The sequence below is a fragment of the Synechococcus sp. UW179B genome (assembly GCF_900474245.1).
Lineage (GTDB): Bacteria > Cyanobacteriota > Cyanobacteriia > PCC-6307 > Cyanobiaceae > Synechococcus_C.
This window is the reverse complement of record NZ_UCNZ01000024.1, coordinates 57,672-103,274: the sequence shown is the minus strand read 5'-3', so window position 1 is coordinate 103,274 and position 45,603 is coordinate 57,672. Positions and strand designations below refer to the sequence as shown.

At 53.8% G+C, this 45,603-nt stretch carries 59 protein-coding genes, 1 tRNA gene and 2 pseudogenes (1 of these 62 cut by a window edge); 28 read left to right on the top strand and 34 right to left on the bottom strand.

All coding sequences use genetic code 11. The annotated features are described in order from the left end of the window. The 3 genes and pseudogenes from DXY38_RS11215 to DXY38_RS13775 form a co-directional block, all read left to right on the top strand. Positions 1-287 (top strand): annotated as a pseudogene (locus DXY38_RS11215) (FAD-dependent oxidoreductase); the annotation flags it as partial. A gap of 238 nt (positions 288-525) precedes the next feature. Continuing rightward, on the top strand, positions 526-972 hold the full coding sequence (locus DXY38_RS11210) for a hypothetical protein (RefSeq protein ID WP_136988113.1): 447 nt from the start codon (positions 526-528) through the stop codon (positions 970-972). Positions 973-1,010: 38 nt separating this feature from the next. Further along, complete coding sequence (locus tag DXY38_RS13775; RefSeq protein WP_170952936.1) at positions 1,011-1,160, top strand: hypothetical protein; 150 nt, start codon at positions 1,011-1,013, stop codon at positions 1,158-1,160. A 108-nt stretch (positions 1,161-1,268) separates the two neighbouring features. Here the strand turns inward: DXY38_RS13775 and DXY38_RS11205 are convergent, their stop codons facing one another. The 3 genes from DXY38_RS11205 to DXY38_RS11190 all read right to left on the bottom strand — a co-directional run bounded on the left by DXY38_RS11205 (position 1,269) and on the right by DXY38_RS11190 (position 6,192). Further along, the gene (locus DXY38_RS11205) at positions 1,269-2,060 is read right to left on the bottom strand and encodes a hypothetical protein (RefSeq protein ID WP_136988111.1); all 792 of its coding nucleotides are present in this window, start codon (positions 2,058-2,060) and stop codon (positions 1,269-1,271) included. Between the two features lie 243 nt (positions 2,061-2,303). Next, positions 2,304-4,040 carry an AAA family ATPase gene (locus DXY38_RS11200; protein WP_170952935.1) on the bottom strand — a complete coding sequence of 579 codons (1,737 nt, stop codon included), beginning with the start codon at positions 4,038-4,040 and terminating at the stop codon, positions 2,304-2,306. A gap of 850 nt (positions 4,041-4,890) precedes the next feature. Then, on the bottom strand, positions 4,891-6,192 hold the full coding sequence (locus DXY38_RS11190; protein WP_206749680.1) for a site-specific integrase: 1,302 nt from the start codon (positions 6,190-6,192) through the stop codon (positions 4,891-4,893). A 108-nt stretch (positions 6,193-6,300) separates the two neighbouring features. Here DXY38_RS11190 and DXY38_RS13770 point away from each other — a divergent pair. Continuing rightward, positions 6,301-6,387, top strand: a tRNA-Ala gene (locus DXY38_RS13770). 105 nt (positions 6,388-6,492) lie between these two features. Here DXY38_RS13770 and DXY38_RS11185 read toward each other — a convergent pair. The 3 genes from DXY38_RS11185 to DXY38_RS13765 form a co-directional block, all read right to left on the bottom strand. After that, on the bottom strand, positions 6,493-6,810 hold the full coding sequence (locus DXY38_RS11185) for a DUF3303 domain-containing protein (RefSeq protein ID WP_006852156.1): 318 nt from the start codon (positions 6,808-6,810) through the stop codon (positions 6,493-6,495). Positions 6,811-6,948: 138 nt separating this feature from the next. After that, complete coding sequence (locus DXY38_RS11180; RefSeq protein ID WP_244279110.1) at positions 6,949-7,377, bottom strand: cupin domain-containing protein; 429 nt, start codon at positions 7,375-7,377, stop codon at positions 6,949-6,951. Between the two features lie 89 nt (positions 7,378-7,466). Then, on the bottom strand, positions 7,467-7,622 hold the full coding sequence (locus DXY38_RS13765; RefSeq protein WP_170952934.1) for a hypothetical protein: 156 nt from the start codon (positions 7,620-7,622) through the stop codon (positions 7,467-7,469). A 180-nt stretch (positions 7,623-7,802) separates the two neighbouring features. Here DXY38_RS13765 and DXY38_RS11175 point away from each other — a divergent pair, with 180 nt between their 5' ends. Further along, positions 7,803-8,273, top strand: coding sequence for an early protein (E6) (locus tag DXY38_RS11175; RefSeq protein ID WP_115071728.1), 471 nt, complete (start codon positions 7,803-7,805; stop codon positions 8,271-8,273). Here the strand turns inward: DXY38_RS11175 and DXY38_RS11170 are convergent. Beyond that, positions 8,270-8,683: a tautomerase family protein gene (locus tag DXY38_RS11170; RefSeq protein ID WP_115071693.1), complete on the bottom strand. Its 414-nt coding sequence runs from the start codon at positions 8,681-8,683 to the stop codon at positions 8,270-8,272. The two genes, DXY38_RS11175 and DXY38_RS11170, sit on opposite strands and share 4 nt — an antisense overlap. A gap of 241 nt (positions 8,684-8,924) precedes the next feature. Here DXY38_RS11170 and DXY38_RS11165 point away from each other — a divergent pair, with 241 nt between their 5' ends. After that, complete coding sequence (locus tag DXY38_RS11165; protein WP_115071692.1) at positions 8,925-9,191, top strand: hypothetical protein; 267 nt, start codon at positions 8,925-8,927, stop codon at positions 9,189-9,191. A 225-nt stretch (positions 9,192-9,416) separates the two neighbouring features. Here DXY38_RS11165 and DXY38_RS11160 read toward each other — a convergent pair whose 3' ends face one another. Further along, positions 9,417-9,662, bottom strand: a complete 246-nt coding sequence (locus DXY38_RS11160; protein ID WP_244279109.1) for a hypothetical protein — start codon at positions 9,660-9,662, stop codon at positions 9,417-9,419. Positions 9,663-9,718: 56 nt separating this feature from the next. Here DXY38_RS11160 and DXY38_RS11155 point away from each other — a divergent pair, with 56 nt between their 5' ends. The 3 genes from DXY38_RS11155 to DXY38_RS11150 are packed head-to-tail and all read left to right on the top strand — an operon-like array spanning position 9,719 to position 10,539. Continuing rightward, on the top strand, positions 9,719-10,066 hold the full coding sequence (locus DXY38_RS11155; protein WP_115071726.1) for a hypothetical protein: 348 nt from the start codon (positions 9,719-9,721) through the stop codon (positions 10,064-10,066). A 60-nt stretch (positions 10,067-10,126) separates the two neighbouring features. Continuing rightward, complete coding sequence (locus tag DXY38_RS13760; protein WP_170952933.1) at positions 10,127-10,279, top strand: hypothetical protein; 153 nt, start codon at positions 10,127-10,129, stop codon at positions 10,277-10,279. 44 nt (positions 10,280-10,323) lie between these two features. Then, entirely contained in the window at positions 10,324-10,539 is a 216-nt protein-coding gene (locus DXY38_RS11150) for a hypothetical protein (protein ID WP_115071691.1), read from the top strand. Between the two features lie 32 nt (positions 10,540-10,571). Here DXY38_RS11150 and DXY38_RS14035 read toward each other — a convergent pair whose 3' ends face one another. Continuing rightward, a complete protein-coding gene (locus DXY38_RS14035) occupies positions 10,572-10,907 on the bottom strand; it encodes a hypothetical protein (protein ID WP_244279108.1) in 336 nt (111 codons plus the stop codon). A 206-nt stretch (positions 10,908-11,113) separates the two neighbouring features. On the opposite strand from DXY38_RS14035, the gene DXY38_RS11140 reads away from it, so the two are divergent. Beyond that, positions 11,114-11,413, top strand: coding sequence for a hypothetical protein (locus DXY38_RS11140; RefSeq protein WP_170952932.1), 300 nt, complete (start codon positions 11,114-11,116; stop codon positions 11,411-11,413). 881 nt (positions 11,414-12,294) lie between these two features. Continuing rightward, positions 12,295-12,510 carry a Nif11-like leader peptide family natural product precursor gene (locus DXY38_RS11130; RefSeq protein WP_006852170.1) on the top strand — a complete coding sequence of 72 codons (216 nt, stop codon included), beginning with the start codon at positions 12,295-12,297 and terminating at the stop codon, positions 12,508-12,510. A gap of 102 nt (positions 12,511-12,612) precedes the next feature. Here the strand turns inward: DXY38_RS11130 and DXY38_RS11125 are convergent, their stop codons facing one another. From DXY38_RS11125 to DXY38_RS11115, 3 genes are all read right to left on the bottom strand, one after another. Continuing rightward, positions 12,613-12,864, bottom strand: a complete 252-nt coding sequence (locus tag DXY38_RS11125; protein ID WP_115071690.1) for an RNA polymerase-binding protein RpbA — start codon at positions 12,862-12,864, stop codon at positions 12,613-12,615. A 155-nt stretch (positions 12,865-13,019) separates the two neighbouring features. Then, positions 13,020-14,027 (bottom strand): type I glyceraldehyde-3-phosphate dehydrogenase, encoded by a 1,008-nt coding sequence (gene gap, locus DXY38_RS11120; RefSeq protein WP_115071689.1) that lies wholly within the window; start codon positions 14,025-14,027, stop codon positions 13,020-13,022. Between the two features lie 126 nt (positions 14,028-14,153). Further along, positions 14,154-14,795 carry a L,D-transpeptidase gene (locus DXY38_RS11115; RefSeq protein WP_371411009.1) on the bottom strand — a complete coding sequence of 214 codons (642 nt, stop codon included), beginning with the start codon at positions 14,793-14,795 and terminating at the stop codon, positions 14,154-14,156. 287 nt (positions 14,796-15,082) lie between these two features. Here DXY38_RS11115 and psaK point away from each other — a divergent pair, with 287 nt between their 5' ends. After that, positions 15,083-15,340 (top strand): photosystem I reaction center subunit PsaK, encoded by a 258-nt coding sequence (gene psaK, locus DXY38_RS11110; protein WP_115071688.1) that lies wholly within the window; start codon positions 15,083-15,085, stop codon positions 15,338-15,340. 55 nt (positions 15,341-15,395) lie between these two features. On the opposite strand, the gene DXY38_RS11105 is transcribed toward psaK, so the two are convergent. Beyond that, entirely contained in the window at positions 15,396-16,076 is a 681-nt protein-coding gene (locus DXY38_RS11105) for a TVP38/TMEM64 family protein (RefSeq protein ID WP_244279107.1), read from the bottom strand. Between the two features lie 294 nt (positions 16,077-16,370). Between DXY38_RS11105 and DXY38_RS11100 the strand changes: the two genes are divergently transcribed. Further along, positions 16,371-16,556, top strand: coding sequence for a hypothetical protein (locus tag DXY38_RS11100; RefSeq protein WP_115071687.1), 186 nt, complete (start codon positions 16,371-16,373; stop codon positions 16,554-16,556). A gap of 5 nt (positions 16,557-16,561) precedes the next feature. Here the strand turns inward: DXY38_RS11100 and DXY38_RS14030 are convergent, their stop codons facing one another. Then, positions 16,562-16,954, bottom strand: a complete 393-nt coding sequence (locus DXY38_RS14030; protein WP_244279106.1) for a hypothetical protein — start codon at positions 16,952-16,954, stop codon at positions 16,562-16,564. 115 nt (positions 16,955-17,069) lie between these two features. Continuing rightward, a pseudogene (locus DXY38_RS14170) lies at positions 17,070-17,438 on the bottom strand (MFS transporter); the annotation flags it as partial. A 261-nt stretch (positions 17,439-17,699) separates the two neighbouring features. Here DXY38_RS14170 and DXY38_RS11090 point away from each other — a divergent pair. Next, the gene (locus DXY38_RS11090; RefSeq protein WP_115071686.1) at positions 17,700-17,987 is read left to right on the top strand and encodes a hypothetical protein; all 288 of its coding nucleotides are present in this window, start codon (positions 17,700-17,702) and stop codon (positions 17,985-17,987) included. A gap of 505 nt (positions 17,988-18,492) precedes the next feature. Here the strand turns inward: DXY38_RS11090 and DXY38_RS11080 are convergent. The 9 genes from DXY38_RS11080 to DXY38_RS11045 all read right to left on the bottom strand — a co-directional run bounded on the left by DXY38_RS11080 (position 18,493) and on the right by DXY38_RS11045 (position 24,995). Next, positions 18,493-19,155 (bottom strand): secondary thiamine-phosphate synthase enzyme YjbQ, encoded by a 663-nt coding sequence (locus DXY38_RS11080; protein ID WP_115071685.1) that lies wholly within the window; start codon positions 19,153-19,155, stop codon positions 18,493-18,495. Positions 19,156-19,176: 21 nt separating this feature from the next. Continuing rightward, positions 19,177-19,935, bottom strand: coding sequence for an MBL fold metallo-hydrolase (locus tag DXY38_RS11075; RefSeq protein WP_115071684.1), 759 nt, complete (start codon positions 19,933-19,935; stop codon positions 19,177-19,179). Beyond that, a complete protein-coding gene (locus tag DXY38_RS14100) occupies positions 19,932-20,060 on the bottom strand; it encodes a hypothetical protein (RefSeq protein WP_006852183.1) in 129 nt (42 codons plus the stop codon). The genes DXY38_RS11075 and DXY38_RS14100 overlap by 4 nt, the downstream gene beginning before the upstream one ends. Before the next feature lie 52 nt (positions 20,061-20,112). Beyond that, entirely contained in the window at positions 20,113-20,985 is an 873-nt protein-coding gene (locus DXY38_RS11070; protein ID WP_115071683.1) for an EamA family transporter, read from the bottom strand. Between the two features lie 7 nt (positions 20,986-20,992). After that, positions 20,993-21,244: a 2Fe-2S iron-sulfur cluster-binding protein gene (locus tag DXY38_RS11065; RefSeq protein ID WP_038013541.1), complete on the bottom strand. Its 252-nt coding sequence runs from the start codon at positions 21,242-21,244 to the stop codon at positions 20,993-20,995. Positions 21,245-21,338: 94 nt separating this feature from the next. Next, positions 21,339-22,838 carry a cobyric acid synthase gene (locus DXY38_RS11060; protein WP_115071720.1) on the bottom strand — a complete coding sequence of 500 codons (1,500 nt, stop codon included), beginning with the start codon at positions 22,836-22,838 and terminating at the stop codon, positions 21,339-21,341. A gap of 72 nt (positions 22,839-22,910) precedes the next feature. Continuing rightward, positions 22,911-23,804, bottom strand: a complete 894-nt coding sequence (locus tag DXY38_RS11055) for an MlaD family protein (protein ID WP_115071682.1) — start codon at positions 23,802-23,804, stop codon at positions 22,911-22,913. After that, on the bottom strand, positions 23,801-24,439 hold the full coding sequence (locus DXY38_RS11050) for a hypothetical protein (RefSeq protein WP_115071681.1): 639 nt from the start codon (positions 24,437-24,439) through the stop codon (positions 23,801-23,803). The genes DXY38_RS11055 and DXY38_RS11050 overlap by 4 nt, the downstream gene beginning before the upstream one ends. 115 nt (positions 24,440-24,554) lie before the next feature. Next, complete coding sequence (locus DXY38_RS11045; protein WP_115071680.1) at positions 24,555-24,995, bottom strand: Npun_F0494 family protein; 441 nt, start codon at positions 24,993-24,995, stop codon at positions 24,555-24,557. 27 nt (positions 24,996-25,022) lie between these two features. Between DXY38_RS11045 and DXY38_RS11040 the strand changes: the two genes are divergently transcribed. Together DXY38_RS11040 and DXY38_RS11035 are read left to right on the top strand one after the other, a co-directional pair. Further along, positions 25,023-25,625: a nucleoside triphosphate pyrophosphatase gene (locus DXY38_RS11040; RefSeq protein WP_115071719.1), complete on the top strand. Its 603-nt coding sequence runs from the start codon at positions 25,023-25,025 to the stop codon at positions 25,623-25,625. A gap of 59 nt (positions 25,626-25,684) precedes the next feature. Then, on the top strand, positions 25,685-25,942 hold the full coding sequence (locus tag DXY38_RS11035) for a hypothetical protein (RefSeq protein WP_115071679.1): 258 nt from the start codon (positions 25,685-25,687) through the stop codon (positions 25,940-25,942). Between the two features lie 15 nt (positions 25,943-25,957). Here DXY38_RS11035 and DXY38_RS11030 read toward each other — a convergent pair whose 3' ends face one another. The 3 genes from DXY38_RS11030 to psbD form a co-directional block, all read right to left on the bottom strand. Beyond that, the gene (locus tag DXY38_RS11030; RefSeq protein ID WP_115071678.1) at positions 25,958-29,182 is read right to left on the bottom strand and encodes an autotransporter outer membrane beta-barrel domain-containing protein; all 3,225 of its coding nucleotides are present in this window, start codon (positions 29,180-29,182) and stop codon (positions 25,958-25,960) included. Positions 29,183-29,421: 239 nt separating this feature from the next. Next, the gene (gene psbC, locus DXY38_RS11025) at positions 29,422-30,810 is read right to left on the bottom strand and encodes a photosystem II reaction center protein CP43 (protein WP_115071677.1); all 1,389 of its coding nucleotides are present in this window, start codon (positions 30,808-30,810) and stop codon (positions 29,422-29,424) included. Then, positions 30,794-31,849 (bottom strand): photosystem II D2 protein (photosystem q(a) protein), encoded by a 1,056-nt coding sequence (psbD, locus tag DXY38_RS11020; protein ID WP_115071676.1) that lies wholly within the window; start codon positions 31,847-31,849, stop codon positions 30,794-30,796. Before psbD ends, psbC begins: the two co-directional genes overlap by 17 nt. A 219-nt stretch (positions 31,850-32,068) precedes the next feature. Here psbD and DXY38_RS11015 point away from each other — a divergent pair, with 219 nt between their 5' ends. Further along, positions 32,069-32,605, top strand: a complete 537-nt coding sequence (locus DXY38_RS11015) for a photosystem I assembly protein Ycf4 (protein ID WP_115071675.1) — start codon at positions 32,069-32,071, stop codon at positions 32,603-32,605. Between the two features lie 29 nt (positions 32,606-32,634). Next, positions 32,635-33,318, top strand: a complete 684-nt coding sequence (locus DXY38_RS11010) for a peptidylprolyl isomerase (protein WP_115071718.1) — start codon at positions 32,635-32,637, stop codon at positions 33,316-33,318. A gap of 10 nt (positions 33,319-33,328) precedes the next feature. Here the strand turns inward: DXY38_RS11010 and ilvN are convergent, their stop codons facing one another. Beyond that, positions 33,329-33,859, bottom strand: a complete 531-nt coding sequence (ilvN, locus tag DXY38_RS11005) for an acetolactate synthase small subunit (RefSeq protein WP_115071674.1) — start codon at positions 33,857-33,859, stop codon at positions 33,329-33,331. Then, positions 33,856-34,836 (bottom strand): alpha/beta fold hydrolase, encoded by a 981-nt coding sequence (locus DXY38_RS11000; protein ID WP_115071673.1) that lies wholly within the window; start codon positions 34,834-34,836, stop codon positions 33,856-33,858. The genes ilvN and DXY38_RS11000 overlap by 4 nt, the downstream gene beginning before the upstream one ends. 37 nt (positions 34,837-34,873) lie before the next feature. Between DXY38_RS11000 and DXY38_RS10995 the strand changes: the two genes are divergently transcribed. The 5 genes from DXY38_RS10995 to DXY38_RS10975 all read left to right on the top strand — a co-directional run bounded on the left by DXY38_RS10995 (position 34,874) and on the right by DXY38_RS10975 (position 38,348). Beyond that, entirely contained in the window at positions 34,874-36,067 is a 1,194-nt protein-coding gene (locus DXY38_RS10995) for a N2,N2-dimethylguanosine tRNA methyltransferase (RefSeq protein ID WP_115071672.1), read from the top strand. A 27-nt stretch (positions 36,068-36,094) separates the two neighbouring features. Beyond that, positions 36,095-36,193, top strand: coding sequence for a cytochrome b6-f complex subunit PetM (gene petM / locus DXY38_RS10990; RefSeq protein ID WP_006852199.1), 99 nt, complete (start codon positions 36,095-36,097; stop codon positions 36,191-36,193). Between the two features lie 55 nt (positions 36,194-36,248). Further along, complete coding sequence (locus tag DXY38_RS10985; protein WP_115071717.1) at positions 36,249-37,211, top strand: NAD(P)H-binding protein; 963 nt, start codon at positions 36,249-36,251, stop codon at positions 37,209-37,211. 72 nt (positions 37,212-37,283) lie between these two features. Beyond that, complete coding sequence (locus tag DXY38_RS10980; protein WP_006852201.1) at positions 37,284-37,499, top strand: hypothetical protein; 216 nt, start codon at positions 37,284-37,286, stop codon at positions 37,497-37,499. Positions 37,500-37,535: 36 nt separating this feature from the next. Further along, a complete protein-coding gene (locus DXY38_RS10975) occupies positions 37,536-38,348 on the top strand; it encodes a methyltransferase domain-containing protein (protein WP_244279105.1) in 813 nt (270 codons plus the stop codon). Here DXY38_RS10975 and DXY38_RS10970 read toward each other — a convergent pair. Then, a complete protein-coding gene (locus DXY38_RS10970; RefSeq protein ID WP_115071671.1) occupies positions 38,323-38,958 on the bottom strand; it encodes a pseudouridine synthase in 636 nt (211 codons plus the stop codon). The genes DXY38_RS10975 and DXY38_RS10970 overlap by 26 nt on opposite strands. A gap of 392 nt (positions 38,959-39,350) precedes the next feature. Here DXY38_RS10970 and infA point away from each other — a divergent pair, with 392 nt between their 5' ends. Then, positions 39,351-39,620 carry a translation initiation factor IF-1 gene (infA, locus tag DXY38_RS10960; RefSeq protein WP_006041809.1) on the top strand — a complete coding sequence of 90 codons (270 nt, stop codon included), beginning with the start codon at positions 39,351-39,353 and terminating at the stop codon, positions 39,618-39,620. A gap of 16 nt (positions 39,621-39,636) precedes the next feature. Here the strand turns inward: infA and trxB are convergent, their stop codons facing one another. The 3 genes from trxB to DXY38_RS10945 all read right to left on the bottom strand — a co-directional run bounded on the left by trxB (position 39,637) and on the right by DXY38_RS10945 (position 42,898). Further along, a complete protein-coding gene (trxB, locus tag DXY38_RS10955; protein ID WP_115071670.1) occupies positions 39,637-41,001 on the bottom strand; it encodes a thioredoxin-disulfide reductase in 1,365 nt (454 codons plus the stop codon). Positions 41,002-41,128: 127 nt separating this feature from the next. After that, positions 41,129-41,377 (bottom strand): hypothetical protein, encoded by a 249-nt coding sequence (locus tag DXY38_RS10950; protein ID WP_006852206.1) that lies wholly within the window; start codon positions 41,375-41,377, stop codon positions 41,129-41,131. A gap of 96 nt (positions 41,378-41,473) precedes the next feature. After that, a complete protein-coding gene (locus DXY38_RS10945) occupies positions 41,474-42,898 on the bottom strand; it encodes a DEAD/DEAH box helicase family protein (RefSeq protein WP_115071669.1) in 1,425 nt (474 codons plus the stop codon). 148 nt (positions 42,899-43,046) lie between these two features. Between DXY38_RS10945 and DXY38_RS13755 the strand changes: the two genes are divergently transcribed. Continuing rightward, entirely contained in the window at positions 43,047-43,223 is a 177-nt protein-coding gene (locus DXY38_RS13755) for a hypothetical protein (RefSeq protein WP_006852208.1), read from the top strand. Positions 43,224-43,242: 19 nt separating this feature from the next. On the opposite strand, the gene DXY38_RS10940 is transcribed toward DXY38_RS13755, so the two are convergent. Further along, positions 43,243-43,833 (bottom strand): EF-1 guanine nucleotide exchange domain-containing protein, encoded by a 591-nt coding sequence (locus DXY38_RS10940; protein WP_115071668.1) that lies wholly within the window; start codon positions 43,831-43,833, stop codon positions 43,243-43,245. 120 nt (positions 43,834-43,953) lie between these two features. Between DXY38_RS10940 and DXY38_RS10935 the strand changes: the two genes are divergently transcribed. The 3 genes in view from DXY38_RS10935 to DXY38_RS10925 are tightly spaced (each overlapping or abutting the next) and all read left to right on the top strand, a layout consistent with a single transcriptional unit that may run on beyond the window. After that, positions 43,954-45,096, top strand: a complete 1,143-nt coding sequence (locus tag DXY38_RS10935) for a Re/Si-specific NAD(P)(+) transhydrogenase subunit alpha (RefSeq protein ID WP_170952930.1) — start codon at positions 43,954-43,956, stop codon at positions 45,094-45,096. Then, on the top strand, positions 45,096-45,404 hold the full coding sequence (locus DXY38_RS10930; RefSeq protein ID WP_006852211.1) for an NAD(P) transhydrogenase subunit alpha: 309 nt from the start codon (positions 45,096-45,098) through the stop codon (positions 45,402-45,404). Before DXY38_RS10935 ends, DXY38_RS10930 begins: the two co-directional genes overlap by 1 nt. Then, positions 45,404-45,603, top strand: the 5' end (the start) of a protein-coding gene (locus tag DXY38_RS10925; protein WP_006852212.1) for an NAD(P)(+) transhydrogenase (Re/Si-specific) subunit beta. Its footprint extends 1,225 nt past the window's final position; 200 of the gene's 1,425 nt are visible here — the first part of the coding sequence; its start codon is at positions 45,404-45,406; its stop codon lies beyond the right edge, outside the window. The genes DXY38_RS10930 and DXY38_RS10925 overlap by 1 nt, the downstream gene beginning before the upstream one ends.

The window sequence follows — 45,603 nt, the reverse complement described above, 5'->3', positions numbered from 1 at the left end:
CCGACGCCTTGAAGCAGCTGGGATTCCACACCGACCGACTCAAAACCGGCACCCCTGCCCGCGTTGATCGCCGCAGCATTGCGCTCGACCAACTCGAAGCGCAACCAAGCGATGCCGCCGATCGCTTCTTTTCGTTTGACCCCACGGCCTGGGCCAGCGGCGAACAGATGAGCTGCCACATCACCCGCACTACAGCGGCAACGCATCAACTGATTAAAGACAACCTCCATCTCACCGCGATTTACGGCGGCATCATCGACAGCAAAGGCCCGCGCTATTGCCCCTCCTGGCGTAGTTTTTGCCCTACCTCTGCCTCACCTCATGGGTGGGGCTTTCTTGTGTCGTCTCAAGGCTTTTCAGCGGATTTGCCCTACCTGTGCCCACTGCCCTACCTTTTTCTATACCTTTGCTGAGAGCTAGCTGAAACGCTGCTCACAGAGGCCCCTTATACCCCTTCTTACCTAAAACATAGATATAGGTAGGGTAAGTAGGACAGGCAGGGCAATCGATTGGGCTGCAAGGCTTTTGAGCTGCCCTACCTATGCCCTACCTGCCCCACCTATACCGCTTGCCTATCTTGGGTCTACAGAGAGGAAAAAAATGGCAATAGACATCTCAGCAAAACTCCTAAACGACAAAAAGGTGATCGCTGCTTTACAAGACCTGTCCAATGACAAGGTTGATAAAGCAATTAAATCCGGTATTAGCAGCGCAGCTCGTGGGGCTAAAAAGCACATCGCTGGTGGGCTTAAGGCTGGTGGGCTAAACCTCAAGAGCACCCGTATCAAGGCTGGCCTTGAAGATCCCAAAATCAGGAATGGAGGCAACAGTGCATTTATATGGGCCAGCCAGGATCCCGTTACAGCTAACAGCTATGGGGTCAAGCAAAACAGGCGCGGCTTAGGTGTCACGTTTTACAAGGGTGAGCGCAAGACAATTAAGCGGGGCTTTATAGCCAAGGTCTGCCATTAGCTGGAGTACCTGGCAAACGTTATCCAGCTAAGAATGCTGTGCGCTTTATTCATGGTCCTTCTATCTCGCAGGCTTACAGCAATGGCGCGAAGTCTGGAGTGATCAAGCCTTACACAGAAAAGGAAGTAGCAGAAGCACTGGCCAAGGGCATCAAGCGCCGCTTAGACAGCTTTGCTCGCAAGTTCTGAGCGACTGGGGTTGCGGGTGCCCCCCCTAGTAAAGGTACTTCCACGGCCTGCAAAGTGCGGCGGCCCCCCGGCGCAGAAAACTGCTAGCGGTAGGCAATTATTCGTGGTTCACCAGGCTGCCAAGACTGTTGAAACTCCCCTTATTAATTCTGTTTTTGCATCTGAGATAGTGCGCCAGCCTATTGCAACACCGCTGAGCCTTGGCGCTAACGCTAAAAATTGATCTCTCACCCTTCGGCAGCGATTAAATTGTTTGCTAGTTACATCTGTAACCAGTACAACTTCACCTGCCGCCTGTTGTGCTTTTAGGCGATGAAGACCACCGCGTGCACGTTCAATATCGGCTTGTAACACCTCTAGCGAGGGAAGCTCAAATGGCATAGCTAATTGCACTGACGGCTCTGTGTCTTGATATAAATCTGCATTTTTTTGTGCTTGATCACTCATAGCCAGCAACACACTGTTTATACTTGAGAGCATTAAGCCATATGCATCCCTGCTCTCAAGCAGTTGTGGAGCAATCGATTTTACCCAGCTCTTCATTAGTTTCTCAAGAAGAGCGAATACTTCCTTCTCTGCAATCTGAGTCTGCTCGGCATCACAAAACCTACTTTCCTCTTCCTGCAGCTGTAGCAATAAAGAACGGCCCTGCCACCAGAGTCTTTTACGACGTTCTAATGCCAACTCCTGGCGTGGGGTAAGTGCACTTTTATCAGCTTGCTCTAATTGATGCCAGACGATCAGCAAACGCTCGAGATCTACTTTCGCTGGACGTCCAGGTTGAATGCAGGCCTGCAATCTTGGTTCGGCCTGCGCAATCCGTCGAAAACTGGTGAGTGGTAGCCCAAGACGACGAGCAGCCTCTCTAAGGCTCACCACTTGGCAATCAGAACTGCTCATTAAGAGAGCCCTCTACCTGCTCGAAATTTTTCATCACCCTCCGACACTCTGTGCTGCTCAGGTTCAATTGACGGACAGAGCACCATTGAAGAATCGCTTCTTCGTTGCAGCATCCAGCCTTCATCGCGGCTTGAGCACTCCAGGTGCACATACTCGGTGGAGGGTGTGGAGGGTTATTTCCGCCACTTTTCTCGATAGGGACAGAAAAACAATCCCTAGACCCATCCTCCCGCAGCCGTGCCATTAACCCAACTCCTTGGCGTTGGTGGTTGGACGTGGTCCCCAATGGGGATCATCAAAATCAAGCCGGTGCGGTCTTCGCTTCTTGGTGATTGGTGGAGTCTTATCCAGTAATTCACCCTGACCCAAAGAAACAGACTCCTGAGGCTCCAATGACTCCTCTAGAGGAGATATAGGAGAGGGATTAACAACTTTTTCCCTGTGTTCAAAAGGGATGTGAGTCGGTGGAGTCGGTGGAGCTTTTTTTTGAGACTCAGCTAGTTCGACCTTTGCCAGGCTTAGATCAACACCACTAGGGCGATAGAGATTCCGCCCCGACACAGTCCGCTGATCCACCAACTTCTTGGCGCATAGCTGCTGGAGGGTGTCAAAAGCCATGCGACGGGCATTTGATCCCTTCTGTCCGGCATAGAGGTCTGGGTATTCCTCCAGAACGTTCTTAGCTGTGGTCTCGTAGTGGTTATCAATCCACCGATTACGAACAAGCTGCAATACCGGCACCTGCCGCTCATTGAGCTTGGCTTCGGTTTTGAGTTGATCTTGTTCAGCCTTGATGTCTGCATAGTCACCATGGTTGGTGAATTGACAGTGGTCGGTCTGTTCAATCACGAAAGTGATTGGTTTTCCGCCACGACCGTCGCTGTTCAACACAAGGCGGCGATCACTTTTGTCCTTCTCATTTAGGAAGGCGAGATGGATGATTCTGCTGACCGCTGCAGTGATCGCAGTAGAGCCACGACTAGCCGTCACTGACCTTTCATCCTCGCGACCTTTCCCAGCGTGGTGCAAAAGGATTGTGGTGATCTTATGAGGCGCTAAACGGCGCTCAAGTGCCTTAATCGGCTCTGCAATTTCAGTCTGGTTTTCATTGAGACCCAGAGGACCAACAAGGGATGCCAACGAATCAGCTATCAACAACGATCCTGGGTTCTTGCGCGCCAACTCACCAATCTTTTCGATGCCCTCTTCATCGAGAAAGCAAGGTGCTTCTGCAGTGAAAAGCCACTTGATCTCCTCACGTAGGCGGCAACGTTTTGGGATTGGAACACCTTGACTGTGTGCCATCCGCTCTGATGGTCTTTGAGGCTCCTCAACCACCATTCCGGCAGAAAGAAACATCTCACCCCAATCAGCCTGCGATTGATCAGTACCAAGAATGATCACCGATGGTTTGTTGCCAGGATTACCAATGCTCTGACCAAGAAAGATCTCAGAACGGCTGAGGTAAGCAGAAAGAAAAGCAAGAACCAATGCTGTCTTTCCTGTTTTCTCGCGCGCCAGAAGCAGATTGATCCTGCCTCTGCAGAAGATCTGATTCCAGACCCAGGTGGTTGGATCGATGGTTATCACATCACCACCACCAACACCATCCTTTAGATCAAGAAATTGACGCTGTGCCTCGGAGTCAATCAACTTCGCTTCATGATCACGAAGCGATGCCCCAGCAGTGTTGGCATAAGTGCGGATGTGACTTAGTCGCTCCACCCTTGACATTTTCTGGCGATGCCATTTCTTCACAAGAGAATGAATGTGTTCCCAAAACAGCATTGGAGTCGACAGCCCATTTGGCATTTCGGGATTTACGCCAGCCTTAATGGCTTGCTGCTGGGTCTGTTCCTTCAGAGCGGAGTATTGCCGCATCCCAAAAAGCACTCCATCTAGTTGGTGGTGGGATTGGATAACACCAACCATTTGCAGCCACTTGAAGGCTGCATGCTCTTCCTCCTGGTCAATACTCATGCGACGATGAAACTCTTTTGCGATGTCTTGATCCATTAATCAAGACCCCCGAAATAGAATGGGGATAACGAGTTGTGGTCTCTCGCTGTTGGTGCAGCGGGTTTTTTTTGCATGATCATCCCTGCCTACGAGCCTGAAGGCCGTGCTGATTAAACGCATCTCGGCAACTCTCAACATTCCATACCAAAGGAGAATTTCGATATGGACCAAGAACATAGTGACGGCCAATCTCTAAGAAACCTCCATTGCTCTCTCGACGACGGTGAAGCGTGTCAGGGCTGACTCCCAATTGCAAAGCAGCAAAAGAAGTCCTCATCCATTCGGACATAATTAAAACCATGTTGTGTCTATTACTCGCCGGAACCCTTTCAGCCAATACTGGAGCCAACAGTGACAACTGCCGGAATGAATCTGAGGTGGCTCTTGGAAGCCAGCAACAAGAAATTTTTAGGCTTACTGGAGTGTTAGTACCCGGTTCAAGCAACTGCTGAGAACCTACTTGCTGCCTCTTTCAGGCGCAATCACTGACAGATATACGATCAAAATGAATAAGTAAGTAGCGGGAAGCTCCGGGAATTAGCGGGAAGTAGCGCTTGAAGGAAATACGAGAAAATCTTTATAATTAGTTCACAACTTAAGGGCTCCTTGGAGGACGTCAGAGCCAAAACTCACCCAAGAAACCCATTCAGCCGCAAAGCAGTTTTCACACCAGAAATCACACCAAACAAAGAGTCACGCCGCCAGAGCGCTAAATCCAGATATTAAAAAGCCCAGTCAGAGACTGGGAAATACCAGTGGAGCCAAGCGGATTCGAACCGCTGACCCCCTGCATGGCAAGTAGGCACAAGTATTAGTTTTTTGCTTGAGCTTTTGAAGGTGCAGTCGTACCGGTGATTCTTTCAACTGCCTCGAGCAATCCGGCCTCATCAGTCCATCGGCCGTAATGGAGATGATGCGTGCTCGGGGTATGACCCAGCAACGACGCTGCATCTCTCACAGACAACGGCATTGCATAACCCTTATGAGCTCTCCATGCCCATCCATGGCGCAAGGAATAAGGTGTCAAGTCTGGTGTGGAGCTCACCAACGATTGCCAAAACGGATAACGATCAAGCAGCTGCCTGAATGCATCTCCAACCTTCTTGAATTCACCTGAATCAATGGCGGTGCGGATGGCCCGCGGCAATTTCACCAAACCGCTTTCGAATTGACGCAGCGCCCGTGCACCGTCATCACGGCCATCGAGCTCCAGAGCGATCGCCAACCGTGGGGGCTTCTGATTCTTCATGCTCCGGCGATTCCTCTTCACGTTGCTGGCCACCTTCAATCGGCCGTCATCAACCGACAGTGCGGCGAGCTCAGCCGGGCGTAATCCAAAGCAACCCACTAGGGCAACAGCAAGCCAAAGCTCTGGCTTCTCATCGGCGATCAGCGCATCGAGCAATGCCTCCAGTTGTTCTGGTTTCACCGGTGGCGTGAGCTTGTCATCGCCATCGTCGGCCGTTCCCACCAGCGCATCACGGTCTTCACCCTCGAGCGGTTTCCACCGGCCAGGTGCACCACACTTCTCGATCGCGTAATCGAGGAATGCAGCAACATCACCAAGATGACGTTTGCGGCCAACCCCACCAGCGGGGCAATGATCAAAGAAGGTGCTTGCATACGCCTGCATCAGTGATGCTCCATCGGTCGGGCGTGGTTTGCCGTTCAGGATTTGCAGTGCATTGTTGATTCGATTGGTTGTGTCGCGGAGCGTGGTGGCCCGTCGGTCATTCCTTGCAATTAAAAATGCATCCGCAGCGGCTTTCCAATCAATGGCACCTGCAACAACACCCTGACCAGTGACAACACCAGCAACTTGCTGTGATCGGCGGTGCGCTTCACGCAGGCTGATGTCGTGCTCATCCATCCGTGATTTGAGAACACCAACTGCGTTCGCGATCGCGGTTGCGGAGCTCGGAGCCCATTCAATCTCGAGGGTCACCGATGGCCGTGAGCCATCCTCCATGGTCTTGAAAAGTCGCGTTGCTTTGCCCTGCCCTTGGACCTTCCAACCGATGCCATGTTCACGCTTGATCTGACGGCGCAGATCGTGGTCCCAATTGCCGGATTTTGTACTTGTCCTTGGCACTTGCACTAAGCCCTGCTTCAAGCAGGGGGTCAACTCATGTGCAAAAGGTAGTGCAAAAGTGCACTGGATTGCAATAGCTTGCTATAGCAGGGGTGAGCAGATTTCCTCAAAAGCGTCTGCTGTGAATGAAAAGCTCTAGTCTTAATCTGCTTTCTGAGGCGTAACGCCTCTTGCATGGCATGCAGGGGGTCAGCGGTTCGAATCCGCTTGGCTCCACTAGGTTTTCAGCTAGTGGCACTCCCCGGATCGTGTGAGATTTGGTGCAAGAAAGCGCAGATTTCTGTGCTCTCTTGCATTCAATTGAGCTTCGTGCCTGCGTGCTTAGGCCATTTTTGCGAACAGCTTTTTGTGATGGTCCACAACGTCTTGGCAACCGATCACAGGAGTGAAGTCCATCTCAATGCCGTATTGAGCGCGCCAAGGAGCGAAATGTTCAAAAATCTGTGCGTCACTTTCGGCTTTAAATAAACACGTCACCCGACCAGCGCCTGGAGCATGGACTCGAAATAGCATCTCAAAGCCAGGGAAGCTATCGGCCTTTGCCATCTCCCCTGAATCCCATAATTCACAAAAACTTTTATAGGCAGCGAGTTGACCTTCAATATCAGGAAAAATACAGTCCGCGAGATACATTTGCATGGTTGGCTAAAAACGAAGGCATTCGTTTCCTAGCCACTGCCCATGGAAGAGGCTGCTCAAGTCACCACTTACTGACCGCTCGTCTCAACCTCCGCGATGTTGAGAGGTCCTGGACCTAAGGGATCCTCTTGGTGCCGGTCATTGAACAGGAACCGTGTTGGGCATTCCCTCCACGCTGGCAAACGTCACCAGGCTGATGGCTGGTTCAGTCCCTCTGTTGATCACGTAGTGCGGCTCTTCCGGGTGACCTTCAAGGAAGCCGTCTCCGGCCTTAATGGTGTCGGTCTCCTCCTCACCATTGACGATCCGCACATTGCTGAGTTCTCCCTGCTCAACCATCACGACAACGGGTGCAGGATGGATGTGCAAAGGAATTTTGGCCCCAACAGGAAGCGTGAGCCGATAAACCCGCATCTCTGGCGTTCCCTCGGGATAGGCGACAACTTTGCCGCCGAGGGTTCGATTCGCTGTGAACAGCTCCTCGACCACTGGCTTGGGTGATGCCAGGGCATGGCCCGACAAAAGCAGAGCGGTTGCCGCAGCAACCCCAAAAAATTTTGAGAACATCATCTTTTTTCGCAAGAATTATTGGCCCTATGCATAGTGCAAGGGGTGGTTCGCTGAAGTGGATGACAAACGTTTTCAGCGATTGCTGATCAAGCTGCCTCTGCCTCTGCCTCTGCGCCTGGCTCTTCGTATAAATCGTTGAGTTGATCGAGCTCGGCCCTCAGATATTGAATCTCAAGCCAGTCCGTAGATAGCTCAATTGCGATTTGAAGCCGCTCAATCTGACGCTTAAGAAGCAAGGACATCTGCCAGGGAACGGGTTCAGCTATAAAACCGCGCTCTGAAGGTAATGCAAGCACTGAAGTGCCAGAGAACAGCGCTTGATCAAGCAGCTCTCGGATCCAGAGGAGATTGGGATGAGCTGATTCCCTCGTCAGCGTGCGTTCGCGAGGATGGCGAAGCAGGTCACTCTTTTTCGATTACAGATGCCATCCAAGCCCCGGAACCGAGTTGGTGAGGTGTACGGAAAGCTCACGGTCGTCCGTGCCTCAGAGCGTCGTACCAAAAGCGGAAATGCCTATTGGTGGTGTCGATGCTTTTGTGGTCAGGAACGTGAGGTTCCAGGCGACAAACTTTCGCAGAATTCAGCCCGTAAAAAGCCCTTGGTCACGGCCTGTTTGGATTGTTCTCGAGAATTTCAGGTTGAAGCTGTCTGTGCCAAAAATGACCGTGAAGAGCGTCAACGACGCATCGATGCCAAGCAGCGTCGCGCCCAACTGACAGATAAAGTCCCAGATGGATGGCTTTCGCTGCCACTCACTGACGCCCATGCAAGGGAGCTGGGGCAGGTGTTGTTTTTTCGTGGCACGCTCTGCCTTCGAGGGCATCTTGCCCCCTATCGCATTAATGGGGGGTGCCTCACGTGCTCCGGCCAAAAGCCTTCTGCTGCTGATTAGCGTTGTGCAGCATTAGCTTGCACCTCTTCTGTTTGTAGCAACTGGGCAACTCCATTCCCAAACGACCAGTCTTCGCGTTGTGTCGGACTAATACTGATAAAAAGGTCTTCTTTATGAATTCCTTGTTTCTCTAGTGCTTCCGCAAGCATGCGGAACAACTCCACTTTTAAGGCTTTGCTCCTGGGCGAAGATGTGATTTGAAGAAGGAGGGGTGGATCCTCCGATCGTTTAATCCCCCACATCTCACGACTAATCCTCATGCGTGATTTTGGACGTTCATTAATAATATAAAAGCCTCCATTGTCTGGGATTCCCCATGCACTCACAAAGCAAGAATGAATGGTTTCTTGAAGCTGATCTATCGCCTCTGCAGGCATTCCCTCTGTGATATTAATCGTGATGAGTGGCATTCTATTGTTCAATACTATGATGCATTCTTAGCATGTATCGATCCCTTAATCGGTCCTTCTTGTGGCTTGTTGTTCAAGTTGCATGTTTCAGCTGATCGGCTCAATATCCCATGCCTCTCCATGCGAGAGGGCCTCTCAATGTGGATCGAATGGGGAGAGTTTTCAATTCGTTTGCATCGCTGCATCTCCGCTGATCACAATGCGAGACTGATTGCAACTTTGCTTCTGCGGTTAAGGCCCCATGGCGTCGAGAGATAGTATTCGGGCTGTGTTTGCCGATCCCCAGCTCGATGGGATGGATCGTCTCTATCAAGCGATTGGTGCAATGCTCAAAGACGGAGTTGCCTTTGATAGCGCCTACGCCCTAGTTGTTCAATCTGGTGCTGATTCCGCTATGACATGGATCAGGTTTTGTGTCCAATCAGCTAGCCGATTTGATGAACCACCCGAGGAGTCGGAGTTTCTAGCGGTACTGGAGGAATGTTGCAGAGAACATGTTGGGGCTTGATAGGACAACACGCTAGTTTTTATTGTAGAAATGCTTGAAAGACTGATCAAGCAGTGTTTTTATCCAATGATGGGGAGCATTTGTTGAATGACCGGATATAATCTCAACGAATGATTGAAATCACTTGAGTTTAGAGTGTTTGAATAGATTTTGATGGATTGAAGTTAAGCTCGAAGTTTAAAAATGTTCTGTCCCCTTATCGTTCAAACGTTTTGCAATCGGTTCTCAATCTTCTTCTTCAACCTGGGGGAGGTCTGCTGACCAGGCTCGTTCGAGTGCGTTCACATTTTCATTTCTCTCAGGAGACTCAACGATCACGTTGACGTTGCGCTTGGCAAGAATCAAGCGTACGAGTGAAACCAGAAACCAGTATGCAGTGGCAAACAGCACACTGAAGTAGACAAAGCGCATCATCACTCTTCTCCTAACGATCTCTATGTTATCGGCAGTTCGTGGGGGGGTGCGGTCCAAAATTCCCGTGTTCCTGTTCGCTGCCTCCCTTGACCAACGTCCAGGTGACGAGTTTGATGGAACACTTTGTGGAAGCAACAATGCAGGACGAGGCTCTTAAGGCGTTGATCTCTGATTTGGGAGAGGGGATCGTGATTGATGCGGAGCTGCTTGAGGGTTGCTCGGTTGCCGCCCACGATCTTGACGACATGGATGCTGTACAAGCTGCTGAGGTTGCCGCGCATGTATTTACGACGTTGTTTGAAACCAAGGTTTCAGAGCAGACAGGCGAGAGTGCGGAACCTGAGGAAGGTGAATGGTCTGGCGTTGTGAATGGGTTTCGTTTTGTGATTGAACGCGATGGTGATGGTGACCTCGTCGTCGATTTCAGTGATGCTCCATCTGGAACGACAGGCGATGCTTGAGGGTGAGCCCGAAGGAGCGTCTGAGTTTGCCCATGAGAGCTAGAGCTTCAAGGTTGTGGCATGCGGATTGAGAAAGTTGAACAGGTTGCTGCCTTGATCATTACGGCTGGCCTCGTGCTCGGAAATTTTGTGATGTTCACTCCCTGGAGGAATGACCAAGACCCTCGCAATCGTCCAGATCCTGCCCTTCAAACACAGCCTGATCGACCTTGACTCCAGCTGTTGATTGAATTTTTCAGTGGATTGCAGGGATTGTTTTGATTCCGCTTCTCAGGGATTGGCTCCTGGGATTTGCCTCTGGCCAAAAGGCTTTATGCTGTGATGCCATTGAGCCTTTGATTTTGGGAGATTACACAGTCGCCATCCTTGCAACCATTGGCCTTGTGATCGTTTTTACTGTTCCCGTTGTCTGGCAGTTTTTACAACCTAATGACGACGATTTTGGCGATATTAGTAAAAAGCCAAAGCAATAGTTGTCGGTCGTTACTTTAGCCGGATTGCTTGCTTAATTTCCTTCCGTGGAGTCGTTTAATCGTCTTTCTTCTGGTGTTAGATATTCTTTGATGATGGGAGACTCTTCACCAGCTTCTAATGCCTTGATATCGCGCTCGATATTTTCAATAAACAGTTTGTTTCCATTGGCTTTAGCAATGACAAGCACTTTGTTCAATTGCTCTAGTAGTTGCTCGTAATCGCTCATTGATCTTTTTGTGGCTACAGCTGATGGTTGATGATCGTTTGGCTTCAGAGCAGCCATCACCACAGCCTCCCAGTCTTGGACGGTTTTGTTGGTTTGGCAATGCGCCTTAACACCGATGCCAGTTGGTGGTTGTTGGCTCAAAATGTTGAGATGAGATCGGAGACGCTTTGACAGACGACACTCCACCTGAGTCTTCAGCAGAAGCAAGCTGACTTCACCTCTCACCTCCAACAGTCTCACCAAGACAGAGAAGGAGGGCATGTTGAGGATTGGCACCACCTTTTGCTTGTCGTCTTTTCGATGGGGAGAGCTCGCTCCCCTACGTTTCTGAAATTTGGAGAATCTTCATGTCCAAAGCTGCTGTTTCCATTTTCCAGGCTCAGCCTTCACTGATGTCCGTCGATGCGGCATCCGAATGCCGTCTGCGCAATGATCGTCAGAGCTATTTTTCGATCACCAGAAGCCTGGTTCAAGCTCAGTTCAAGCTAGATGACCGCGAGTTGTCTCGACGCTTGTGGCAGGAAGTGGCCGACCGAGATCTTGATGTGAGTCGGATTATCAATTTGATGTATGGCTGTTGGTTTCACCAGGATGAGGATGAAATGATTGAGGTTGATAACCGTCATCTTTCCTTATTTGTTGACTAGCTTGATGCTTTAAGTACCAATCAAGCCTTTTGTTTGATGGCTTTAAAGTGTCTTTCTTCATTGGCAGCGCTTTAAGGCTTTGTCATTGTGATAGCTATCCATTCGTTTGCAGAATGAGTAGTTTGGTAGTCTGATTGGTTTTGACTTGTCTGTTAATCCATTGGGAAAGTCTGTTCCCCTTATCTAATTAGCTTTGTGATAGTTCCCGGCATTGTTTTGCCATGGCTGTGCAATGTTCCTGCAGTGCAGGCGACGCAAGCTTGAATCCAAGGTGGAAATGTAGAAATGATAACCCCCTATTGATTAGGTATTTATATAAGTATTGGATTCCCCTAGGCTTGTGAATCCTGGCCTTGCATATCTCGATTAAGCAAGACCATTCTTTTATATTGTCTATATCTTTACCTGCTAGTTGTATGTTCTCAGCGTTAACTTTGCCTGTTGTTTGGCTGTCTAGCGATCTCTTTGTCTGTTACGCACACTTTTGCTGATGATGAGATTGAGATTGTGTGGCTGCATAGCGCCGTCCTGCCTTATGGGCCTCGCCCACTGTCCTGAAGTTTCCTACGTGGTCGTAATGCACTCCATTGGTGGTGGCAGAGACTGAATAAAGGCTCGAAGTGACCTTTTGTACGCACCAATGCATGAAACAGGATGGAGCCTTCTCGAGCGACTTCATGTCCTTTGCTCTATCGAATGTGTTGAAAGTAAGATAGTATTGTGTTTTTAACGCTGCTCCTTCACGAAAATCCACTTTATTTAAGTTTTTCTTTAGGATTTCCTTGAACAGCGTTGATTGTTCGTGCTTTTGGCTCTTGTTCGCCAAAACCGACTCGCTTCAATTGATTCCATGATTCGTTGTTGTTGCTGAGGATTTTTCTATGGCTCTTGATCAACTCAAAGCTTTTCTCGTCAAGATGCAGGACGACGAGGCGCTTAAATCCACCGTTCTCTCGGCTTCAACAGCGGATGATGTAGCCAAAATCGCTGCCAAATTAGGTTATGAGTTCTCTGGAGATGAGCTATTACGCCAATCTGGGAAAAAAGTTGGTCGCGTGACAGTCTCTAAACAAGAAACTCCCGGTGAATACAATTAGTTTGAAAGGCTGAGTTGTCTCTGTTTGTACCCTGCTAGCTGTTGCTGAAGTGTTCTTTGAAACGATATTCTTTCAAATAGGATATCAGATTTTTTGTCTTGATTATTCGATTGGCTCTCGATCAATACTGATCTCAAATTCTATTCCGAATCGATGGGCGGTTGCTCTAAATCGTTTTGCTAGCTCTATAAAGAGTTTTTTAACCAATTCGTCGTCAAACTCATAGATTTCTAAATTTGCCGTTTTTGACATTGCTTGGAGATCTTCAACCAGTTTTTCTACTCTGGTTGAAAAGACTTTCCCAAACCGCGCTCGTTTCTCCGTTGACGAATTAAAATCCGGCACATTTGTCATGGTGTGACCCCCATCCTTATCGTTGCTCTATCGCTATTTTTGCATGCCATCTCTTCATGCAAAAGAACTCTCGGATTATTTTTGACCACCATTCCAGTCCGATGAGAAGCGATGCTTTGTTCGACTGGAATGATCATTGTTTCATTTGTATAAATCTATCTCATCTGTGTGGTTTCCATGTGTTTGATGAGATCAATACACTTGCAGCTATAGGCCCATTCATTGTCGTACCAGGCAACAAGCTTCATGAATCGGTCGTTGAGTGCCATTCCTGCACCTGCATCAAAGACGGATGTTGCACTATCTCCGAGTAGGTCATTGGAAACCACCTGGTCATTGGTGTAGCCGAGAATTCCTTTCAACTCCCCTTCTGCAGCTGCTTTCATGGCAGCTTTTACTTCTTCATAGCTGGTTGATTTTTCCAGATTCACTGTGAGATCAACCACTGATACATCAGGTGTAGGCACCCTGAATGCCATCCCTGTAAGTTTTCCGTTCAGCTCAGGAATCACCCTTCCAACAGCTTTGGCGGCTCCGGTAGAACTAGGAATAATGCTTTGACCGGCTCCGCGCCCCCCTCTCCAATCTTTGAGAGATGGACTGTCGACGGGCTTTTGTGTGGCTGTTGTTGCGTGGACTGTTGTCATCAATCCACTAACGATTCCAAAATTGTCATTGACAACTTTGGCTAATGGGGCGAGGCAGTTTGTCGTGCAGCTTGCATTCGATACGATCTCTTCACCTTGGTAGTTTTTGTGGTTTACACCCATCACAAACATGGGTGTTTCATCTTTTGATGGTGCGCTCATTACGACGCGTTTTGCCCCAGCATCAATATGTGCTCTCGCCTTATCGTCCGTAAGAAAAAATCCTGTGCTTTCCAGCACGTAATCGGCACCGATATCCCCCCACCTCAGTTCCTTCGGGTCTCTTTCAGCAGAAATACGGATTGATTTACCGTTAACGATCAAATTTTTATTTTCTACTCTTACGTCGCCTTGGAATTGTCGGTGCGTTGAATCGTATCGGAGTAGATAGGCGAGGTAATCAACGTCGATCAAATCGTTGACTGCTACCACCTCAACATCATCCATGGATACGGCTTGGCGAAAAGCCAGGCGACCAATGCGTCCGAACCCATTAATACCAATACGGATGGTCATGGGCGGTAACCCTAAAAACTAGTTATAGGACCTGTGCATCGTTCTGCATGTCTGTATTTGAGGATGCTCACATGTGATTGAGTATTAACACTCAGATTTCGTGTTTTGTATGTTGTCTTTTTGGCTTTAGAGATTGCAGGGTTCGTTTGATGTTACAAGGACTTCATCGCCAAGTTTGATGTTTTTGACGAGTTTATTGAGATCCTCGTTGTTCATATTGATGCAACCACCTGTTACGCGTTGTCCGATACGTGTTTCATCATTCGTTCCATGAATTGCAAAGCTATACCATCGGTAGATTCCGTTGTATTCGTTAAAGTTGAATGGCTGGGGTGTTGGTGGTACTGGGGTAAGGCTGATATATCCTGATCCATACTCACCAGTTTCTCCATCCCCTTTAAAGTCTATAGAGTTCATATTTTTGAACAGATTATTTGCTAGGTATTGTTTTGTTTTCCCGGATTTTTTGATCAGCGCTTCATCCATTTCGAATCTACCTTTGTTCATAATTGCATTCACTTTGAAGGTCCCAAGCGGAGTCACGCCTTCCTGAAATGTGCTGCCGATGCATCCAACGCCATTTTTCCCATAGCCCACTTCGAACACCATCTCTTTGCCATCGCTTTGAGCAATTCCTTTGCTTTCTTGTGGCTTGCTTTGGTTGAGTTTGATCTCGATTGGTCCCTCGACTTGCGACGAGGCTTTGGTTGTTTTTGACTCTTGCATGCATCCTGAAAGCAGGAGAGCTGATGTTGTGACCATCAACATCTGTGCTATTCGCATGATCATTAGGCTGGTTGTTCACCTATCATGACGTGATTTCAATCATCTGCCTGCATTGATGGGCATGTTCTGAATTTTTTTGTTTTGAAGCTTCTGATTGCATCCGCATTTCTACTCGGTTTGTTGGCCCTCACGCAGTTTCTCGTTCGCCGAGGAATGTCGCGTGATGAGGATTAACTTTCTAGCTTGCGCATCGTTCGTTTGAAGCCTTTTTACGAAATGGTTTCGGCCGATGCAATTGGCCCGATGATGAGCCAAATTCACCTGCATCCATGGCCTTTCACCTTTTGGCAGTCGCCCCCCCTGCAACCTTCAGTTGGTCTCCAAAGGTGGGTCTCTTAATGGTGTTGTGCAATATCCTTGCTATCTATCTCGGAACAAAAATTTTTAAGGCTGGGGAGGGGACTCAACTACCCAATCCTAAATACTTTGGAGGATTGGGTTTAGAGGCTTTACTGGCTACAACCAGTCTTGGCCATGTCATTGGCTTTGGTGTCATTCTCGGCTTCGGTGCTGCCGGCTTGCTTTAGTTGTAGGTCTGTTGACTTGAATGCTGCCCTCGCTTTTGAGGGCGGCTGCATTGGCTTATGTAGTTTTTCTTTGATACTTTTTTACAAGTCCAGCAACGAGGGCTAAGGCAAAGACACCTAGAAGCGCTAGCCCAAGCATGAGCTTTCCTCCGCTAAAGACCCCAGCGCCTAGGGCAACAATGGGTGGATCACTCAGTGCCACGCTGATGATGAGTGCTGGAGTAAATATCTTCCATTTGGTTCCGCCAAGGCCCGCTGCGTAACTCACAAAATCAAATAGACCTGTCATTAAAAGTCCTGTGAGGAAGAAAGGATTTCCTTCGATTTGTGACTGGTTAAAGCTTTCAATGCGTGTGCTTGCTTTCTCTCCTACGAGGGCTCGTACCGGTTTTTGTCCAAAGCGTTTGGCTACTAAAAATGCGATTTGGCAAAAAACTAGATCGGTAATGAAGATTGTGATCAGTCCTGCCTCAAACCCAAGCAGTGCGCCAGCAAGCAGTGAATACGCTGTGCTTGGTAAGGCCGGAAGCAGGATGCTGACTCCCCTGAGCGCCACAATCCCAAGTGGTGCCCACACACCCATGCCTTCAACCTGAGCACGCAGGGGTTCGAGAGCGTGGGTGTGGGCGAGATGGAGCACAACAATGGCGAGAGCTACAACAGCGCTGACGCCAATGATTTTGCGAAGTCGCTGCACGTAACGCTGATGGAGTTTGATCGTTGTTGACTTTTGCATTTTTTAATCGCGCATGACCCTTTTCATTTCGATGTGGAATGAGTTGTTACAGCTACTTTGTTATTGATTGCCTTTTTCTTGCCTTAATCTTTTGCCCGCGATTCTTCTTTTAATCAAGACTTCTCTTGTCTATTTTTCTGGGTTTTCAAGTTCTTGCTTGATTCCAGGCCTCTGATGCGTCCTTTTCCGCTTGCTTTTGCTGGGCTCCTCCTCCTGATCCACAGGTTTTCTTTGGGATTGGCTTGATTTTGATTGCTTTGTCAGCGTTACCTTTCCGGCAAATGCCCCGTTCCTATGGATTCGATTGATCTCGAAGTGGTGAATGTTCTGGTTTTCCAGCAGCTTCTGGAGTCTGTCGAGAGCGAATCCTGGGCGGAGGCCACCATGGCCCTGTACAAGCTGTACGACATTGAGGCTGGTCAAACATTCTCTGATTTAGATGAGGACGAAGAAGAAGAGCTTCTCCCCATGGCGGCCTGAATCGTTCAGCACTGTTGGGGCTGAGCCTGTTTCACTAAGGGTTTGAAGGCTGTCTCCCTTGTGAAGAAGGCAGCCGTCACAAAGGTGCAAAGACCACTGAGCGCCACCCAGATCGCTAAAAAGATGGGATTACCGCTCGCCCTCGCAATCAGTACAGCCGCAATCAGCGGGGTGGTTCCACCAAACCAGCCTTCCGCAAGGTTGTAGGCCAAGGCTGTCCCCGTGCATCGCACCTCCGTGGGCATCAGTTCCACGTGGGCTGGGCCCTTGCCACCATCCACCACTGCAAGCGCCAGTGTGAATCCCAGTTCTCCACGAACGATCGATTGTGGTTCCTGGCTGTGAATCAGTTGGAGGAATGGAAGTGCCCCAATGCAGAGCAGGGCTGCCCCACTCATCAACATCGATCTTCTGCCGATCCTGTCTGAGAGCCACGCTGTCTGCGATTCCGTCCATGTCTTCGACGTAGGTCACTAAGTAGACATAGACCGCATAAAAACCAACGCTGCTGGCAATATTCAGGGCTAAGACTCTGAGGAATGCTGTCCGGTGGACTCCCAGGGTTGAGCCGAGCGGGGTCTTTGTTGCTTTGGAGGCGTCGTCTTCCCCGACGCCATGGCGAATAATCACCCCCGTGAGGGCAACCAAGGAGCCCAGGGCAAAGGCCACGCGCCACCCCCAATCCCCCAGTTGCGTTTGTGTGAGGGTTCTCGTGAGGAGATCTCCAAAGGCCGAACCCATCAGCATCCCCAGCACGGAACCCCAGAGTCCCCAGATGCAAAAGAAGCCCCGTTGTCGATCTGGAGCGGATTCGGCGAGGAAAATGATCGAGGTTGTGTACTCACCCCCTGCTGAAATTTCCTGCAGGAGCCGTAGAAGCACCACGGCAATCGGAGCTGCAATTCCGATCTGGGCAATGGGTGGGTAAGAGTGCCATCCCTACGGTTGGGATCGCCATGGCGATTACCGACAGGGTGAGGGCGCGGCGACGTCCTACCAAATCACCGATGCGGCCATAGACAATTCCTCCAAGGGGGCGGACGATGAATCCAGCATCAACAAAGCCATCCCGAATCTCCAGACTGGACGACCGGGCACGTTTGAACTCACTTTGCTAAAGAGAGTTCAAACTCCCTCTCGCTGATGTGTTTACTGGCTGCTCTGGGCCTATTTGTTCCCAGGTTGATTCTGATTCTTCTCTGGTTTGTGAATGCGTCCTTTGTGCTGGACCCCTTTAGTGGATTGCCTCTTCCAGACTTTGTTGCCCCCTTGATTGGTTTGGTGATCTTGCCTACCACCACCTTGGGCTACTGCTGGGCTAGTGATGCCTATGACGGGATTAGTACATTTAGCGGACTGTTGATTGTTGGCATTGGTTTATTGATTGATTTTGGTTTGATCGGTGGCGGCAGAGGGATTGCCCGCCGTTAATCAAGCCCCTGCAAGCGGATTAGGGAGAGCCCAGCCCTTCAATGCATAGGGTGCTTGCTTTTGGTTGCCATGCCTTGATCAATCTGGCGTTGGCTTCGCACTGATCTCTTGAGGCTTGTGGAACTTTCTCTAGGGCCGCAGTGGTGCGATGAGCTCCATAGGTGGCCCAAGTGATGATCAGCCAAGTGATGGGTTCCATGGTGCGTTAAGTGAATTCTCCTTCCAGCTTGTCGTCTAGTGCTGCCCAATTGTGGACGTCTTCTTGGCTTTTGGTTTACACAAGGATGTCATCTTCAATCAGCCAACCTTGGAGGATCAGTTCTGCTTTTTTGGGTTCGACATCTGAGGCTGGTACCTCAACCATCAAAAACACACCATTACGGTTGCAATAAAGCCGTCTGAGTCCAATCACGTGGGCGGCTCCTGCTTTTGCTCTTCCCATTTTGTTGAGGGTTGCCTGAATCTTTAGTAGCGGCTGAGACCAAGCTCGGATTGTTCGATTGAATCAGCTGTCGCTGATGTCATGCAATCTGTCAATTAAGAGGTCAACATCGGTTGCATTCCCACCATCTTCAGCCCAGGCTTCGGGTTGAATTCTGTCTTGAATTTGTTGATTCAATCGTGTGGCGTTGCGCAGATTGAGCAGGGTTTGGTTGCTCGCTGTTTGCGTTGTGGTTGCATGTGTTGCGGTTGCCTGTGTTGAGCTTGCCGGCTTCTCTCCGATCAAGTGGCAAGCGACGCGACGCGTGCTTCCGAGTTGGCGATGCTCCCACAGATACACCGCTTGCCAGGTGCCCAAGACCAAGCGACCGTTTTGAACGCTGAGTGTCATGGTCTGACTGGTGAGGGCCGTTCGGATGTGAGCAGGCATGTCGTCGTCTCCTTCGTCGTCATGGAGATAACGTCGCCGTTGGCCTTGAGCGTCTGCTGGTCCTTTGCCGTCCTGTGGCACCACGGCCTCCATCCAGGCGGCTAAATCCTTGAGCACGCGTGGATCGGCGTTTTCGTTGATCGTGAGGCTGCAGCTGGTGTGCAGACAGGTGAGGTGCAAAACCCCTTGCTCGATGTCCTTGCTTCCGAGCCAGGATTCCATGCGCTCGTTCAGTCGCGTGAACCCTTTCCCTTTGGTTGGGATCTCGAGTTGCGTCAAGGACTGTGCAAAGGCCATCGAGACTTGGTCCAGGGATATCTACGGTTTAGCGGTGTTGATTGTTTCTGGGCTTGCCGTGTGGGCTTCTAGCCCGAAAGGCTCGCCAGGCACTGGGATGACAACGCGTGGATCAGGCTGCTCTTTGATCGTCGCCCCTTGCAGGAGGGTGCTGATCAGTCCGCTGAAGGTCACGTCTCCACCCGTTGTACTGGCCAGCACCGTGCGGGGCGTGAAGCGTTGAATCAAGTCTGGAAGCACGCTGGCACCGGTAATGAAGTTACCGGCGAGTGGTAAGCCGAGGTCGATCACCGGCGTAATCACGGTATCGACAGGCCGGGAGGCCAGTTTGGGATCGAGCACGCCGTGGGGCTCGAGATACAACGACCCATCGGACCAATCAAGGAGGTACCCGTTTTCCACATTGGGCACCGCCGCGCCTGCTGTGGCCTCGATGCTGAGCCCCTTGATGGTGCAGGTTTCACCCGGTTTGAGGGTTTCAATCTGTTCAAAACCCAAACGGTTCACCACGTTTGCGGCAGCTGCAGAGCCCACCACAGGCAGGTTGCGCGGCAGCAGCTTCAGGCTTGGTTGGTGGCAATGATCGGCGAGTCCTTGGGTCAGCAGAAGCAGGTCAAGATTCTCCGGAACAGGCCAGGGGTGGGGCAGTTCGCCGCGCAGCATCCAGGCTCCAGGCGGGAACACCAAGGGGCCACTGAGCCAGGGGTCGACGAGGACACGAAGATCAGCGATTTCCAGAAGCCAGCCATTGGCTCCGAAATACGTGGCTTGAGACCTCATGACTGCTCCGTGGGTGGGGTCTGCAGCGATTCATCGAGGCCCAGATCGATCTCGCCGATCCAGGCCACCATGGCCAAAAGGGCCAGAACAGAGCCGATTAGGGGAACCAAGCGGCGGGCTTTCATGAACGCTTTATCAGTGGCTGAACCGTAGAAGGGCGTTGGCTTGCTCCGTGAGTTAGGCGAGAACGGCTAGGGCAACTCCGCTCACCGCCAGGAGTGACGCACAAACGCCAGCCGCTCGTGGATGGTCGCCTTCCGGTGCTGCGACCAATAAAGCCATCACGGGGGCCGTGCTGAGAACCGTGATGCCGATACCGAGGGGTAATTGCTTCAACACCACCTGCTGCAACACAATCCCCAAATTGGTGCCGAGCAGGGTGGCCAACAGCACTCTTGGCCAGCGCCTGTGGTTTGGGCGGGGCTTCGGGAACAGGGTGCGGATCCGCAGCCATGGCAGCAGCAGCAACAACCCTCCCAACAGGCGAGTGGCTGCGCTTTGCCATGCCGTGAGATCCGTGCTGATTAAAACGCTGCGGGAGACGGCTGCTCCGCTCACTCCACACAACACGGCGAGTAGCGCCAAGACAATCCCTTGCCATTGCACGCTCCGACTGCGATCGCGATCGCGCGTGCTGTCTGGTGGACTCTGACGCGCCACTAGCAAAACCGATAGGGACACCATGGCGGCGCCTACCCACGCTTGCCCTTGAATGCTTTCGCCCATCACGACGAGTCCGCCGAGGGCTGCGAGCAACGGTGCCAGAGCCTCAAGAGTGAGGGTGCGTCTTGTGCCAAGACGACGAAGGGCGGCCAGATAAAAGCTGTCTCCTAAGGAGATGCCGAGCCCACCGCTGATCAACAGCCAGAGCAGGCCTTGGCTCTCATCTGCCCATGGCAGAAACAAGAGCACCGGCAGCAACAGGGCACAGGCGATCGCGTTTTTCAGCCCGTTCAGTTCAAGAGCCGTGAGTGAGGTGGAGAGGCCACGCCAAAGGCTGCTTGCAAAGGTCCAAGCCAGCGCTGCGACCAACCCCGCGATAACGCCCATGTTTCAACTACCAGTAGGGGTCGGTGGCGAATTCCACGCGAAGGGATCCGGAGCTGGAAGCCGGCACCGTGCTGATACAGGCACGCACCGTCTGACCATTCACTTCAATTTCACAGGCTCCACAACTGCCCCCGAGACAACCCGTTGGAATGTGGACGCCTGCCGCTTGAGCCGCCCCGAGCCAGTCATCACCTTTGGAGCACTGGCTTTGGCTCCCGTTTGGCCATTGAATCGTGATGGCGGACTGTTGGTTCTCCATCGTGGATAGGGGCAAAACGGCACCCTTGGGCGGATGCAGAGCACGCTGGTTCATTCTTAATTGCACCCTAACGAGCGCTCGAGGGCAGCAGGCTTCAACCGTTTGGACGGTTGCTGAGCAGGGGGTCGAGCTGGATGTGTTGCTCGAAGGCATCAGCGAGGCGATCGAGCAGGGCGTCTCGCTGACGGCTGTGATGCGGTTGATCCTCACGAAGGGGTGGCAATCCCTTGCGCTCTCTCAGCTGATTCAGCCAGCGTCGCCGCCAAGGGCCACTCTCAAACACTCCGTGCAGATAGGTGCCTGCCACAAGACCTCCTTGCTCGCCGATGGGATTGACCCAGCCAAGCTCTGCATCCAGGCAGAGCGTTTGGCAGGTTTCAGTCGCAGTGGTGCGGCCATGGTGCAGTTCAAATCCCTCGAGCTTGAGCGTGCTGCCCCCATCAGGCCAGCGGGCCACACTGCTGCGCTGCTTGAGGGCTTTGTTGGCGGAAAACAGCGTATGAAGCGGCAGGAGTCCTAGGCCTTCATGGCTGCAGGTGCTGGATGAGCCGCCTCCTTCAAGACCTTCCGGATCGCCCAATGTTTCGCCCAACATTTGCATTCCGCCGCAGATCCCAAAGAGGTGTCCACCGTTGGCGGCGTAGGCGCAAAGAGCTTCTCCCAGGCCGCTGTGATGGATGGCGGCAAGATCGCGGAGGGTTTGTTTGCTGCCTGGGATCACAACGGCATCGGGCTTGCCAAGCTCTTCGCCCGGGGCGACCCAGCGCAGCTTCACTGAGGGCTCTGTTTCGAGGGGATCGAGATCCGAGAAGTTGCTGAGGGAGGGCAGTTTGAGCACAGCAATCTCGAGGTCCGTGGGCCCTCGGGTGGGTTTTCGCTCGAGTAAGTCGAGGGAGTCTTCCGGTGGGAAGACATCGTTGAGCCATGGCATGACGCCAAGCACCGGCACTCCGGTGTGGTCTTCTAGCCAGGTTCTTCCTTCATCAAAAAGTTCTCGGCGCCCGCGAAAGCGGTTGATCAAGATCCCTTTCACCAGAGGGCGTTCGACAGGCCGAAGCAAGGCGAGGGTGCCAACGATTTGGGCAAACACGCCTCCCCGTTCGATGTCGGCAACGAGCAAGCAGTTGGCTCGGAGATATTGCGCCAGCCTCAGGTTGGTGAGGTCGCGATTTTGCAGGTTCACCTCCACAGGACTGCCGGCACCTTCCAGCACCAACCGTCCATCGGGCCATTGCTGTTGCAGCTCGGCTAATCCGCTGCGAATCGCCTTCCAGCCAGGGCGAAACCAATCGCGGTAATAGTGTTCCGCTCTGGCGGTGCCGACGCTGTGGCCGGAGTGGATCACTTCGCTCGTGCTGTCGCCTTTCGGCTTGAGCAGCACTGGGTTCATGGCGCAGCAGGGTTCGAGTTTTGCGGCCCAGGCCTGCATCGCTTGGGAATAGGCCATTTCGCCTCCGGACGCATCCACCCAGGCGTTGTTGCTCATGTTTTGCCCTTTGAAGGGCAAGGGTTGCTCTCCATGTCGTTTCAGCACCCGGCAGAGAGCTGCTGTCATCAGGGTTTTGCCGGCACCACTCGAGGTGCCAAGCACCATCAGGGGGCGCTGCAAGGGAGCAAAGGAAATAACAGAGTCATCATTCTCTCCTTGGAGTGGTCCAAGGAAGGGTTAGCCCCCAGGAGATCGTTCCTGACGTGGAATGCGTTGCTCTTCTTGGGTCAGCGAGCTCTGTTTCTCGAGAACGTCTTCACCGCCACCATTAACAGGCTCCAACCAGGAGCCAAACAGATGGCGCAAAATATCAATTAACTCCTGACTGGAACGGGTGAGTTGATCGGCATCCTTGAGCGACTCAACAACCAAAGGTTGGGTTTCTTGAATGAAGGATCGCGTGTCTTGCTCCACAGCCTCGGTCGATTGGCTTACGGCGTGAACATCTTTGGCCACGCTGGCGATCGATTCCCGCACCACGGGGGCCGCGGCTGTGACTTCCTTTTGCAACGACTCCGCAAGACGACGGGTGGAATGAAAGGCTGTGCTGATGCTCCCGTTTTCTGCTGTTAAGGCGGTGGTATTGCGCAGCGTGAGATTCAGAAGTTGTTGAGAGCTGGCCAGCTCTTTGAGCAGGGCATCGATATTGATCGGTTCGTCGTAGCCGATTGTGCGGCCTTGTATCTCCTGGGCTTGTTCCCGTGGTCTGGGATCGGCAGTGATCACGAGATAGGGCTCGCCGATCAACCCCTCTTTGGCGAGGCTTGCCTTGCTGGAAGGCCCGATCAGATGGGCTTTGTTTTCCTCAATCTTGAGCGTGACCTTCACGTCGCCTTGATCATCGAGATGCATCGTTCCCACTTGACCCGCCACGATGCCGGCAATGCGGATGTCTTCTCCGTGGTTTAGTCCATTGACGTCGCTGGCTTTGATGTAGATGTCAACAAAGCGGGTGCCCCAGCGCTGCGCTTTGGCAAACCCCACGAGGACAAACACAACCAGCAGAAGGCCTGATCCCAGGAAAAGAAGACGGTCTTTTCGTCGTCCTTGTTGTCTAGGAGAAAGCGTCATCTGATCAATTCCTTCATGGGCAGAATTTTGGTCACTAGGAACCAGATCAGCTTCAGGCCGATCCCCATCATCAAGCCTTCCATGAGCAAGTTGCTGACGATATAAGTCTTGCGATGGCCCTGACGCAGCGGCCCCTCTGCCCTCCACTGACACCAGGCACAGAGTGCTGCAAGGAAGCCAGCTGAACGCAGGAGTGAGCGCAGCAATTCAACAAAGCTTGTTTTTGCCAACAGCGCTAACAGCTCTATCCCGAGTTCGCTGCGGGGGGTGATCAGGATGCCTGCCAGCAGAGAGGCGCTGAAAAAGATCAGCATCAGCACGATGCCGATCAAGGCTGCTCCCGGAACGGAACGGCGCCAGGCGCGATGACCTGTTGATGCCACACGATCGACCCAGCGTGGGAGCAAAAGGGCCATCCCCAGCACACTCACCAGCAGCGGACCCATCAGCTCAAGCACCAGCAAACTGAGCATCTGCAAGCTCAACGGGCTGGATTCTTTGAGGGTGCCAGTGGAGAGTTGGATCACTCCCACTCCCACGGCGATGCCTGCAATCAGCACAGGACCGGCGCAGCGCTGACCATCGCGCTCTGCCACCAGCAAAATGGTTTTCAACTGGGACTGTTTGGCAATCACCCTTGCTGAATCACCGATGAAAAGTGACCCGACGTTATGAGAATGCCCTCTTTCTGTCGGCTCGTGAGCACAAATTTGTGAGCCTTTTATTGGGTTAATTCGAATCGAGACGAGGTCATAGCCGCGGTCGATGTCGGCGTAGCCAGTGATGCATCACTTGTAAAGCATCTGCGTTTGGAATCTCTCCATCCCAATCGTCCAGGAGGTCTCGCCCCATCGGAGTGAGCCGCACTCGTTCTGTGAGCCCTTGGCCATCCACTTCGCGGCGAAGCACGCCCACTTGAATGAGCCAGATCAGATCGTCTTCCGTGCTCGAGCGAGAAAGAGGTTTGCGGCTGATAGCCATCCAATCCTTTTGGCTGCTGAGCTGGGTGCTGCTTCGGGCTTCGTGTTCTAGGTCGTCATAGAACGCGCGGCGAAAGGGCAGACAGCGCATGGCCTGACGTGCCCGCTTCAAGGCCCGTTCCGATACCAGGGTGGTGGATGAGGTCACGACCTTGCCGCTGTGTGCATCATTCTCCTCCCGCTTGATTCCGAGCGTGGCTGTGGCCAGCATCAAACTGATCGAGGTTGCTTGTTTGTTGTGTTGCTGTTGGCATCCGCGTCTCCAGCCAGACGCCGTCTGTTGGAGCAAGCGCAGATCCCCCATCAGGTGAGGGTGAGCGGCGTGGATGAGGATCAGATTCAGCATCCTGATCCAGCCCAGTTGGTGCAGCTATTGGCGGAGGCCAAGGCATTGGCTGTGCAGCGGACCCTTGCCCAGAGTGCTGAGCGCAATCCCTTGATTACGGCCGTGCTCGGTTGTGATTCGGTGCTTGCGTTTGAGGGCGAGGTGTTTGGTAAGCCTGTGGATGCGAATGAGGCCGTCGAGCGCTGGCAACGGATGCGCGGGCGGTGGGCTGAGCTTCATACCGGACACTGTTTATTGCCCGCATCGCTGGCGCTTTCAAAAAACGGTGCAGCGGCGGAGATGCAGCGCACGTGTGTCACAACCCGTGTGCTGTTTGCCAATCTCACGGATGCGGAAGTGAAGGCGTACGTCGCTTCCGGAGAGCCGTTGCAGTGTGCTGGTGGTTTTGCGCTCGAAGGACGCGGTGGCTGCTGTGTGGAGCAACTCGATGGTTGTTACTCGAATGTGATCGGGCTTAGTTTGCCGCTGCTCCGACGCTGGCTGGCGCTCTCCTAATGCCGTTGTCATTTTTCTCTTGTTGTAGCTAAATCAAAGACAGTTCTTGCGTCGCGACCATGATCAACTGCCTACTTTGCCGCTGTTTTTCACTGCTGATTGTCACGGCAGGAGTCGCGCCTGCATTTGCTTTTGAACCCCTTCAAAAATCCTTTGACGCAACGCCTCAAGAGGCATCCAGCGAGCTCAGCGTTGAAGAGGTGGATTTCTCCTCTGAAGACTTGAGGCAGGCGGAATCCTTAACGGTGACTCCAGCAGCTCCTGGAGAAAAAGGCCGGGCACCGAAGGGATATTCCTTGTTGGATGTTGGTTTTTGAGCCTGGAGCCAATCGTTACCAGGAGTATTTGAGCCCACCGCCGTAGGAAATCTCGGTGCCGTTGCTCCAGAAACCACCGTTAACTCCGCCGTAGATGGAAACGGAATCAGCGGTTTCGATTTCGATGGAGAGGCCGAGATCAAGAGCATTGGCACCGCGGTTCTGGCCAAGCACGTCTTTACTGCCGAGAGCAGGCAGTTCGGAGAAGGAAGCGCTGAGCTCATGCTCTTCATTGGCATCCCCCATGAAGTCGTGCTCGTAGCCGACCGTGAAGCGGGGGATGATGCGATTGGAGTCGTTGAGCCGGATCGGTGTTTCCAATGTGAAGCCGATTCCCCAGAGGAGAGAGTCGGAGGTATGGGAATCCACGGCGAGGTTGAGGGATTGAGCTCCTGATTCCGAAAAGGATCCCTGGTTGTGAATGGCGTAGGAGAGGAAGGTTTTGGGTTTGAGACGGATGGCGTTTGGATCCGTGTTGTCGCCATTGAGAACCCAGTTGTATTGCGCCTCTAATGCAGCTGTGAAGCCATTGCCCTCCCAATCGGCTTCTGCGGTGCGGTTAAGCCCACCGAAGGTCATCTGGCGAGTGGAGTCGTACTGGAGATTCATGGTGCCGAGCAGGCCAGAGAATTTCCAGTCGGCTGTGGGTCGGTAAATCCCCCAAACACTGCCGCCGTAGGTGTCGGAGTTAATGCGTGAATTGGCGTATTCGTAGTTGTAGAGATTGGCCTGCCCGTAGCCAAAGGCACCGCCTGCACTCCACTCGGTAGAGAAGGCGTATTGGAGACCATAAATGGACGAGAAGATGTTGTAGTCGAGTGAAGCAAGATCACTTGTGCCATCGAGGTTGGCCTCGGTGTTGCTGCCATCAAGCAAGAGGCTCCAGCGTGAACCGACGGTTTGTTTGCGCTCGTTGCAGGTCTCAGGGCGTTGGGGCGAATCGGCAGGGATGAGGTTGCCGTCGTCTGTTTTGCAGAAGGTCTGTGTGTAGGTGAGGGGAACGGCGCGGTCTGTGAGAGCGAGGGAGTTTTTGCCGAACTGCTCAATGGCCTCGAGAGCAACCGATTGCATGGAGGCGTAGGGCTCAGCGGAGATGGAATGAAGAGCCTGGTTGAGGTCCTGGCGGGTGGGGATGGAGAAGAGTGCGTTGTAGACGGAGACGAAGTCGGGAGTGACTTTTGCCTGCTTGGTTTGGTTGGTGGTGTAACCGCTGTTGACGCCATTGACGGTGACGGGATCGCCACCGGTGGTGCCGTTGGTGACAACAACCCCAAGGGAGGCTTGACCGGCATCAATGACTTTGGCGACTTGGGTGTTGTTGGCATTGCTGCCGTTTTTGCCGGAGCCGGATTTGTTTTGCTGCTGACAGGATGCAGCGTTGCCTGTATTGGCGGTGCAGGTGTCGGTATTGGTGTTGGTGTTTCCAGAGCTGGCGGTGGTGATGGCACCACCGGTCTGCTTGACCTGGTTGATGACAGTGCTGGGTGATTGGTTGGTCGGGGGTGTCACGACCGCCAAGCTGCCCGTAGGAGTAGCCACTTGTTTTGTGCCTTTTGAAGGGTCGGGATTTTTCGCGACCTGAAGCCAGGCAAATTGAAGTTTGGTGCAGTTTTTCTGGATGTTGGGATCAGGGCTGGTGCAGGTGTCGTAGTAACTCTGATCGATTCTCGCGAAGGCGGGATTGGTCTCTCGAGCAAATAAATAGCCGGAGGAGCCAACAACACCTGAGAGATCAGTTTGGAGATTGAGTTCTCCTCCAGTGCCTCCTTGTCCGGTGACATCAATCGCGGTGTATGTCACCCCTGGTGTGAAGTGGGTACCAGGAATTGAGGAGATGTTGAGATTGCCGCCTAAAATCACAACGCGGTTGTCGCCAGTGATTTTCAACAGGTCGGACGATGATCCATCCACCTCGATATTGAGGTTGGCGTTGGGATTGGTCAGGCCTTGGACGTAATTTCCATCCACCGTGAGGGTGCCAATGGAGTTTCCGGGCGAGACATTGCCTTCATTGATGACATCTCCAAAAATAGTTCCTGAACCCTGCAGTGTTCCCCTGGTTTCTACCGTGGTCTCTGACTTGATAGATCCGATGACTGAGAGTTTCCCGCCTCTAACTATGGTGGCTCCTGTATATGTATTTGTTCCACTCAGAGTCTGAAGGTTGCTACCAGTTTTGATGACTTTGCCTTGCCCTGAGGAATCTTGAACCGAACCGGTAAATACTGCCGGGATTGATGATGCGCTGCCAAGGGATAGATTATTGCCTTCAAGGTCCACCGTAGCGGTACCTTGCGTCGACCTTAGTGAGGCTATTATTTCGTCGCCGCCTAGGATGGCTAGCTTGCTATTGGGCGATAAAAGGTATACATCGGAGGAGTTGGGTATGGCCCCATTGCGGCTCACTAAAGTACCGTTTCCGTTGACAATAGTCTTTCCTGTATAGGTATTTTTGCCACTAATCTCGATAAAGTTAGCGTTCGGCCTGAAGGTGATGTTCCCATATTCGCCTGGCGCGTCACTAAAAATGCCAGAAAATCTAACTTGATATCCATTATTCGTGATTGTATTTTTGTTTGAGCTGTTTAGGGTGAAGTTCTGGGTGTAAGTCTGATTGTCCTGATCAACGGTGAGCGTTCCGCCCTGAAAAATAGGGAAAAGATTGCCGTTTGGGCTTAGGTTTGAGGTTTTGTTGATTCCGGTTCCGGAGCCGATGTTTCCCCCTGAGTTGATGACATTTCCAGCTATGGCCCAGTTTTTATTGGAGTAAATGAAATCATCCGATCCGTTAATTCTCCATATTCCAAAACTGTTTCTGATTATTTGTTTGCCGAGTATTCTCTCGACTGGTCCGCCAGTAGAGGTGAATGAATAATAATCAACCCCAAATGTTTTGTTTAAGCTTATATCGCTTTCGGAGAACTTTTGATTGTTGAATATGCCATTTTGGCCATCATCGATTATGGTTCCATTGAGTATGCCTTCGTTGCCCGTGAAGCCACTAAAGCTGCCATTGGCCGGGTCTAAGAGTTTTACATTGTTCCACCAAGGTTGAGCCCTTATCGTCGATTCAATGTTATTCCATGAGTCTGTGACAAAATCGATGAAGATTGTTTCTTTTTGATTCGTGGATCGGTTGTCGTATTGAATTTCAATTGGTGCGGCTTTTGAGTGGGTTGCTATCCCGCATGCAAGCAATGAGGCTGTAATGCAGGCGGAAAGCCTCGTGTCTGCTTGCATCGTTGTTTGAGTATTGCGTAATTTATTTTATGTTAGATATTCGTCGTGGAATTATAATTTTTTGTGCCACTTGGTCTATTGACCTGTTGTTGTCGCCCTTCAGTTCTATACGCAGGCAGTCGTCACCCCTGTTTTGGTTGCGTGTAGGAAGATTTGCTTTGACGGTTGCTAATTGAAATTTTTGCCAACAAAAAACCCCCACCTTGCGGTGAGGGTTGAGACAGGTGATCAAAGAATGATCAGTCGAGATCAGGCATGGCCAAGGTGGGCTCTGCTTGACGATCGATTCCTTTTTCGAAACCAGCAGCGGCAGCGCGAGCGCGGCCTGCATGCCAGAGGTGACCGACAAGGAAGAAGAAGGCAAGGATGAACTGCGTCGCGGCAAGCCACTGACGGATATTCACGAAGTTCACCGAGTTGGGCTCGGTGATGATGCCTCCAACAGAATTGATCGACGCGTTAGGAGCGTGGGTCATGTATTCAGCGGCGCGGCGAACCTGCCAAGGCTGAATATCGTTCTGAAGCTTGTCGAGGCTCAGGCCGTTGGGTCCACGAAGGGGCTCCAACCAAGGACCACGGAAGTCCCAGAAACGCATCGTTTCACCACCAAAGATGATCTCACCGGTTGGTGAACGCATCAGGTACTTACCAAGACCGGTTGGGCCCATGGCCGAACCGATGTTGGCTCCCATGCGTTGGTCACGCACAAGGAAGGTAAAACTTTGAGCCTGGGATGATTCGGCGTTGGTCGGGCCGTAAAACTCCGAAGGGTATGCGGTGTTGTTGAACCAGATGTAAGCCGAAGCGATGAAGCTCATGAAGCTCAGTGCGCCAAGGCTGTAGCTGAGGTAAGCCTCACCATTCCAGATGAAGGCGCGTCGCACCCAGCCGAAAGGCTTGGTGATCACGTGCCAAATACCACCAAAAATGCAGGTCAAACCAAGCCAGATGTGGCCACCGATGATGTCCTCCATGGAGTTCACACCGATGATCCAACCTTCGCCGCCAAAGGGAGCGCGGAACAGATAACCGAAGATCACACCGGGGTCGAGGGTGGGGTTCGTGATCAAACGAACGTCTCCACCACCCGGAGCCCAGGTGTCATAAACGCCACCGAAGAACATGGCCTTGAAGACCAGGAGCAGGCAGCCCACACCCAAAAGGATGAGGTGATAACCAATGATGTTGGTCATCTGGTTTTTATCGCGCCAGTCTTGGGAGAAGAAAGTGGAGTAGTTCTCCAGAATCTCTGGACCACGAAGAGCGTGATACAGGCCGCCGAGTCCGAGCACGGCAGAACTGATTAGGTGCAGAACACCAACAACAAAGAAGGGGTAGAGGTTAGTGACCTCTCCGCCAGGACCAACGCCATAGCCAAGAGTGGCCACGTGTGGGAACAGGATCAAGCCCTGCTCATACATCGGCTTATCGAAGGTGAAGTGACTCACCTCGAACAGCATCATGGCGCCAGCCCAGAACACCATCAGACCAGCGTGGGCCACGTGGGCACCGAGCAGTCGGCCAGATAGGTTGATGAGACGAGCATTACCGGCCCACCAGGCAAAGCCGGTGGAGTCGAGGTCTTTACCGCCAGTGGCGATAAGACCGGAATTAAAGGGCGTTTCCACGGGGCAGAACCTCTTCAGGGAAGACGAAGTTTTCGTGCGGCTGGTCAGCCGGTGCCATCCAGGCACGCAGACCTTCATTCAGAAGAATATTCTTCGTGTAGAAGGTTTCAAATTCAGGATCCTCAGCTGCGCGGATTTCCTGTGACACGAAGTCATAGGCACGCAAGTTGAGTGCAAGGCCGATGATGCCAATGGAACTGGTCCACAAGCCCATCACTGGCACAAACAGCATGAAGAAGTGCAGCCAACGCTTGTTGGAGAACGCAATTCCGAAGATTTGGCTCCAGAAACGGTTGGCGGTAACCATTGAATAGGTCTCTTCTTCTTGGGTGGGTTCGAACGCCTTAAAGGTGTTCGACTGTTCACCATCCTCAAAGAGAGTGTTTTCCACGGTCGCGCCATGAATGGCGCAAAGCAGTGCACCGCCAAGAATGCCGGCCACTCCCATCATGTGGAAGGGATTCAGGGTCCAGTTATGGAAGCCCTGAAGGAACAGCAGGAAGCGGAAAATTGCAGCCACACCAAAGGAGGGTGCAAAGAACCAGCTGCTCTGTCCCAAGGGGTACATCAGGAAGACACTGACGAACACCGCAATCGGACCGGAGAAGGCGATGGCGTTGTAAGGACGAATGCCGACCAAACGAGCAATTTCGAACTGACGCAGCATGAAGCCGATCAGTGCAAAAGCGCCGTGGAGAGCAACGAAAGCCCAAAGGCCTCCAAGTTGTATCCAGCGGACAAAATCACCCTGGGCTTCTGGGCCCCAGAGCAACAGCAAGCTGTGACCCATCGCATCAGCGGGGGTCGACACAGCAGCGGTCAAGAAGTTGCAACCTTCGAGATACGACGACGCAATGCCGTGGGTGTACCAGGAAGTTACAAATGTGGTTCCCGTTAGCCAGCCACCAATCGAAAGGTAGGCCGTGGGAAGAAGAAGAATGCCGGACCAGCCGACAAAAACAAATCGGTCGCGTTTGAGCCAATCATCGAGGACGTCGAACCATCCCCGCTGCGGCATGCGACCTGCAGCGATCGTCATGAATTGAACGTTGCGGTTAACCCGCATGCATTGGGTTCCCGGCGACCTTAACAATCTTGTTGGGTCATTCGGGGCTTAGATGGCTCAGCTGAAACCCGTTGTATCGGAATGCATCTTCTGGGTTTCTTTCGATTTGAGTCCTCGTTTCGTGGCAATGCTTTGTAGCGGGCTCAGCTGATTGGCTTCGCAGTCCAAAATGACCTTTGATTTTGGGCTTTGATGGCCGCTGAACTGCTCGAACAACCCGTCCTCGGCTCGCGCCGGCTTTCGAACATTCTCGTTGCCTTGATGGTGACGATTGGCGGTATTGGTTTTCTGTTTGCTTCTCTTTCCAGCTACTTGGGTAGGGATCTCCTCCCCCTGGGCCATCCCGCTGGCCTGGTGTTTGTTCCTCAGGGACTGGTCATGGGGTTGTACAGCCTTGCGGCTGCCCTTCTCGCCACCTATTTGTGGGCCGTGATCACGATCAATGTCGGCTCGGGTAGCAACCGTTTTGATCGCTCCGCAGGTGTGGTGACCATCTCAAGGCGTGGATTTCGTAAGCCGATCAGCGTTGAGATCCCCATGAAAGACATCCAGGCGGTGAAAGTTGAGGTGAGGGATGGCTTCAACACTCGGCGCCGGATTTCGCTTCGTGTTCGCGGAAGACGAGACATGCCCCTCACCCGTGTTGGTGAACCCCTCCCCCTGGCCCAGTTGGAACAGGACGGAGCTGAGTTGGCACGTTTTTTAGGTGTGAATCTCGAAGGACTTTGACCTTTTTCTCTTTTATGAAGCGCTCAATCATGCGGACGCTTTTATCTCTTGCTGTCTGCTTGCCACTTCTTGTTGGTTGCTCTCAGTCCAATACAGCGTCAACGGCTTCAGTCCCTACGGGCTGCAGTCAGGCCAGTAGTCCCTGTCTTCAAGGGAAGGCCAATGTGGAGCTCACAACCACCCGCGGGGTGGTCAAGCTTGAGCTCGATGGTGATGCGGCACCTGTGACGGCTGGCAATTTTGTGGACCTTGTCAAAAGAGGTGCGTACGACGGCACCGTGTTTCACAGGGTGATTCGTGAGCCTGTGCCTTTTGTGGTGCAGGGTGGTGACCCCACATCCAGTGATCCGAACACCTCGAAATCTCAGTACGGAACAGGAAGTTTTGTGGATCCAGATAGTGGGCAGGCGCGATTCATTCCCCTTGAGCTGTCATATCAAAATGAAGATCAGCCGCGCTATAGCCGCCAGAGCACCAATCCCAGTGATCTGCAGAAGCTCACGCTGAGTCATGAGCGAGGCGCTCTTGCCATGGCTCGCTCCCAATCTCCCGATTCGGCAAGCGCTCAGTTCTATATCGCCTTACGACCGCTGCCTGAGCTGGATGGCCGTTATGCCGTCTTTGGTCGCGTTACCGATGGCTTGGATGTCGTCGATGCGATCCAACAGGACGACAAATTGCTCAAGGCGAAGCTCCTGACGCCAGGCCTTTGAAAATCAGCCATCAAGCGGGCACACGCGCTCCGCTGATGGCTGATTTCAGCAATTCGGTGTTCACTCCTGAAGCCCGTTCCAGGGCCACCTTCCCGGTTCGGGCGATTTCCAAGATGCCGTAGGGAGCCATCAGGCGTTCTAGGGCCACCAATTTGCCCGGATCTCCCACCACTTCCAGGGTGAGCGCGTCATCGGCCACATCCACCACTTTGGCGCGAAAGACCTGCACCAATTCAAGAATGCCGCTGCGTTGTTCTGCTGGTGCGGCAACCTTCATCAGCATCAGCTCCCGTTCCACTGCAGGGATTTGCGAGAGATCGAGCACCTGGAGCACGTTCACCAACTTGTCGAGCTGCTTGCTCATTTGCTGAAGGGTGTGCTCATCGCCTTCCACCACCATGGTGAGACGCGATTGCCCGTTCGTTTCAGCAGGACCCACCGCCAAGCTGTCGATGTTGAAGCCACGTCTGGCGAACAGGCCGGCGATGCGGCTCAGTGCGCCGGATTCGTCCTCCACCAGGACGGACAGGGTGTGCTTCATGCCCGTTGCTGTGCTTCCAGCGCGCTTGTTCTCCCTAAATTAAGGTCCAGCCAGCGCAAAAGCTCTTGATGGAAGTGTTCGGGGCTTTCATCGTGGGGGCAATGGCCACTGCCGTCGAGCACGCAGAGCTTCAGCCAGGAATGCTGTCTTTGAAGGTTTTCGCCAATCAGCAAAGGCACGAATCGGTCCTGCCGGCCCCAAAGCAAGAGGAGGGGCAGGGGCCGATCCTGCTTGGCTAATCGCTCCAGCAACGCTGGTGCTGTGGCTCCGCGTGGACGCAAGGCCATGCCAACACTCATGGCGCGCAGGCTGCGTGCGGCGGTCCGGCGACGGGCTGGGCTGGCAATCAGCTGATGCAATTCCCGATCGGAGCGGATGGAGCGTGAATATGCCCCTTGGAGCCCCATGCGCAGCAGCGAGGTGCGGCTGATCAAGGGAACGAGAAGTTCGAGTGGCAGCAGGCGGCAGAGCAACGGCACAGCTACATTCCGTAGCCGGCGACGGCGGGGTGACAGCCGCTGTGGCAGCGGCTTGATCAGGGCGGGATCGGGCAGCGGCGCCACAACCACTGCCGTTGTTAATTCAGGCCGAAAGGCCGCGGTGGTGAGTGCGGTGAGACCCCCCAAGGAATTGCCCACCAAGACAGCAGGTTTTTGAACCACCTGTTCCACAAAGGCTGCCAACTGCCGCGCCCAAAGACGGTTGTCCAAGCGGATCTGGGGATGAAGCCCCGGTTGTTCAGAGCGGCCGAAACCGATCAAATCAAGTCCATAAACCCGATATCCAGCCCTTGAGAGCGGGGCCGCGTTGTGCCGCCAATGGCTGCTGCTGGCACCAAACCCATGCAGCAGAACCATCGCCGGGGCTTGGGGATCCCCGAGTACGCGCCAGTGACAGCGGTAGCTCTTCCAGATCCAAATAGCGCTTTCGCCCCATTCGGCACCGTTGGAGGCAGGCTGGAGAGCGGTTGCGTGCACACGCCTGACGGAGTTGAACGCTCACTATCGCGAAGGGATGGCCACATTGCGGCCCGGGAGTGGTTTCTTTCGCCCCGACTCCAGACCGGCGAGAGACCTCTCCGTGTTGTTAGCCGCTTCCACCTTGGAGGGCGCCACCAGAGAGCGTCCCCTGCGCTGGCTTGACCTCATGGCTGGCTGCGGGATCCGTTCGTTGCGCTGGGCGCTGGAGGCGCGAGGAGCGTCCCATCAGCCTGTGGAGCTTTGGGTGAATGACGCCGATCAAGAGCGTGGGCCGCTGCTGGCTGCCAATCTCGAACCGTTGCATGCCTGCGACGGGGTTGTGCTCAACCAGATCCATCAGCCGGCGGAGCGTCTGTTGCGTGAGGCCTATTTGGAGCACCGCTTCTTCGATCTGATCGATATCGATCCGTTTGGCTGCCCAAATGTTTTGCTGCAGTCGACGCTTCAGGCGATGCGGTTTGGAGGCGTGCTGTTGCTTGCGAGCACTGACGGTCGCTCTCCGACGGGGCATGACCGGTTTGCCGCTGTGCGTCGGTTTGGTGCCGCGGCTCGTGCTCATCCATCGAGCTGGGAGCTGGCGCTGCGTCTGCAACTGGCTGCTGTCGCCCGTGAGGCTTGGCTGCTGGGACGGGGCCTCGAACCGTTGTTCAGCTACAGCGATGGCCGCACCTTCCGTGTGGCGGTGCGCATGCGCCAGCGCATCCGTTCCGGTGAGGAGCAGCAGCTGGGCTTCGTCGCCCGTTGTGAGCGCTGCGGGGATCAAGCGGTGCAAGCGATGTTGGACCTCCAGGGGTGGAGGCCCTGCGCCTGTACGGATGGCTGCGGACGCTGGGCGGTGAGTGGTCCGCTCTGGATCGGTCCGATTCAGAATGTTTCCGCGATCAACGGGCTCTTGGAGATCAGTGACCGCTTGGACGCAGGCTTCAACTCAGGGCTTGATGCAGGGTTGAGCAAGGGGCACGACCAGACCCTTGCTCCTCGCAGCAGGCGGATGTTGGAGGGGCTGTTGGCGGATCCCGGTCAACCGGCCTGTTGCTGGTCAACGGCTGAATTGTCTCGACGGTTTCAGCTCAAAGGTCCGCCGGCGATCGAGCCCTTGGTTGCCGCTCTTCGGGCCTCCGGGTATGGCGCCTGCGTGAGTGGAGTGATGGCTGGGCAGGTGCGAACCAATGCGCCTCTCGGCATCTTGTTACGACGATGCGCCGAATTCGGCGGGAAAGATCGTTAAATAGATGTTGATTTTGAATCCCGTTTCATGGCTTCGGAAATTTTCGGAATTGCTGTCGTGTTCTGGGTGTTGATTCCCGTGGGCCTCGCAGGTGGTGCCTTGCTTTTGAAACTCCAAGGCGATTGATGGGCGCGCCTGGCCTTTGCTCCCTTTAGGCTCCACGCTTGCAATGACTGACCCGATGCAGGTTCTGGTGGTTGGTGGGACAGGAACGCTTGGTCGTCAAATCGCAAAACAAGCGATTGATGCTGGCCACAAAGTGCGTTGCGTAGTGCGCTCACCTCGAAAGGCAGCCTTCCTACAAGAGTGGGGTTGTGAGCTCACGCGAGGTGATCTGCTAGAGCTGGCCAGCCTTGATTACGCACTCGAAGGCATGGATGCGGTCATCGATGCTGCCACCAGCCGGCCAACAGACCCCAACAGCATTTATGTGACTGATTGGGAAGGAAAGCTCAACCTGCTCAGGGCTTGTGAGAAGGCCGATGTGAAGCGGTTCGTGTTCCTCTCCCTCCTGGGTGCTGCGAATCACCGCAATGTCCCTTTGATGGACATCAAGCACTGCACCGAGCGTTTGCTGGAAGAGTCAGATCTTGACTACACAATCCTGCAAGGAGCGGCGTTCATGCAGGGCGTGATCAGTCAATTTGCGATTCCAATTTTGGAAAGTCAAACGGTCTGGGTGAGTGGTAGTCCAACCCCGATCGCTTACATGAACACGCAAGACATGGCTCGTTTTGCTGTTGCCGCCGTCGAACTTCCAGAAACGATTCGATGCTCCTACCCCGTCGTAGGTCCCAAAGCCTGGAATACCGGAGAGGTGATTCAGCTCTGTGAACTGGCGAGTTCTCGCTCGGCAAGGGTGTTTCGCGTGCCTGGAGCCTTGCTCAATCTGATGCAAGGCATCTGTTCATTCTTTGAACCGGCCGTAAACGTGGCAGAGCGCCTTGCCTTTGCCGATGTCACCGGTGGCGGGGGCTCCCTTGATGCCCCGATGGAGGCCAGTTATCGAACGTTCGGCCTAGACCTCGATCAAACCACGCAGATGGAGACCTATATCCGTGAGTACTACGACACGATCTTGAAGCGCCTCAAGGATATGGAGGCCGATCTCGACAAGAACGCCAAGAAAAAGCTTCCCTTCTAGGCACCTTGAGTCAATACATAGTGCGCTTGTACTATTTAACCGCTAGGATCGTGTCGTTTTTGGAGAGTTGTCATGTCTGTCGCCCAGGTTAAAAATCTTCAGCGACGGCTCGACAATCTCGCCCGAGAAGCGGAAACGGAGCTCAACCGTGCCTGTGGCCATGAGCTTTGGCAAAGCGTTGGCTTCGACGCGTTTGATGGCATTGAAGATATCGATCGCCGCGCCAGCGCCAATTACTACTACGGGCAATGGCAGACCGTTCGTGAGCTTCAGGATGTTCTGAGCTAGGAGGCTCTGCCTCTTTCAAGCTCGGTCCTGTCCAGAATGGGGAGCACGTACGCCCCGTTGCCGATGTCGTCTTGTTGCGGCCCCACTCCGTCTTCTCTGGATCAGACCCAGGCGGTAGAGGACCGGTACGGTGCTGCCGCAGCGGAACAGGAGGCCTGCCTTTGCACGCCGGTGGCATTCGATCCCTCTTTGCTGAAGCCCCTCCCCCAGGAGGTGGTGGAGAGGGATTACGGCTGTGGGGACCCCACCCGTTGGGTGCGGTCTGGAGATGCTGTGTTGGATCTCGGCAGTGGAAGTGGCAAGAATGCCTTTATCTGTTCGCAGGTGGTTGGGGCGACAGGCCGCGTGATTGGTGTGGACCGAAATGCGGACATGTTGGCCCTCTCGCGTTCTGCTGCCCCCGTGGTGGCAGAGCGGATTGGCTACGCCAATGTTTGCTTTCTCGAGGGTGCCATTGAGGCCCTGGATGCCACCAATGCTCAGGGTGACCCCCTGGTCGCTGATTGCAGCGTGGATGTGGTGCTCAGTAATTGCGTGCTGAATCTGGTGAATCCCTCGGCACGCGAGCTGTTGTTGCAGAACATTCGGCGCGTGCTTCGGCCTGCCGGCCGCGTTGCGATCAGCGACATCGTTTGTGATCGCCCGGTGCCGATGGCTCTTCAGCAGGACGCCGAGCTTTGGAGTGGCTGCATCAGCGGGGCCTGGTTGGAGGAGGCGTTTCTGGAGGATTTCCGAGCGCTAGGGCTTGAGCAGGTGCAATACGCAGAGCGTTCTGAGACGCCCTGGAGGGTTGTGGAGGGAATCGAATTTCGCGCGGTCACGCTCACCGGTGCGTTGCCGAGCGGCTAAGCAGTCGCTGTAGGCGCTGATCTTCCGCCCGGGTGACCTCTCGCCACTTCCCAGGATCGAGGCCTTCGAGGCTCAAACGTTTCTCCCCATCCATCAAGTCGATGGAATGACGAATCAACCGCAGTGTGGGGAGGCCCACGGCTGCGGTCATCCGCCTGACTTGACGGTTGCGTCCTTCGCGGAGTTCAAGACAAATCCAGCAGGTTGGAATCGAGCGGCGTTCGCGAATCGGCGGCTGGCGATCGCCGATTGTCTGTGTCTCGTGCTCCGCCAGCAGCCTTGCTGTGGCAGGACGGGTCAGGCGCCCTTGAATCATCACTCCTCGCTGAAGTTGATCCAGCTGGCGATCGGTAGCGCAACCCTCCACTTGAACCCAGTACTGCCGCCAATGGCCGAAGCGAGGATCGGTGAGGCGTTGCTGCAGCCGACCGTTATCGGTGAGCAACAACAACCCCTCGCTGTCGGCATCGAGGCGCCCAGCAGCGTAAACATCGGGAATGGGGACCCACTCCGCTAAGCATCCCCAGCGGCTTTGCGGTTCAGGTGTGAACTGACTGAGAACCCCGTAGGGCTTGTGAAGAAGAAGGGTCAGTGGTGAGCTCCAAACCAGAAAAGGGCTTCTCCCAAGCTTGAGGCGTCGATGAAATGGTTGTCATGAAGAGGCTTAATCTTCTCTGCTTGCCTCCTCATGAGGGTGCCTGGCGAACCTGTTCCCGCAGCTCAAAATCTGATTGAACCAGAGATGTAAATGCAATCAGGACTGATTCTGACAAATACACACTTCAAAGCTGGTCAATAAGCTAATTCGCATTTTGGCGATTACGCCAGAGATTCACAGCGCCGATAGAAATAAGCAACAGGCCCAGGTCGAGGGAAAGCGGGGGGAGCATCAAAGGGCTGTTAGTAGGGGCATCGACCCTAAAGAGAGTGACGGCGCAATGGTGGAAATGCGTTGGAGGTGGCCTTCTAAACTGGTGTCAATGACGACGTTGACCTTGGCGCATGATTGAGACCTCGGGTGTGATTGAAAAAGAGCAGGGGAACGGGTTTTACCTCGTAACCCTGGAGCAGCCTGCTGGTCACCAGTGCCTGTGCCGTGCCGCCGGAAAGCTCACGAAATTCCGCATCAAACTGCTCGCCGGCGACAAGGTTTTGGTGGAAATCAGTCCCTATGACCTGACCCGTGGTCGGATTACCTACCGCGAGCGCAACGCCGGCGCACCGGGTGGACGTCCAGGCGGTAATCGTCCTGGTGGCCCACGCCGCCGTTAACGCATCGGTTCTTGCCTTATTGGCCCTTGAGAAGGGCCTCGATCGCCCCCTTGAATTCACTGCGCTGTTTCACCCCGCGCCATTGCTGCTGGAGAGACTTATCAAAAAACAGTTGGACCGTTGGGGTGCCGTTAACGCCTGCCTGTTCGGCAATCTCCTGATCGGCTTCGATGTCAATTTCAACGCCTTGAGCCTGTCCATTCAGCTCTGATAACACCCGTTTGAGTTGCGGCTTCAGCACATGACAGGGGCCGCAGCTTGGGGAGCTGTAAATCACGAGCAAGGGCTTGTTGCTGTCGTGATAGAGCTTGCGCAGCGCATAGCTGCCTTTTTGCCATTCAGCGCCGGCGTCATAGGTGGCTTCTGTTGTTGCTTCGATGGTTTGCGGTGCCGTGGCTTTTTGCGGTTCCACCTGCTCACGACGAACGAGGGTGGCCAAGTCGTGGTGGCTTAACCAGCGCTCTGCGGCAAGCGCCGCTTGGCAACCACTGCCTGCAGCCGTAATCCCTTGGCGCCATTCCGCGTCAGCGACGTCACCCGCTGCAAACACCCCCTCGAGGGAGGTCTCGGGTCTGCCGGGTTGAGTGACGAGATAGCCGCGGGGATCGCAATCCAGTTGGCCTTTCAAGAGCTCGGTGTTGGGTGTGTGACCGATGGCATAAAACATGCCACGTACAGCCAGTGTTTCTTCCTGGCCGCTGTCTCGATTGCGGAGGCGGAGGCCGTTCATCCACTCCGTTCCTTCCACATCCAGCACCTCGGTGTTCCAATGCACCGTGATTTGGGGATTGGCTTGAACGCGATCAGCCATGGCGGCGCTAGCCCGTAAGCGCTCCGAACGCACCAATAGGTGCACATGACTGCCGTATTTGGTGAGATACACCGCTTCCTCACAAGCGGAATCTCCACCGCCAACCACCGCCAACTCTTCATTGCGGAACTGGGGAGTTGCGCCATCGCAAATAGCGCAGGCACTGATTCCCTGGCTCCAGAAGCGATCTTCGCTGGGCAAGCCCAGGCGGTTGGCACTCGCGCCAGTGGCGATGATGATCGATTGGGTTTGGATCGTCTCGCCGTCCGCCTGAATGGTGTAGGGACGTTGGCTCAGGTCGATGACGTCAGCATCGGCTTCGAGCAGGTGAGTGCCCCAGCGCTCCGCTTGCGCCTTCATGAGATCCATCAGATCGGGGCCAAGGACCCCATCAGGAAAGCCTGGGAAATTTTCAACATGGGTGGTGGTCATCAGTTGACCGCCGGGGATGCCTCCGCGCTGAAACCCAGTGATGAGCAGCGGATTGAGGTTGGCTCTTGCCGCGTAAATGGCTGCCGTGTACCCAGCCGGGCCGGATCCAACAATCACTAAATTCTCGCTCACGCCCATGGCTTATGCGTATTGAGTATGAGTTGAATCTAAACGGAACCTCTTGGTAATCGCTCCGTTTTTATTGCGAAGCGCCGTGAAATTTCCGGAAAAAGATGTGTCGTAAGAGCAAGATTTAATAATTTATTTAGATTTCGACCGAGTCTTCCGCCCCTTCTTCGAGGTCAAGACCTTTTTGGTTCTTTGAAATTTTCCCCACGCTCAGCACAGATTCAGCGAACAGTTCCGGACTTTCCCCGATACATGTGATCCATTCCCTGAATTCTTGGGTCAGGGCGTAGCTGTCCTCGTAGCGCTCAGCGCTGTCCAGAGCATTGATTCTGGTTGTTGCCCAGCAGGTGGCAACACTGACTCGTCGTTCAAGTGCTGCGTCCATGACTGACTCCCAGATAGAAACCACATTGCCTGTTGGAGAGCCAACATCGTGTGTGATTTCGCACAACGTCGCATTTTTTTTTCTACGGAGAAGTTTTCATTGATGCAAAAAATTGGGTAATTCGGGGGTTCTGAGTCGAATGACGGCACCGGCGCCATCGTTAACAGCCTCCAAGGGCAGGCTTGGACCTCTCCATGCACCGGACTGCAGCGGGTCATCGGCATCCACCTCCTGCGGTTGCGCTTGAATTCGATAGGGCTCTGAGAGCGACCAACTGCGCGCGTAGCTCATCAGCAAGGGGTCTGCTGGAGCAAAGACATAAGAAGGGTCTCTTGGCACCGTTTCTGTAGCCGCCCTGTTGTTGCACATCCGAACGGCGCGGGTGATGCCCTGCACGAAGCGACTGCGGGTCACGACCGTGGTGAGATAGGCGACAACACGCAACCTGGGGGCGTCGAAGCCTTCGGCGCACATGTCGATGCTCACAAGCCAGTCGGCACCTCCCTCTTGAAAGTTGCTGAGTCGCACAGCGGCTTCGGGGTCTTGTGAATGCACCAGGTCCACCCGATCACCCTGTTCCCTCAGCAGGGTGCTGATCGAGCGGGCGTGAGCAATGTCTTTGGCGATCACAAGACCACCCGCGCCTGGGTGCTGTTCACGCACCTGCTCCAGCTTGCGCCTGGCTCTGATCAAAAGTTGCTGAGCAATGCTGCTGCTGTCGGATAAACGGATCGCCCGGCGCAAATTGCGTGCTCTCCAACTTTCACGCATCTCCTCAGAGAGTGGCGAGACATCGCGATCAGGCTTGCCCTCACGGCTGTGCTCCACCCAACCGTCTTGAAAGCGAAATTCCAGTGGTCGCACATCGCCCGCTGCAATCAGCTCTCGGGGTTCAACGCAAAGGTCAGGGCTGATCTGTTCCACCAGCTGCCCTCCTTCTTGGATACGGATCCGTCTCGCGGCACAAAAGGCGAGATTGTCGGCTCGAAAAGGTGTTCCTGTGAGCCCCAGCCTCAGACGCGCCTGGCTGCTGAGCTCTAGGAATGTGCGTCCCCAGACGGGACCATCGGGTTCATCAGGGTCCACCCCTAGGTGATGCGCTTCGTCCGCAATCGCGAGCAGTTCATCACCCGCCCATGACTCGAGCGCCTGTTTTAGCCCCTGCAGCTGACTCGCCGCCCCTTGATAGGTGACGATCCAACCATCGGCGTTTTGGATGTTTTGAGATTGGGTGTTTTGGGATTGAAGCTGGGCGCTTGATTCACTCCAGTCTTCGAGGCGAAGCCCCAGCCGTTTTGCTGATGAACGCCATTGGCTGAGGATCGATGTGCGGTGACACATCACCAAAAAGCACTTCAGTTTTCCCTCTTGCTGCATGGCTTGAAATCCGAGCAAGGCCCCGAGGGTCTTGCCCGCACCAGGTCCCGCATGGATCAAGACATCGCGTCCGTGGCTTGCTTCCGGATCCAGTCGTCTGCGGAGCAGCTGAACGAGTTGCTGTTGCCACTGACGGGGTTGGATCCTGCTGCGCGAGCCGTCTCCTGGGAGCTGAAACGAAGGACGTGCGATCGGTCAGCCGCGAAAGTTAGGTCTTTCTAACCATTCCATCCGTTGATGCCACCCTTAGCTTCCAGCCAACAGCTCTTGGGGTTTCCGGCCCCCTGCCGCCATGGCCAAAAGCCGTCCTCGTTACCGATCCAATCCTGATCAGCGCCAACAGCTTGAACATTGTTGGCCGCTGGAATGCGACATCGATCCCTTGATCCTGCGCCTGCGTTGGTTGCAGCACCAGAGGCAATGGCCCCTGGTGCAGGCGGTTGAGCAGGAGCTCCTTCCGTTGTTCTGACCCGCCTCGATCCCCTTAATTAAAGAGATTCGCTGTGGTTGTAGAGCAAGCGCTCTACTTCCATCAACCCAGCTTCTGCAGCGGTTTGGGCCCGTTGCGCATCGCCGCCAGCGGCATTGGTGAGCTTGGCGACCACCCGCTCCACCATGGCTGTCTTTTGGTCTTTGATCATGGCCAGAATTTCGCCTTCGATCAGCTGTCGCACGGCGTTGCTGCGCAAATGATCATCGGAGGCTTCGTCAAAGGTTCCCTGGACGAGCTCTTGAATAAACAGACGGTGCACTTCACTGCTGCGCAGAAAGCTTTCGGTGGCGTTGATCATTCCATCCACCAGGGTCCGATCCGGCTCGGCCTCTGTGTCGGACTGTTTGTCTTGCAATTTGAATTCCCAATCCAGGTGGCGTCGTTGCCAGCCCGCTGCGTGCAGGCTGGGCATCACCGATTGAGAAAACGTGTCTACGGACATTTCGTAGATCCGTTCCGCGAGTCGCTCACACCATTCCCGGCCGTGTTCGGCAAGAAGTTCTTCCATGGTGTGGCGATTCACAGCATGCCCGCCGTGATGGCTATGGCAAACGCCATCGGGACATTCGATTGCGGAGAGACCCATGTGCTTATAGACAGAATCCTCTGATTAGCCACAGCTCCTTCCTTAAGTCAGCTTCTACAGAAAAGATCCGTTTCGGGAGCCACGACCTCGTAATCTCAGCTGGGTGGCGGCACAACGAACTTGCCCAGACTCCTTATCCCGATTGAAAGCGCAGCGGCTGAAACCCGTGTAGCGGCTTCACCCGAGACCCTTAAAAAATTCATTGTCCTCGGCTGCTCCGTTGCAGTGGAGCGTGGTGCCGGAGTGTCCTCCGGTTTCCTTGACGAGGCTTACGCCAGTGCTGGAGCCGATTTGGTTGCTCCAGGAGACGCTCAAACCTGGGGTCAGGCAGACGTTTTGCTGTGTGTGCAAAGCCCAAGCCCAACATCCCTGGCTCGATTGCGACGGGGGGCTCTCGTGGTGGGCATGTTGTCCCCCTATGGCAATCACGAGCTATCGGAAGCGATGAAGGCTTGTGGGCTCTCAGCCATGGCGCTTGAGCTTCTCCCTCGTATCAGTCGTGCCCAGGCCGCTGATGTGCTCTCATCCCAGGCCAACATCGCTGGTTACAAGGCTGTGTTGCTCGGTGCTGCGGCCTTGGATCGCTATTTCCCGATGTTGATGACCGCAGCGGGCACCGTGCAGCCCGCGAGGGTTGTGGTGCTGGGTGCTGGTGTTGCAGGACTTCAGGCCGTTGCAACCGCTCGCCGTTTGGGTGCGGTTGTTTACGTGAGCGACATTCGACCCGCTGTGAAAGAGCAGGTGGAGTCACTTGGAGCCCGGTTCATCGATCCTCCGGAGATGGAGGACAAGCCAGCCGAATCCGGCGGTTATGCCAAGCAAGCCTCGGATGCGTTTTTGGCCGCACAGCGACAACAGCTGTCTGACCAGCTCGCCCAAGCTGATGTGGCGATTTGCACAGCCCAAGTTCCGGGCCGGCGAGCCCCACGCTTGATCAGTGAAGACATGCTCGATCGCATGCGCCCCGGATCGGTGGTGGTGGATCTTGCTGTGGCTCAAGGTGGCAATTGTGCCGACACCGTGCCGTCCCAAACGGTGAACCGCAAAGGCGTGAAGCTGATTGGTGCGAATGAGCTTCCCTGCAGCGTTCCCAATCACGCCAGTTCGTTGTATGCCCGCAATCTTTTGGCTTTGCTGCAGCCCACGCTTCAAGACGGCCAGCTCACGCTCGACACCGAAGACGAGCTGATTGCTGGTTGTTTGATCGCCCATGACGGCAGCATTCGCCGTGGCGATGTTCTTACTCCTGGAGGTACCAACTGATGTCGTTTTTAAGTGAGGCTCTCTGGGTCCTGCTGCTCGGCAGCCTTCTCGGTCTTGAACTGATTGGCAAAGTGCCTCCCACTTTGCACACCCCCTTGATGAGTGGCGCTAACGCTATTTCAGGGATCACGGTCTTAGCGGCTCTCACCTTGATCATCAAGGCGGGAAATGACGGCAATACGCCTCTATTGGCCTTGGGTGCTGTGTCCCTCGGTTTCGCTCTTTTCAATGTGATTGGCGGCTTTTTGGTCACCGATCGAATGCTGGCCATGTTCAGCCGTAAGCCCGCTCGCAAGGAGAACCGCTGATGAGCACTGCTGTCGTTGTTAAGTACGCGATCGACCTGGTCGCCGTCCTGCTGCTAGCCCTTGGCATCAAGGGTCTCTCAAAAGTACGTTCTGCGCGGGAGGCCAATCGTCTGGCTGCCGTTGCCATGGCTCTCGCCGTGTTGGGAGTCTTGGTTGATTCCTTTGCGGGTGGAATCTCAGCTTCTGCCTGGACTTGGAT

What these genes read in the sequence shown, in the direction of transcription:
- DXY38_RS11130 (WP_006852170.1), top strand. Translation starts at nt 12,295, where the DNA reads ATGGCTCTTGATCAACTCAAAGCTTTTCTCGTCAAGATGCAGGACGAC.
- DXY38_RS14030 (WP_244279106.1), bottom strand. Translation starts at nt 16,954, where the DNA reads ATGAGTGGGGCAGCCCTGCTCTGCATTGGGGCACTTCCATTCCTCCAA.
- psbD (WP_115071676.1), bottom strand. Translation starts at nt 31,849, where the DNA reads ATGACGATCGCTGCAGGTCGCATGCCGCAGCGGGGATGGTTCGACGTC.
- DXY38_RS11175 (WP_115071728.1), top strand. Translation starts at nt 7,803, where the DNA reads ATGCCATCCAAGCCCCGGAACCGAGTTGGTGAGGTGTACGGAAAGCTC.
- ilvN (WP_115071674.1), bottom strand. Translation starts at nt 33,859, where the DNA reads ATGAAGCACACCCTGTCCGTCCTGGTGGAGGACGAATCCGGCGCACTG.
- DXY38_RS11165 (WP_115071692.1), top strand. Translation starts at nt 8,925, where the DNA reads ATGGCGTCGAGAGATAGTATTCGGGCTGTGTTTGCCGATCCCCAGCTC.
- DXY38_RS13760 (WP_170952933.1), top strand. Translation starts at nt 10,127, where the DNA reads ATGCGGATTGAGAAAGTTGAACAGGTTGCTGCCTTGATCATTACGGCT.
- DXY38_RS11015 (WP_115071675.1), top strand. Translation starts at nt 32,069, where the DNA reads ATGGCCGCTGAACTGCTCGAACAACCCGTCCTCGGCTCGCGCCGGCTT.
- infA (WP_006041809.1), top strand. Translation starts at nt 39,351, where the DNA reads ATGATTGAGACCTCGGGTGTGATTGAAAAAGAGCAGGGGAACGGGTTT.
- petM (WP_006852199.1), top strand. Translation starts at nt 36,095, where the DNA reads ATGGCTTCGGAAATTTTCGGAATTGCTGTCGTGTTCTGGGTGTTGATT.
- DXY38_RS14100 (WP_006852183.1), bottom strand. Translation starts at nt 20,060, where the DNA reads ATGAAAGCCCGCCGCTTGGTTCCCCTAATCGGCTCTGTTCTGGCCCTT.
- DXY38_RS11070 (WP_115071683.1), bottom strand. Translation starts at nt 20,985, where the DNA reads ATGGGCGTTATCGCGGGGTTGGTCGCAGCGCTGGCTTGGACCTTTGCA.
- DXY38_RS11200 (WP_170952935.1), bottom strand. Translation starts at nt 4,040, where the DNA reads ATGAGTATTGACCAGGAGGAAGAGCATGCAGCCTTCAAGTGGCTGCAA.
- DXY38_RS11155 (WP_115071726.1), top strand. Translation starts at nt 9,719, where the DNA reads ATGGAACACTTTGTGGAAGCAACAATGCAGGACGAGGCTCTTAAGGCG.
- DXY38_RS11080 (WP_115071685.1), bottom strand. Translation starts at nt 19,155, where the DNA reads ATGGCCTTTGCACAGTCCTTGACGCAACTCGAGATCCCAACCAAAGGG.
- DXY38_RS11055 (WP_115071682.1), bottom strand. Translation starts at nt 23,804, where the DNA reads ATGACGCTTTCTCCTAGACAACAAGGACGACGAAAAGACCGTCTTCTT.
- DXY38_RS11105 (WP_244279107.1), bottom strand. Translation starts at nt 16,076, where the DNA reads ATGCAAAAGTCAACAACGATCAAACTCCATCAGCGTTACGTGCAGCGA.
- DXY38_RS11180 (WP_244279110.1), bottom strand. Translation starts at nt 7,377, where the DNA reads ATGTTCTCAAAATTTTTTGGGGTTGCTGCGGCAACCGCTCTGCTTTTG.
- DXY38_RS11035 (WP_115071679.1), top strand. Translation starts at nt 25,685, where the DNA reads ATGATCAACTGCCTACTTTGCCGCTGTTTTTCACTGCTGATTGTCACG.
- DXY38_RS11060 (WP_115071720.1), bottom strand. Translation starts at nt 22,838, where the DNA reads ATGGTGCTTGGCACCTCGAGTGGTGCCGGCAAAACCCTGATGACAGCA.
- DXY38_RS11065 (WP_038013541.1), bottom strand. Translation starts at nt 21,244, where the DNA reads ATGGAGAACCAACAGTCCGCCATCACGATTCAATGGCCAAACGGGAGC.
- DXY38_RS10995 (WP_115071672.1), top strand. Translation starts at nt 34,874, where the DNA reads ATGGCCACATTGCGGCCCGGGAGTGGTTTCTTTCGCCCCGACTCCAGA.
- DXY38_RS11010 (WP_115071718.1), top strand. Translation starts at nt 32,635, where the DNA reads ATGCGGACGCTTTTATCTCTTGCTGTCTGCTTGCCACTTCTTGTTGGT.
- DXY38_RS11100 (WP_115071687.1), top strand. Translation starts at nt 16,371, where the DNA reads ATGGATTCGATTGATCTCGAAGTGGTGAATGTTCTGGTTTTCCAGCAG.
- DXY38_RS11140 (WP_170952932.1), top strand. Translation starts at nt 11,114, where the DNA reads ATGTCCAAAGCTGCTGTTTCCATTTTCCAGGCTCAGCCTTCACTGATG.
- DXY38_RS10940 (WP_115071668.1), bottom strand. Translation starts at nt 43,833, where the DNA reads ATGGGTCTCTCCGCAATCGAATGTCCCGATGGCGTTTGCCATAGCCAT.
- DXY38_RS11075 (WP_115071684.1), bottom strand. Translation starts at nt 19,935, where the DNA reads ATGAGGTCTCAAGCCACGTATTTCGGAGCCAATGGCTGGCTTCTGGAA.
- DXY38_RS11030 (WP_115071678.1), bottom strand. Translation starts at nt 29,182, where the DNA reads ATGCAAGCAGACACGAGGCTTTCCGCCTGCATTACAGCCTCATTGCTT.
- gap (WP_115071689.1), bottom strand. Translation starts at nt 14,027, where the DNA reads ATGACCATCCGTATTGGTATTAATGGGTTCGGACGCATTGGTCGCCTG.
- DXY38_RS10950 (WP_006852206.1), bottom strand. Translation starts at nt 41,377, where the DNA reads ATGGACGCAGCACTTGAACGACGAGTCAGTGTTGCCACCTGCTGGGCA.
- DXY38_RS11170 (WP_115071693.1), bottom strand. Translation starts at nt 8,683, where the DNA reads ATGCCACTCATCACGATTAATATCACAGAGGGAATGCCTGCAGAGGCG.
- DXY38_RS10980 (WP_006852201.1), top strand. Translation starts at nt 37,284, where the DNA reads ATGTCTGTCGCCCAGGTTAAAAATCTTCAGCGACGGCTCGACAATCTC.
- DXY38_RS11185 (WP_006852156.1), bottom strand. Translation starts at nt 6,810, where the DNA reads ATGCAAATGTATCTCGCGGACTGTATTTTTCCTGATATTGAAGGTCAA.
- DXY38_RS10930 (WP_006852211.1), top strand. Translation starts at nt 45,096, where the DNA reads ATGTCGTTTTTAAGTGAGGCTCTCTGGGTCCTGCTGCTCGGCAGCCTT.
- DXY38_RS11125 (WP_115071690.1), bottom strand. Translation starts at nt 12,864, where the DNA reads ATGACAAATGTGCCGGATTTTAATTCGTCAACGGAGAAACGAGCGCGG.
- DXY38_RS10975 (WP_244279105.1), top strand. Translation starts at nt 37,536, where the DNA reads ATGGGGAGCACGTACGCCCCGTTGCCGATGTCGTCTTGTTGCGGCCCC.
- DXY38_RS10985 (WP_115071717.1), top strand. Translation starts at nt 36,249, where the DNA reads ATGCAGGTTCTGGTGGTTGGTGGGACAGGAACGCTTGGTCGTCAAATC.
- DXY38_RS11115 (WP_371411009.1), bottom strand. Translation starts at nt 14,795, where the DNA reads ATGTTGATGGTCACAACATCAGCTCTCCTGCTTTCAGGATGCATGCAA.
- DXY38_RS13755 (WP_006852208.1), top strand. Translation starts at nt 43,047, where the DNA reads ATGGCCAAAAGCCGTCCTCGTTACCGATCCAATCCTGATCAGCGCCAA.
- DXY38_RS13765 (WP_170952934.1), bottom strand. Translation starts at nt 7,622, where the DNA reads ATGTCCTTGCTTCTTAAGCGTCAGATTGAGCGGCTTCAAATCGCAATT.
- psaK (WP_115071688.1), top strand. Translation starts at nt 15,083, where the DNA reads ATGGCCTTTCACCTTTTGGCAGTCGCCCCCCCTGCAACCTTCAGTTGG.
- DXY38_RS11205 (WP_136988111.1), bottom strand. Translation starts at nt 2,060, where the DNA reads ATGAGCAGTTCTGATTGCCAAGTGGTGAGCCTTAGAGAGGCTGCTCGT.
- DXY38_RS11090 (WP_115071686.1), top strand. Translation starts at nt 17,700, where the DNA reads ATGTGTTTACTGGCTGCTCTGGGCCTATTTGTTCCCAGGTTGATTCTG.
- DXY38_RS11045 (WP_115071680.1), bottom strand. Translation starts at nt 24,995, where the DNA reads ATGCTGGCCACAGCCACGCTCGGAATCAAGCGGGAGGAGAATGATGCA.
- trxB (WP_115071670.1), bottom strand. Translation starts at nt 41,001, where the DNA reads ATGGGCGTGAGCGAGAATTTAGTGATTGTTGGATCCGGCCCGGCTGGG.